General features: G+C 43.8%; 41 protein-coding genes and 1 tRNA gene (1 of these 42 running past the window's edge). 20 read left to right on the forward strand and 22 right to left on the reverse strand.

Annotated features, from left to right (window positions below):
- Nucleotides 1–132 precede the first annotated feature (132 nt).
- The 4 genes from BHV83_RS13420 to BHV83_RS13435 are packed head-to-tail and all read left to right on the forward strand — an operon-like array spanning nucleotide 133 to nucleotide 5,434.
- Nucleotides 133–480: a TonB-dependent receptor gene (locus tag BHV83_RS13420; RefSeq protein ID WP_286757616.1), complete on the forward strand. Its 348-nt coding sequence runs from the start codon at nucleotides 133–135 to the stop codon at nucleotides 478–480.
- 12 nt (nucleotides 481–492) lie between these two features.
- The gene (locus tag BHV83_RS13425) at nucleotides 493–2,100 is read left to right on the forward strand and encodes a RagB/SusD family nutrient uptake outer membrane protein (RefSeq protein ID WP_005859529.1); all 1,608 of its coding nucleotides are present in this window, start codon (nucleotides 493–495) and stop codon (nucleotides 2,098–2,100) included.
- 15 nt (nucleotides 2,101–2,115) lie between these two features.
- A complete protein-coding gene (locus BHV83_RS13430; RefSeq protein ID WP_005859528.1) occupies nucleotides 2,116–4,698 on the forward strand; it encodes a M14 family metallopeptidase in 2,583 nt (860 codons plus the stop codon).
- A 37-nt stretch (nucleotides 4,699–4,735) separates the two neighbouring features.
- Nucleotides 4,736–5,434 (forward strand): hypothetical protein, encoded by a 699-nt coding sequence (locus BHV83_RS13435; RefSeq protein ID WP_286757618.1) that lies wholly within the window; start codon nucleotides 4,736–4,738, stop codon nucleotides 5,432–5,434.
- 22 nt (nucleotides 5,435–5,456) lie between these two features.
- On the opposite strand, the gene BHV83_RS13440 is transcribed toward BHV83_RS13435, so the two are convergent.
- Complete coding sequence (locus BHV83_RS13440; RefSeq protein WP_286757619.1) at nucleotides 5,457–7,820, reverse strand: ABC transporter permease; 2,364 nt, start codon at nucleotides 7,818–7,820, stop codon at nucleotides 5,457–5,459.
- Nucleotides 7,821–7,978: 158 nt separating this feature from the next.
- Here BHV83_RS13440 and BHV83_RS13445 point away from each other — a divergent pair, with 158 nt between their 5' ends.
- Together BHV83_RS13445 and BHV83_RS13450 are read left to right on the forward strand one after the other, a co-directional pair.
- Entirely contained in the window at nucleotides 7,979–8,554 is a 576-nt protein-coding gene (locus BHV83_RS13445; protein ID WP_286757620.1) for a response regulator, read from the forward strand.
- An 18-nt stretch (nucleotides 8,555–8,572) separates the two neighbouring features.
- Nucleotides 8,573–9,550 (forward strand): sensor histidine kinase, encoded by a 978-nt coding sequence (locus BHV83_RS13450; RefSeq protein WP_286757621.1) that lies wholly within the window; start codon nucleotides 8,573–8,575, stop codon nucleotides 9,548–9,550.
- Here the strand turns inward: BHV83_RS13450 and BHV83_RS13455 are convergent.
- Both BHV83_RS13455 and BHV83_RS13460 read right to left on the reverse strand, forming a co-directional pair.
- Nucleotides 9,547–9,879, reverse strand: coding sequence for a type II toxin-antitoxin system PemK/MazF family toxin (locus BHV83_RS13455; protein ID WP_008777861.1), 333 nt, complete (start codon nucleotides 9,877–9,879; stop codon nucleotides 9,547–9,549). The two genes, BHV83_RS13450 and BHV83_RS13455, sit on opposite strands and share 4 nt — an antisense overlap.
- 315 nt (nucleotides 9,880–10,194) lie before the next feature.
- Nucleotides 10,195–12,897, reverse strand: a complete 2,703-nt coding sequence (locus tag BHV83_RS13460) for a S9 family peptidase (protein WP_286757622.1) — start codon at nucleotides 12,895–12,897, stop codon at nucleotides 10,195–10,197.
- Nucleotides 12,898–13,753: 856 nt separating this feature from the next.
- Here BHV83_RS13460 and BHV83_RS13465 point away from each other — a divergent pair.
- Complete coding sequence (locus tag BHV83_RS13465; RefSeq protein ID WP_005867349.1) at nucleotides 13,754–14,650, forward strand: PfkB family carbohydrate kinase; 897 nt, start codon at nucleotides 13,754–13,756, stop codon at nucleotides 14,648–14,650.
- A gap of 63 nt (nucleotides 14,651–14,713) precedes the next feature.
- Here BHV83_RS13465 and BHV83_RS13470 read toward each other — a convergent pair whose 3' ends face one another.
- Nucleotides 14,714–15,952 (reverse strand): MFS transporter, encoded by a 1,239-nt coding sequence (locus BHV83_RS13470; RefSeq protein ID WP_122377474.1) that lies wholly within the window; start codon nucleotides 15,950–15,952, stop codon nucleotides 14,714–14,716.
- Nucleotides 15,953–16,133: 181 nt separating this feature from the next.
- Here BHV83_RS13470 and BHV83_RS13475 point away from each other — a divergent pair, with 181 nt between their 5' ends.
- Nucleotides 16,134–18,422, forward strand: a complete 2,289-nt coding sequence (locus BHV83_RS13475) for an outer membrane beta-barrel protein (RefSeq protein WP_286757623.1) — start codon at nucleotides 16,134–16,136, stop codon at nucleotides 18,420–18,422.
- A 16-nt stretch (nucleotides 18,423–18,438) separates the two neighbouring features.
- Here the strand turns inward: BHV83_RS13475 and BHV83_RS13480 are convergent, their stop codons facing one another.
- Complete coding sequence (locus BHV83_RS13480; RefSeq protein WP_286757624.1) at nucleotides 18,439–19,443, reverse strand: AraC family transcriptional regulator; 1,005 nt, start codon at nucleotides 19,441–19,443, stop codon at nucleotides 18,439–18,441.
- Nucleotides 19,444–19,544: 101 nt separating this feature from the next.
- On the opposite strand from BHV83_RS13480, the gene BHV83_RS13485 reads away from it, so the two are divergent.
- Nucleotides 19,545–20,378 carry a class I SAM-dependent methyltransferase gene (locus BHV83_RS13485; RefSeq protein WP_005867344.1) on the forward strand — a complete coding sequence of 278 codons (834 nt, stop codon included), beginning with the start codon at nucleotides 19,545–19,547 and terminating at the stop codon, nucleotides 20,376–20,378.
- Between the two features lie 259 nt (nucleotides 20,379–20,637).
- Here BHV83_RS13485 and BHV83_RS13490 read toward each other — a convergent pair.
- Both BHV83_RS13490 and BHV83_RS13495 read right to left on the reverse strand, forming a co-directional pair.
- A tRNA-Lys gene (locus BHV83_RS13490) sits at nucleotides 20,638–20,710 on the reverse strand.
- A 46-nt stretch (nucleotides 20,711–20,756) separates the two neighbouring features.
- Nucleotides 20,757–21,914: an AI-2E family transporter gene (locus tag BHV83_RS13495; protein ID WP_005867343.1), complete on the reverse strand. Its 1,158-nt coding sequence runs from the start codon at nucleotides 21,912–21,914 to the stop codon at nucleotides 20,757–20,759.
- Between the two features lie 58 nt (nucleotides 21,915–21,972).
- Between BHV83_RS13495 and dacB the strand changes: the two genes are divergently transcribed.
- Nucleotides 21,973–23,430 carry a D-alanyl-D-alanine carboxypeptidase/D-alanyl-D-alanine endopeptidase gene (dacB, locus tag BHV83_RS13500; protein WP_005867342.1) on the forward strand — a complete coding sequence of 486 codons (1,458 nt, stop codon included), beginning with the start codon at nucleotides 21,973–21,975 and terminating at the stop codon, nucleotides 23,428–23,430.
- A 7-nt stretch (nucleotides 23,431–23,437) separates the two neighbouring features.
- On the opposite strand, the gene BHV83_RS13505 is transcribed toward dacB, so the two are convergent.
- The 12 genes from BHV83_RS13505 to BHV83_RS13560 all read right to left on the reverse strand — a co-directional run bounded on the left by BHV83_RS13505 (nucleotide 23,438) and on the right by BHV83_RS13560 (nucleotide 36,939).
- Nucleotides 23,438–24,193, reverse strand: coding sequence for a LytR/AlgR family response regulator transcription factor (locus BHV83_RS13505; RefSeq protein WP_005867341.1), 756 nt, complete (start codon nucleotides 24,191–24,193; stop codon nucleotides 23,438–23,440).
- Nucleotides 24,190–25,257, reverse strand: coding sequence for a sensor histidine kinase (locus BHV83_RS13510; protein WP_286757625.1), 1,068 nt, complete (start codon nucleotides 25,255–25,257; stop codon nucleotides 24,190–24,192). The genes BHV83_RS13505 and BHV83_RS13510 overlap by 4 nt, the downstream gene beginning before the upstream one ends.
- Nucleotides 25,258–25,340: 83 nt before the next feature.
- Nucleotides 25,341–26,561, reverse strand: a complete 1,221-nt coding sequence (locus BHV83_RS13515) for an ABC transporter permease (RefSeq protein WP_005867338.1) — start codon at nucleotides 26,559–26,561, stop codon at nucleotides 25,341–25,343.
- Nucleotides 26,562–26,598: 37 nt separating this feature from the next.
- The gene (locus BHV83_RS13520) at nucleotides 26,599–27,339 is read right to left on the reverse strand and encodes an ABC transporter ATP-binding protein (RefSeq protein ID WP_048927065.1); all 741 of its coding nucleotides are present in this window, start codon (nucleotides 27,337–27,339) and stop codon (nucleotides 26,599–26,601) included.
- Between the two features lie 64 nt (nucleotides 27,340–27,403).
- Entirely contained in the window at nucleotides 27,404–28,636 is a 1,233-nt protein-coding gene (locus BHV83_RS13525; RefSeq protein WP_286757626.1) for an efflux RND transporter periplasmic adaptor subunit, read from the reverse strand.
- A gap of 117 nt (nucleotides 28,637–28,753) precedes the next feature.
- On the reverse strand, nucleotides 28,754–30,070 hold the full coding sequence (locus BHV83_RS13530) for a TolC family protein (protein ID WP_005859798.1): 1,317 nt from the start codon (nucleotides 30,068–30,070) through the stop codon (nucleotides 28,754–28,756).
- Nucleotides 30,071–30,765: 695 nt separating this feature from the next.
- Nucleotides 30,766–31,317 (reverse strand): chromate transporter, encoded by a 552-nt coding sequence (locus BHV83_RS13535; protein WP_005867334.1) that lies wholly within the window; start codon nucleotides 31,315–31,317, stop codon nucleotides 30,766–30,768.
- Between the two features lies 1 nt (nucleotide 31,318).
- Complete coding sequence (locus BHV83_RS13540) at nucleotides 31,319–31,846, reverse strand: chromate transporter (protein WP_005859800.1); 528 nt, start codon at nucleotides 31,844–31,846, stop codon at nucleotides 31,319–31,321.
- Nucleotides 31,847–31,867: 21 nt separating this feature from the next.
- The gene (locus tag BHV83_RS13545; protein ID WP_057326133.1) at nucleotides 31,868–33,457 is read right to left on the reverse strand and encodes a S41 family peptidase; all 1,590 of its coding nucleotides are present in this window, start codon (nucleotides 33,455–33,457) and stop codon (nucleotides 31,868–31,870) included.
- Between the two features lie 23 nt (nucleotides 33,458–33,480).
- A complete protein-coding gene (gene coaD, locus BHV83_RS13550; protein WP_005859804.1) occupies nucleotides 33,481–33,954 on the reverse strand; it encodes a pantetheine-phosphate adenylyltransferase in 474 nt (157 codons plus the stop codon).
- On the reverse strand, nucleotides 33,941–35,806 hold the full coding sequence (locus BHV83_RS13555; protein ID WP_005867331.1) for a DNA topoisomerase IV subunit B: 1,866 nt from the start codon (nucleotides 35,804–35,806) through the stop codon (nucleotides 33,941–33,943). The genes coaD and BHV83_RS13555 overlap by 14 nt, the downstream gene beginning before the upstream one ends.
- 5 nt (nucleotides 35,807–35,811) lie before the next feature.
- Nucleotides 35,812–36,939: a hypothetical protein gene (locus BHV83_RS13560; protein WP_005859806.1), complete on the reverse strand. Its 1,128-nt coding sequence runs from the start codon at nucleotides 36,937–36,939 to the stop codon at nucleotides 35,812–35,814.
- 138 nt (nucleotides 36,940–37,077) lie between these two features.
- Here BHV83_RS13560 and BHV83_RS13565 point away from each other — a divergent pair, with 138 nt between their 5' ends.
- Together BHV83_RS13565 and rnr are read left to right on the forward strand one after the other, a co-directional pair.
- Entirely contained in the window at nucleotides 37,078–37,986 is a 909-nt protein-coding gene (locus BHV83_RS13565) for an SMP-30/gluconolactonase/LRE family protein (RefSeq protein ID WP_005867329.1), read from the forward strand.
- A 138-nt stretch (nucleotides 37,987–38,124) separates the two neighbouring features.
- The gene (gene rnr, locus BHV83_RS13570; protein ID WP_057316281.1) at nucleotides 38,125–40,311 is read left to right on the forward strand and encodes a ribonuclease R; all 2,187 of its coding nucleotides are present in this window, start codon (nucleotides 38,125–38,127) and stop codon (nucleotides 40,309–40,311) included.
- Nucleotides 40,312–40,414: 103 nt separating this feature from the next.
- Here the strand turns inward: rnr and BHV83_RS13575 are convergent, their stop codons facing one another.
- The 3 genes from BHV83_RS13575 to porX all read right to left on the reverse strand — a co-directional run bounded on the left by BHV83_RS13575 (nucleotide 40,415) and on the right by porX (nucleotide 42,677).
- Complete coding sequence (locus BHV83_RS13575) at nucleotides 40,415–40,627, reverse strand: immunity 17 family protein (protein WP_005859813.1); 213 nt, start codon at nucleotides 40,625–40,627, stop codon at nucleotides 40,415–40,417.
- A 4-nt stretch (nucleotides 40,628–40,631) separates the two neighbouring features.
- A complete protein-coding gene (gene tsaE, locus BHV83_RS13580) occupies nucleotides 40,632–41,051 on the reverse strand; it encodes a tRNA (adenosine(37)-N6)-threonylcarbamoyltransferase complex ATPase subunit type 1 TsaE (protein ID WP_005867326.1) in 420 nt (139 codons plus the stop codon).
- A 75-nt stretch (nucleotides 41,052–41,126) separates the two neighbouring features.
- On the reverse strand, nucleotides 41,127–42,677 hold the full coding sequence (porX, locus tag BHV83_RS13585; RefSeq protein WP_286757627.1) for a T9SS response regulator signal transducer PorX: 1,551 nt from the start codon (nucleotides 42,675–42,677) through the stop codon (nucleotides 41,127–41,129).
- Between the two features lie 863 nt (nucleotides 42,678–43,540).
- Here porX and BHV83_RS13590 point away from each other — a divergent pair.
- From BHV83_RS13590 to BHV83_RS13625, 8 genes are all read left to right on the forward strand, one after another.
- Nucleotides 43,541–44,086, forward strand: coding sequence for an RNA polymerase sigma-70 factor (locus BHV83_RS13590; RefSeq protein ID WP_009016548.1), 546 nt, complete (start codon nucleotides 43,541–43,543; stop codon nucleotides 44,084–44,086).
- 74 nt (nucleotides 44,087–44,160) lie between these two features.
- Nucleotides 44,161–45,090: a FecR family protein gene (locus BHV83_RS13595; protein ID WP_009275289.1), complete on the forward strand. Its 930-nt coding sequence runs from the start codon at nucleotides 44,161–44,163 to the stop codon at nucleotides 45,088–45,090.
- 184 nt (nucleotides 45,091–45,274) lie between these two features.
- Nucleotides 45,275–48,640 (forward strand): TonB-dependent receptor, encoded by a 3,366-nt coding sequence (locus BHV83_RS13600; protein WP_005867302.1) that lies wholly within the window; start codon nucleotides 45,275–45,277, stop codon nucleotides 48,638–48,640.
- Nucleotides 48,641–48,659: 19 nt separating this feature from the next.
- Nucleotides 48,660–50,417: a RagB/SusD family nutrient uptake outer membrane protein gene (locus tag BHV83_RS13605; RefSeq protein ID WP_286757628.1), complete on the forward strand. Its 1,758-nt coding sequence runs from the start codon at nucleotides 48,660–48,662 to the stop codon at nucleotides 50,415–50,417.
- A 63-nt stretch (nucleotides 50,418–50,480) separates the two neighbouring features.
- Nucleotides 50,481–52,826: an alpha-L-rhamnosidase-related protein gene (locus BHV83_RS13610; RefSeq protein WP_005867298.1), complete on the forward strand. Its 2,346-nt coding sequence runs from the start codon at nucleotides 50,481–50,483 to the stop codon at nucleotides 52,824–52,826.
- 292 nt (nucleotides 52,827–53,118) lie between these two features.
- On the forward strand, nucleotides 53,119–53,664 hold the full coding sequence (locus BHV83_RS13615; RefSeq protein WP_005867296.1) for an RNA polymerase sigma-70 factor: 546 nt from the start codon (nucleotides 53,119–53,121) through the stop codon (nucleotides 53,662–53,664).
- 74 nt (nucleotides 53,665–53,738) lie between these two features.
- The gene (locus BHV83_RS13620) at nucleotides 53,739–54,668 is read left to right on the forward strand and encodes a FecR family protein (RefSeq protein WP_008772924.1); all 930 of its coding nucleotides are present in this window, start codon (nucleotides 53,739–53,741) and stop codon (nucleotides 54,666–54,668) included.
- 240 nt (nucleotides 54,669–54,908) lie between these two features.
- Nucleotides 54,909–57,671, forward strand: the 5' portion of a protein-coding gene (locus tag BHV83_RS13625) for a TonB-dependent receptor (RefSeq protein WP_286757629.1). 447 nt of this gene lie beyond the right edge of the window; the window shows 2,763 of its 3,210 coding nt (coding positions 1–2,763); the start codon lies at nucleotides 54,909–54,911; its stop codon lies off the right edge, out of view.

A 57,671-nucleotide genomic window follows, 5' to 3' on the forward strand; every position in this document is an offset into this window, starting at 1 on the left:
CTTAAAGAAGCAACAGGATCAATCGTTTGGGAAGAGGATGTTTTCATGATGCAAAAATAAGAATTTTAACGCAATCCCCCAAGTTTTCAGACTGAGCCTTCAGGATCCGCATCCTTGACTTCCAACAAGCATGTGGATATCTTGAATCGTTGGCAGAAACCGGGCGATGTCACGAATGTGCCTCGCATCGAGGATTTCGCAGATACGAATATGAATGCGGGAACTTCTACTCGTTGGTTGATCAGCTCGAATATGTTGGAGTTGGCTTCCGCTACTTTGAGCTATGATCTGCCGAAGCAATGGCTGGAGAAGGTTTCCATGCAAGGACTCCGGGTATATGCGTCAGGAGAGAATCTATTCTTGCTGACGAAACGAAAAGGTATTTTCCCTCGTTCAAACATATTCTCAGGATATAGTGGTAATGCGGATGTTTATTTGCCTGCGAGAGTATTTACTTTTGGTTTGAATCTTACTTTTTAAATCATGTTCAATATGAAAAATATATATATAGTAGTGTTGCTATCTCTTGTGGTATTATTCAATGGCTGCAAGGAGGATTTTTTGGAGACAACTTCCACACAAACGGTGGATGAGCAAGCAGTGTTCAATGATACCCAATCGGCTATGTTGGCTGTAAATGGCTTGCATAAATTGATGTGGACGGGTGATCTGTCTAGTTCGGCTTTTTATGGCGGTTACGATATGTTGATGATTTGGTATGAGGTGATGGGGGATGATTTGGTATATACGTACAGCAATGCGCAGTTCCAAAAGCAGGCTCAATGGTCGAGCCATCGGAATGCGACGATCGGTAGCGCGACCCATTTTTATCGCTTGTTGCAATATTTTATCTCTAACAGTAGTATGATTATCGATAATATCGATGCTGCGGAAGGTTTGGAGAGCGAGAGGAATTATATCAAGGGGCAAGCCCATTTTTACCGGGCTTTCGCCTATTTCACGATGGTACAGATGTATGGCGGCCGTTATAAGGCAGAGGGCGATAACACGCAATTGGGTGTGGTAATTCGTAACGATAACTCAACGGAGCCGAGAGCGAGAGCTTCTGTAGAGGAGGTGTATACGCAGATCAATGAGGATATCGACTTGGCGATCCAATTATTGGGTGCTACGGAGGAGAAACGGACTAATAAGTCGCATATTGATTTGCACGTGGCTCGCGGTTTGAAGGCTCGTATCTTATTGACGCAAGGTAAATGGTTGGAAGCGGCTGAAATGGCTAAATTGGTCGTTGATCTATCAGGAGCCAAATTGCAAGATGATACCTATACGACATTGAATGATCGTTTTAGCGATCAATCAAATACAGAATGGTTGTGGGGATCGAATCCTTTGTTGCAGCAAGCTCCGAACTTGACTCACTTCCATGGATATATGTCGAATGAGATCATTTCGTATAATGGCAATACCCCTCGTGCGATTTATAATAAGTTATACGACAAGATCAGTGATACCGATGTGCGTAAAGGAATTTGGTTTCCGAGGGCGACCGATCCCAATACTCTTCCGCGACCGATCCGGGCGGAGTGTAACAGTAAAGCGTATGCTAATTATATGGCCAATAAGTTTATCGTATCGGATCCTACGACGAAAGGTGGCCGGGATGTTCCTTTCATGCGCTTGCCGGAGATGATGTTGATCATGGCGGAGGGATATGCACGTGCTGGGGAGCCAGGCAAAGCGGCTCAGGCTCTTTATCCGCTGGCAAGTCATCGGGATCCGGAGTATACATTGTCTACGAAAACGGGCGAAAACTTGATAGAAGAGGTGATGACTCAACGTCGCATAGAGCTTTGGGGGGAAGGTTTCCGTTGGTTCGACTTGAAACGTTTGAATATGGATTTGGACCGTGGACCGGCTCCTCGTCCTGAGGTTTTCCCGAATGGTTTGATTGAATATTGGAACAAAGACGCAATGCCTAAAGTGGTGGATCCAGAAGCTTCTAATTACAATATGTATGGAGATGGAACGGTGACGGGTAACGGGAACAGATATCGTCCGGCCGGACATAGGGATTGGCAATGGGCTATTCCTGATAAGGAGACTCAACTGAATCCGCTTTGCGAACCGAATCCATAAAGTAAATAAATAGTTATGAGAAGATTTTTTTTAATGTGCCTGTTGCCAATCTTCTTGGCGACAGGTGTTTTTGCTCAACCACAAGCGGATGAGTATCCTTATGATTTGACGTATTTCTTGCCGGAAGGTTCTCAGGTTTATGACCCTCAGGTTCCTACCCCGGAAAAAATCTTGGGATTCCAGCTTGGAGAACAACATGCCGGATGGGATCAAGTAGTGGAATATATGAGAACATTGGCGCGATGCAGCGACCGTGTCACGATTAGGGAGACGGGGCGTACCTATCAGCACCGTCCTTTTATAGAGGTCGTGTTTACTTCGGCCGAGAACCAAAAGAATATAGATCGACTGAAGGAGGAGCACTTAAAGTTGAGCGACGTGGCGAAATCGAGAAGCATAGTGATAGACGACATGCCTGTGATCGTAAGCTTGATTTATAGCATTCATGGAAATGAGGCATCGGGTGTGAACGCTTCGTTGGCTGTTGCCTATCATTTGGCGGCGGCACAAGGGCCTGAGATCGAGGAATTACTAGACCAAGAGATTGTCGTGATGACTCCCGGAGCCAATCCGGATGGAATCAATCGGTTTGCGTCGTGGGTGAATTCCTCTAGAAGTTTCACGAATGTTAGCGATATAAAATCACGTGAGTTTACCGAGCCTTGGCCTTCCAGTCGTACGAACCATTATTGGATCGATTGTAATCGCGACTTACTTATGGCACAACATCCCGAGGGGATCAATGGCTTAAATGGATATTTTGAATGGTTGCCCAATGTGGTCGTGGATCAACATGAGCAAGGGGCGTTACGTCCTTATTATTTCAGTCCGGGACATCCTAAGCGTACCCATCCGTTTACTCCCCAGCTTAATCAAGACTTGACAGCCGAGATTTCTTCTTATACGGCAAAGGCACTCGATCGGATTGGGACGACTTATTATTCGAAGGAGGGTTATGATGACTTCTATTACGGAAAAGGGGCTGCTTATGGAGATGCGCATGGATCCGTTTGCCTGCTATATGAGCAAGGTTCCACGCGCGGACATTTGCGTAATACCCCGAGCGGGGAATGGACCTTTGGCTGGACGATCCGGAATCAGGCATTAGCCTCTTGCGCTACGCTGGAAGCGGCCAAGGCGATGCGTACCCGTTTGCTGGCTTATCAGAAGGAATATTATGAACGTACGGCTTCTGAGGCGCGGAAGGAGGCGGTACAGGGCTATGTGTTCGATACACGCGGATCTAAGTCTGTCGCTTTTCATTTCTTGGAGAATATGGCCCGTCATCATATCGAGGTCTATCAGTTGGCGAAGGACTATCAAGCCGCAGGTAACAAGGAGTTCCAAAAAGGTTCAGCCTATGTCATTCCGGTGGCGCAAAAATACAGTACGATGGTTAAGGTGCTTATGGAGGATTGTTTAGAATATACGGATAGTACTTTCTATGATATCTCTACATGGACGTTCCCGCATGCGTTTAACTTGGAGTGTGCTCCGGTGAAGAGTGTCGCCGGATTGATGGGTGATCGGATTGAGCGAAATGATTTTCCGCAAGGACGGCTCATCGGCGGGGAAAGCCGGGTGGGGTATGTGTTTGAGAACCGGGAGTTTTATGCGCCTAAGGTTGTCTATGAGTTGCAGCGTAAGGGGATTCGGGTCAGTGCGACCAACCGTCCGTTCCAATTTAAGAACGAAGAGGGAGAATGGACGATGGGCTATGGTACCTACCAGGTATTGACGCATAATCAGCCGCTTCCTTCGGATGTGCTCTATGCGACATTGGATGAGTTGGCGAAAAATACGGGAGTGGATATCTATTCGGCCAACACGGGATTGATGGCTGATGTGGATTTTGGCAGCCCGGCTTTTAAACCATTGGAGCAGCCGAAAGTGGCTATGTTGGTAGGACGTGGCGTAAGTATCCCGGAATCGGGTGAGATTTGGTTCTTGTTGGATAAGCGTTTTCAGATGCGTCCGGTATTGATAGAGAACCCGTCTTTGACAGGCAAGGACTTGAAGGCTTACAATGTTATCATTTTGGCTAATGGTGTTCCAAATCTAACTAAGGGTACCGAGACTGCCTTGAAGGAGTGGGTTGCTGCCGGAGGAGTGTTGATCGCTACCGGAAAGGCTAGCGCATGGGCTAGCAAACAAGGGCTTATCTCTTTAAAGACAAAGGAAACATTGCTTGAAAAGGCGGACAGCTTATCGGTTTATCGTTCTTTTGCGGATAAGGCGGAAGCAAAAGCCGGAAAGTTGATCAAAGGGGTAATTCTGAATTGTCATTTGGATAAGACGCATCCGCTAGCTTGGGGACTTGATCAAGATGAGATCGCTGTTATAAAAACGAATGATATCATTTTCCAGAAAGATAGGGATCCATATGTTTCGCCTTTATATTATACCAAAAAGCCCTTGTTGTCGGGATTCTTGTCGGCGGATAATGCGAACCTATTGAGAGAGGAGCCTGCTATAATGGTGAAACCTTATAGAAGCGGTAAGGTGATTGTTTTTGCTGATGATATGAATTTCCGTTCTTACTTCTTTGGAACTAGTAAGTTGTTCATGAATGCGTTGTTTTATAACAAATGTATGTAGTTGTCGGATGAGTACGCAACGAAATATATTGTGTCTCATGGCTCTTGTTTTATCAGGAGCCATGGAATTTGCCAATGCTTGCACGTCGGCTATCATTTCTGGCAAGGTAACACCTGACGGACGTCCGATTATGTGGAAAAATCGCGATGCGGAAAACTTGAAGAATTGTGTGCGGTCCCATTTATCTCGCTCGTTCCATAATCCTTTGATGGGTATCGACTTGAAAGATGGAAAACATAATAAGCCAGAGACTTTCGGTTGGTTTGCGGAGCAGGATTTTATCGCTCGTAGAAGTACCTCTTGCACTGTGGCTATTCAAGGTGTACGGCCGGACGAGGATGCTTCGTTCACTACGATGTGGACGGTTATCGGTTACCCACCGGTTACTCCTGCGGTTCTGGTTTGGTTGAAAGGCGCCGATAAGAAGTTGCCCAAGGCGTTAACTGTCGATCAAAATAAACATGCTCCGTTATGTGACGCGTCGAACATGCTTCGGGATAAGATTTACAGTTATCATCGGGGGACGAATACGGAAAGTTATTTCCATTGGGAATTACTTTTCAATCTAAGCGGCAATGGGTATATGCAGCAAACCGAGCGATTGGAGGAGGAGTTATTCGAACGTTTTTATTCCTCCATCGAAACGTGGCGGTCAAGGTCGGTAATTCCCGAGGAATTGGTTTTCAATTTGTATGATGATTGTGATGCATTCCTTGATGAGAAGACACTGAGGTGAGTATCCAAAATATTCCTTTTCGCTATTCGCTTTGTAAGGCATTTACGGGATTGCGGGATGCCGCCTTATAACTATGCCTGCTTACGGTCAGTAGCGTAACCATCAATACGATACCGCCGGACAGCAGGCATGTTCCTATGGATATGTCCACCCGATATACGAAATTCTCCAGCCAACAACTCAGCGAATACCACGTGATAGGAACGGCAATTGCGAAAGCGATCCCTACCCAGCCGATAAACCGACGATTTAATAGATACAAGATCTCCCCGGCCGTAGCCCCGTTTACCTTACGGATACCGATTTCTTTCGTACGCTGCTGGATGGCATAGAGAGCCATGCCGAATAATCCGAAGGCGGTTAGCAGGAGGCTGATGATCGAGTACATGATGAGCAAATGTGCCAGTTCGATCGTTTTTCGGTTAGATAACATAAATTCCTCGTATATATCTTGGTATTCGAAAGGTACGTTGGGATTGATCTTTTCCCATGTTTGTTGCAGTAACGTTAGAGCCTCGGCTCTATGCTCCTTTTTCAGTCGGACTTGGACGAGGTTATAGGGGGGAGTATGCGTTAGGTAGGTCAAGCTAGGGTAAACCTCTTGTCGTAAGGTTCCTGTATATAGATTCTCCACGATCCCTGCTATAATCGCTATCGGTTCTCCCTCCTTTTCCATCTTCCCGAATTCAGTGTCGTAAAGGCGGACAGGCTTACCCACGGGATTCTCGCCTTTGGGCACGAGCAAACGTGCGTATTGTTCGTTAATATAGACGGGTGTGCTGTATTGTTTTAGAGCCTCTCGCTCTGAGAGCCCTTGAAGAATGTTTATCTTCATAACCTTTAGGAAAGTACTATCACCTTCGTATTGGCCTAGCGTATAATTTAGTTCGTTTCCGTTTTCGTCTTTCAAGACCATTGTCCGCAAGTTGAACTGTATGATCCCGCTTCTCGAAAGGCACATCTCTTCTATGGAAGGATAACGCCGGATCTCTTCAGAGAAGGTCTGTATATGGTTCCCACTCCAGTCGGCTATTTCGATGAGGTCCCGGTAACGTTCACCGTTTGTCTGAGTGAGCGTTAGTTGCTGCCGTACGGTTAGCGTGGCGAATACCAGAGCTATTGAGATGGCGAATTGTAAGATGGAGAGCCCGCTTATGATTGTCCGCTTCCGGGTACCGGTGGTGAATGATTTATACTCGGAATGGGAAAGGGAGTTGATCTTATGGCTCATATATAATGAGGGGATAATGGATAGAGCTAGGATGAGTGCCACGATCACAGGTAAGACCTGTCCACTAAAGAAAAATCCCAAGGAGATACGTCCGGAAACGATCTGGTTGAAAGCCGGCAGGAAATCTAGTGTAAGTAACAAGGATAAAAAGAAAGCGATCAGCACGGTAAGGAAAGTATCCAAGAATAGCTGGCGATGGATTTGCCCAGCCGATGCTCCCATCACTTTCTGGGTATAGATCATCTTTACCTGTTGCAAAATGCGGGAGAAACTTAGGTTGGCATAATTGAAACAGGCGATCACGAGGATTAGGATGGCCGAGAACAAACCAACGTACAGTAAGTCTTTCTGGTTTCGGTGGATATAGGGGATGTATTCTTGTGTATAGGTTTGCTCTTGGAAATAACTCTCTTGGAGGGTATAGAAATAATACTGTCCGGTTCCGTTGAAAGTAGGTACCTTATCATCCTTTAGTTTTTGAGTGAACGTATCGATGTTGAAGAGATCGTTTACCAGTAATAAGGTAGGGCCGCCATTGAATTGGGAGGTAGTGCCTGCCAATGCGTTGAACTTCAAGAATGATTGAGGGTACTCTTTGATAACGGCGGCGACCTCGTAGGTAATCGTCTCGTTCTCATAAGCGTACTTTGCCGAGAAGGTTTTACCGATAGGATCCTCGTTCCCGAAGAATATCTTCGCTTGGTATTCGGTCAACGCAATTGCGTTTGGTTGGGTTAATGCCTTGTTTATATCTCCTGCTACTACCTTGTAAGGGAAAAAGCGAGGAAAGGAGGGATCTGCTCTGACGATCGAGATTGGGTTGAAGCGCTTTTCTCCTATCGTGATAGAGGCGGCATTCTCTATGTTCAGTCGTAAATAATCCTCAACTTCCGGGTATTGGTCTTTTAGCTGCACAGGGATCGGCCCTTTAATAAAAGATACTTTCTCTCCGGAGGTCAAGGGAGAGTCTTGTGCCATATAGATGATATGCGACTTATTGGGATTATGGGCTTCTATCCTAGATTCATAAATGACGTATGAGATCAGTAGGTTGGTACAAGTGATGCCTGCCGCCAGACTCAATAAGGAAATGACGGCGAACGTCTTGTTTCGCCACCAGCTACGGAATATAAGTTTTAGAGATATGGATTCCATGGTTTTATCTGTTTGTTGGTTCAAAGCTATCCGGTTGTGTGGAATATGGCAAATAAAATCGGAGGAAACGATCGTAAAGAACTGGATTTGTCTAAATATTGGACACTGAGACCCGGGAAAAGATCGTATCTTTGCGTACGAAAAAAAGAGGAGGCTTAATGCGTGATGCGAAGATTATAGTCGTAGATGACAATGAGGCGATATTGAGAAGTCTGCGGACGGTCTTGTCCCATGAGTTTAAGACGATCGTTACCGTATCATCTCCCGTATTATTGCCTGCCCTTTTGCGGAATGGAGATGTGGATTTGGTTTTACTGGATATGAACTTCGGCACTGGAAAGCAAGGCGGAGGGGAAGGACTTTTCTGGTTGGATCGTATCTTGGAGCTTAAGAATCCTCCGGCCGTTATCTTGATAACCGCTTTTGGGGATATCGAGTTGGCTGTATCTTCCCTTAAAAAGGGAGCCACGGACTTTATCGTGAAACCTTGGGATAACGAGAATTTGATTCAAGCACTTACCCACATCTTGGAACGTCGTGCGGAATCAGATGAGAGCGAGATTTCCTCTGTGGCAGAATCTCTAGTCTCCCATCCTTGTACGTTGGAGGATATGGAGCGGCAGTTTATCGCCGAGGTATTGAAAGAAAAGAAAGGGAACCTGACGCTTGTGGCTCAACAATTGGATATTAGCCGCCAGACCCTTTATAATAAGATGCGGAAATACGGGTTGTAGATTATAAGGAGAGTAACCATGGTCAACCGGAATTTATACCTGAAGATTATAGGGAGCGTTTCCTTAATCGTACTTTTTGCGTTACTTGGATCTGTATTGTTGATAACCGGTATTTCTTATTTTTTATCCTTTGTATGTCTGTGTGTTATCCTGTTGATAACTCTGTTGCTAATCCAGTGGATAAACGGTACAAATCGTAAGATCGCTATTTTCTTCGAGTCGGTTCGTAATGGGAATACAACTTTGCGATACCCGGATAAAACGAATGATCCCTTTGTAAAGGACTTATATGCGGAAATGAATCGGATTATCCTCCTATTCAGTCAAAACCAGAATGAGATGGAAGAGAAGCGCTTGTATTACGAGAGCATCTTGCGGGTACTGACGCATGAGATTCGTAATTCGATTACGCCAATCCGTTCCTTATCTGCTGATCTGTTGAAATATTCCGATACATATACTCCGGAGCAATTACGGGAAGGTTTGGAGGTTATTCATGGGCAAGCGAAAAATCTATCCGCTTTCTTGGATTCCTACCATCGTCTGACGCATCTTCCGGAGCCGGAAAGAACTGAGGTGCCTATAACCTCTTTATTTCGGAAGATGGAACGGTTGTTGTGTGCCGAGGCGGGTAGCGACCGTATTCGTTTCTCCTCAGCGGAAGCTTTAACGGTACATGCGGACCAAAACTTGATTGTGCTGGCTCTGATTAACTTGATCCGTAACGCATTACAGGCGATAGAGGGGCAAGCGGATGCCATCGTCTCTGTAGAAGCCTTGGAGACAGATGGTAGGGTATATATAACTATAATAGATAATGGTCCCGGAATTTCTCCGAAACTGTTATCTGCTATTTTTACGCCTTTTTTCTCTACGAAGTCCGGTGGTAGCGGCATCGGTCTTAGTATCTCCCACCGCATAATGCGATTGCATGGCGGCGATTTAACCGTTGATTCCTTGCCTGGTGTCCGTACCGAGTTTCGTATGACGTTCTAGAATATGACTTTCTTGATTTTTTCAACAATCAAGTTGAAAGGCTCGGCTTTTACATGGCTGCATATTCTCACAACGTCTCGTTTTGTGTAACCTCCTATTAATTGGCAAATAACGAAGCTTTTCTTTGTTAAGTTTTTTGTTAGCATAGAGTCTTCTAAAGGAAATGTATATTGTGGATTATAGTTTTTGGAAGATATCATAGCTAGGTAAAAGAAATCTTCAGCTGCTTGCAAATCATCGTTTGAGATGACGATAGCCATGTGAGGTTTGGTTATTCCATTAGGAAATAGATAATTGACTTCTACAACATCTCGTTGATGTATTTTCATTCGATGAGATATTTGGATATATATGCTGCCATGGATTGTCTGGAATGGGCTAGAAATAAATCTTTCTCATTCATAGGACTGAAAGGTTGGCTATCGCTTTTCCTTTGGTTGGAAATGTTGTGTTTAGCCATCTTGGGCGACGAAACATTTCTAGTTGGTCTGGTTTTTGTCGTTCTCATATCTTTTGTTTTTATGTTATTGGCAAATATACGTATTTATTTCAAAAGATCTCCTGTTTAAATGGAAAAAGAGATTATGGCTAAAGCTTATGGTATAACTATCGCTTTGGCCATAATCTCTTATAAGATTGTCTGATCAATACCCCAACTCAAACGGTTGTTCTACGGCAGGTACGCCTTCGGACATCCATTTAGGCATTTTATCGTTCTTTAGGTAATGGTTGAAGAATTGGAACATGCGGCGTTGGAAATCGATGCGGTTTGCCATATGCATCGGCCAATGCGGTTCGCCTGTATAATTCAGTAACCAGCAAGGTTTACCTAACCGTTTCATGGCAACGAAATACTCGATACCTTGGTACCAAGGCACATGACCATCGGCATCGTTGTGCATGATCAATATTGGGGTCTGCACCTTATCCATCGTGAACAACGGCGAGTTTTCCAGATAACGAAGTGGAGAACTCCATGGCGTAGCTCCTAAACGGCTTTGTGTATGCTCGTATTGGAAAGAGCGGGCCATGCCGGAACCCCAACGGATACCGCCATAAGCGCTAAACATATTTACGACAGGCGCCCCAGACTCGATAGCGGAGAATAAATTCGTGCGAGTCGCTAAATAAGCTACTTGGTAACCTCCCCAGCTATGTCCTTGCGCACCGATCCCTTTTTCGTTGATATATCCTTTGGCGATCATCATGGTGATACCCGGCATCAAGCAGTTATAGCAGCTTTCTCCCGGATAACCATCTACATAGCGAATGTCCGGGTTGAAGATGACATATTCGTTGCTATTGTATAAGTGATAATCGATCGTAGAACGATGCGGTTCCGGCATACGGTAATTATATAAAGTCTCCGAATTCCGCTCGTAGAAGTTTACCATCATCGGGTACTTCTTGTTCGGATCAAAATTCGCCGGCTTATAAACGACACCTTCCAGTGGACGGCCGTCCAAGGAAATCCATGATACCAACTCGGCGGTACCCCAGATAAAACCTTCCTGCTGTTTGTCTCCATGCGTCAATTGCACGGATTTCTTGAACGCCAAGGTCGAATAGTGGATATCCGGGTATTGCTGGAAGGTTTCCATCGTATAGATCACGTCATCCGTATTCTTCGCCTTGTTGATAGATCGCAGCATATAATTGCCCGCCAGCATAGTCTTCGGGGCGGCAGGAGCGGAGAGGCGTGCGTTGTAGAATCCATATCCTTTTGTGGCCTCGTTGAATCCTTTTAATAATTGCGGTTTGCCGAGGTCGATAAAGCGAGCCTCTTTATCCAGTTGTTCCAAGCGGTAGGAAAGTTTCTCCTTCCTTCCGTTCACGGTCAGGTTGATCGGTGGGGTGGCCGCGGTCGGATCGAATTTCCAGATGTCGTAACGATCATAGATCAAGAGATTTTGATCGTTTGCGGTCCAGCCGGCGGCTCCATGCGCATAAGGATAATCGGGAACGTCGTTCTCCTCGTCCCAAGCCGGAAAGCTTTCCGGAGTGGTTAGGCGATATTGCTTACCTTCCGCCAAGGCGATCGTGTACCAGCAGCTATCCGTCTCGCCATACCAATATGCATATTTACCTTGTGGGGAGAGGCGGAAACGGCCATAATCCGCTTGGGCGATTTGCTTGCGCTCCCCGTTATCCAACGATACGGTATAATAGTCGCTGCGTGTGCGGGCCTCCCACATGGAAGACAAAGAATAGGGACGGGAAGTGGAAAGGAGCGCCAAGGGTGCGTCACCCTCATTACCCAATTGGATATTCGGTAATTCCTCATTCGCCAATTGGAAGATAGAGCCGTTGCCCAGATTATAAACCGCTTGATAGCTTTTCTTTAAGTCTTTTTCCTTGTTATAATTCTGTACGGTATATTGTACGGGCTCATCCCAACTCCAAACCTGTACGTTCGGACGATTCTCGGCTAGTTGGGTCGTGTCTTTTTGCCTCGGCTCCGGTGAGGTACCGAAGAACAGACGGGAAGCGGATTTCGAGAATTGAAGCATCCCGTTCTCATTGATTACCCATTCAGCAGGGAAAGCCTTGTTTCCACGGGTGGCGATTTCTTTCGCAGGAGCGTTATGTTCGGATAGCCATAAGCTTAACGCTTTGTAAGAAGAATCTTTGTCGGCGCAATATAAGAAAGCCAGCCGTTCCCCTTTCTCGTCGAACGTGGTTTGTTTGAATACGCCTTTTCCCTCTTTGATGAGCACCGGACTTCCTTTCTCCGGATTCAAGGTGAATATACCTGCTTCTCCTTCTGCCACGCTCGTGTAATATAGCATACCGCTTTTCTTGGCGAATTGGAAATCCGTTACGGTCGGGAACTGGAAGGTCTTGCTTCCATCCAGCGAACGGACGTACAAAGTGGAGTCCTTCCGGCCTCTTTGATAAGCGATCCAATCCGCCTCGTCCGCTAATTTGAAGGTTTTGAGGGAGTCTATCGTCTCCTTTTTACCGGCGACGGAATAGATTACCAAGGTGTTCATCGGCATCTTGTCCTCTTTCGTCTTCAATACTTTCAGGGAATCTACCGTGGACTTTCCGGGTGTTTGCGTGACAACCAGATAACCCGAGGAAGCGGAGAACGCGAACTTATCGGCCGGAGAAAAAGTGGCGGTCTCTTGCCCTTGGGCCTCATACAAATAAACGGTAGCGTCACCTTCCCAAGGTTCCATCTTGCAGGCTACCCATCTTCCATTGTCCGAGATCTCCCGGTCCGTGATTCGTTGCCAAGTGATCAGGTCATCAACTGTTAGGCTTTTAGAGGCGTTTTGCGCGAAGGCTGGGGAAAGACTTCCCAGACATGCTACAAAAGCCAAGTACTTTAAGTGTCTCATCATGGTTATGTATTGATTTTAAAACAAAGATAATGGCTTTATCAGAATCTTTATTGCTTTTGACTGGATTTTGCTTCTGGAAAAACACGTACGTGTTTCCGAGAAAACATGTACGTGTTTTTTGTAAAAGTCGTACGTGTTTTCTGGACAAGGTAATGTCGTTTTTAATGTGTTGATTATCAGTGTCCTCCCAAGCCGTAAGTTATCCACTAGGTATAGCCGTTAGTTATTCACTCGACAAGCCGTTAGTTATTCACTTGGGAGACCCAAAACAGGGCAGTTTATATTGAATATGTTATTTATTGTAGGAAGATTTTTAGTAAGCCTTTATTCAATGTACGCACGTACATTATATTATATACATGAAAATGAACGGTGAAAACGATCGTTTAGACTAGTCGTTTCTCACATTCTATTCCATCGCACATAAAATATACATCACCTATATAGTAGTATAACCTCTATGCGTATTGCATATATTATAATGTACGAGCGTACATTATATATTATCTATGTCGTTGACTGATTATCAATTCTTCTTTCTAAATCCAAATAAGCATGCTTATCGGATAAGGTGAATTTGAATATTTCCAGCAGATACACCGAGCATTATCCGCCAACAGTATTATATACGGATTATCAGCATATTACATTTACAACTAGATGTAACGCTGTTTACTTCCATATGTAAATGACTTTACTTCTAGAGGTAAACACTTTCGTTTCTACTATATGTAAATACTTTCGCTCTTGCATGGAAGCGCCTCGTTTACGCTTTTATTGGTCAAAATAACGACTATCCTATGTACTTGAACTCTTTTTTCATAAATTTGTCGCTTTATAATAAACTGAGTAAAAAATGAATACACACGAACTTTGCTGCGTAGGACACATCACCTTGGATAAGGTAGTGACACCTAAGAATACCGTCCATATGCCGGGAGGAACCTCCTTTTATTTCTCGCATGCGATAAAACATTTCGATGATATTGACTATACTCTAGTGACAGCCTTGGCTGAATCTGAGATGAAAACGGTGGAGGAACTACGAGCCGAAGGTATCGACGTTGCCGTGATGCCAAGTAAGCACACCGTTTATTTCGAGAATATTTATGGAGAGAACCAAGATAACCGTACGCAACGTGTATTGGCGAAAGCAGATCCTTTCACCGTAGAGTATCTGGAGAACATCGACTCCAAGATCTTCCACCTTGGTAGTTTGCTTGCCGATGATTTCTCTTTGGAAGTGGTAAAGTATTTAGCGGGGAAAGGCTTAGTATCGATTGACTCGCAAGGGTATCTACGGGAAGTAAGAGACAAGGATGTATTTGCCGTGGATTGGCCAGAGAAAAAAGAAGTACTTAAATACGTGCACTTCCTCAAGGCTAACGAACATGAGATGGAGGTGTTAACCGGATATACCGATGCCGTGAACGCAGGAAAAGTTATCTACGATTGGGGCGTGAAAGAGGTATTGCTGACTTTCGGAAGCATGGGATCTATCATTTACGACGGTTCCACTTTCCATAAAATCCCCGCTTACATACCGAAAGAAGTAGTAAACGCTACCGGAGCGGGTGATACTTATATGACAGGATATCTCTATAAACGTGCCAAAGGCGCAAGCATAGAAGAAGCCGGACGTTTCGCGGCAGCTATGACAACATTGAAAATCGAAGGAATAGGCCCATTCAACGGCACTAAGGAAGATGTGTTGCGATGCTTAGAGACAGCGGAACAACGAATGCCTGAGTAGTTGAAAATTGAGAATTGAAAATTATTCGCTCTCTCCTAATTTTCAATTCTCAATTCTCTATCTTTAATTATTCTTGAATGCTTTGCAGAATGTAGTCATTAGCAAGATACAAAGCCCTAACAAGCCGACCACGATATAAGCGTATTTCATATTGAAAGCCTGCGAGATCGCTCCGATCAACAAAGGTGCGATCAACGAGCCGATAAAGCTGATACTGGAAAGGATCGTCAAGGCAATTCCCACCGGAGTTCTCGATTTAGCGCCCACTAAGCTATAAATAGTAGGCACCATACACGAGATGCCCAAGCCTACCAACATAAAGCCTAAGGAATTCACGATCACCTTAACCGTCATCGATTCGAACATTCCACCCAACATGGCTGAGATAAAGAAACCTGCAAAAATAAAGAAACCCGCTAATTGCAACACCTTCTGCTTTCCTAAAACACTATAGGCGGAGTTCGTAAGAAAACGGCCTACCGTCATCATCACCATGAACACTAAGAAACCGATCTGCAAGGATTTAGGAACTTGTAGTACCGATTCGAAGTAAAGTCCACTCCAATCAAACATCGCACTTTCCACCACCAAGGCAAACAGTCCGACGATACCTAACTGGATCAACAGTATTTCCGGCTTACGGATAAAGCTCAACAATGCCGGAGCTTCTTTCTTCTCCGCTTCCTTCTCTTCCTCCGGTGACTCAACCGCCACGTCTTCCTGCAAATACTTCCGGCTTACCAAAACAGTCACTCCAATCAATAATGCAATCAACGTAAAATGCCAGAACGGAGTGACGCCGGATACGATCATGATAAACCCGATCAAAGCTCCTAAACAGGCCGCCAGACTCCAACCTCCATGAAATGAGGCCATAATCGTACGCCCATAAAGCCGCTCGATACCAATTCCTTGCGTATTCAAGGATATATCACAAAGATTCCAGAACACCCCAAAACAGAACAAATAAACACCCAGCAGATAAATATTATGTGCCGTACCGATCGCAAATAAGGCCAAGGCATACCCCAACACACTGACCTGCGCCATAATACGACTTCCCAACTTCGACACCAAATAACCCGCTAACGGTATCGCCACAAACTTACCTACCGGGATCAGGAACAAGACCAAACCCCAATAGAAAGCGTAATTCACCTCAAAGAAATCCTTCACGTCCGGAATACGGCTAGCCCAACTAGAGAAACAAAGACCTTGCGCTAAAAAGAAAGAAAGCATCGCATAACGAACCCGTTCCTTGGGAAAAGCGCTACCCAATGGAGTATTCATTTTTTCATTCATTATCATTTACTTTTATTGTTATCATCTATTCGAGAAAGAGGCACGAACCCCATTCCTCCGCAAAGCTATCAAATATATCCTAATCCCCTAAGTCCTAAAAGTAGAATTTATTAGGTAGATTCCCTAATGAAAAGTATATTTGCGAAATATGCACAAGAATGTTGACTAAATCGAGGATGATATGAGAAGCTGGATTATCTTTTTAGGATTATTATTTACCACATTCACACAGGCACAAGTTATTACGGGAAGGGTTACGGACTTAAATAACCATCCTATCGAACTAGCGGTCGTGATTATACAAACGAACGATTCAGTATATGTAAACTCCACCTATACGGACTCTTTGGGCTCTTTTAGTATCAAAGCAGAGATATCCCCTTTCCTCTTAACCGTCCAGCATCTGCTGTATGAAACGTACCAAAGCACTTATGACTCACTTACGATAGGCAATATACAACTGAACGAGAAAAGCCAGACGCTTTCGGAAGTATCTGTTACCGGAGAGCGTCCTTTAGCCAAGGTTGTCGATGGGAAAATAACCTACAGCATGCCACACTTATTAAAAGACAAGATGGCCGTTAGCGCTTACGAGGCGATCCTAGAACTACCGGGAGTGCGGGAACAAAGCGGGAAAATACAACTTGCCGGAACAAATGGAGTCACGGTTATCATCAATGGCAAGACCACCAATATGGGTGAGAGTCAATTGGAGAATCTGCTTAAGAATATGCCCAAAGAACGTATTCAAGAAGCAGAGATCATGTATAGCGCTCCACCCCAATATCATGTACGCGGGGCAGTGATTAATCTGGTCCTTAATAACGGTACTTCCGAGACTCCCAAACTGCAAGGACAAGTCAATGCTCTATACAACCAAGGGCATTACACTAATTACCAAAGTGGCGCTACTCTCGTTTACAACACGCCTAAATATTCTACCGATCTCATGTACTCCTTCGGCTACCACAGGGAACGGACAGGTGAGGATATCTTATCACACCATTTATTCGATGGTAAGACCTACGAGATCGAGCAATTCGACAGAGGACATACCCGGCTCCCGGTCCATACCATACGCCTAGGCAATGATTGGTTCTTGAACGATAAGAACAAACTAAGCTTCGCCTATACCTCAGAGATCCAGCAATGGACTCATCCTTTCACCTCTTCTGTAGGAACCTATTCGGATTCCGAAAACAGAAAGAAATCCGACAAACCGATCCAGATGCATAATCTGGCGCTCGACTATGCCTCCGGGTTCGGCCTTAATGTAGGGATTGATTTTACCGCTTACATCAATCATACGACACAATATTACCAAGAGAAGAAAGCCGGGAAAGAAGATGCCTTCAACGCTAAATCACAACAAGACATCCGTAGGCTCTCCGTCTACGCGGACCAGAACCATAAATTAGGAAAAGGCTGGATACTCAACTATGGGACAAAATTCAGCTTCGCCTCAGACAAAAGTTCTCAGGTATATCATTCACTGTGCGAACACGATTGGTCCATCTCTAATAGTTACAGTAAACTGGATGAATATGTATATGATTTATATACCGGCTTTTCCAAAAGCTTCTCTGATAACCTATCCGTAAACGCCTCTTTGACCGGAGAGTATTACAAACATAAGGAGATTGATTATTGGAGCTTATTCCCAATGATGGAAATCACGTACCGAGCCCACCCCAGCCACATCCTGCAATTATCCGTTTCTTCAGACAAGACCTATCCCAGCTATTGGGAGATGCAGAATACGGTGTCTTATCTGAATGGATATACCGAGATACAAGGTAACCCGGATTTAAGGCCGTCCAGACTCTACTCTGCCCAATTGAACTACATCCTAAAAAACAAATACATTTTCACGCTATACGCAAATTATATAGACAATAATTTCAACCAGCTCCCCTATCAATCCTCCGAGAGACTAGTTCTTATCTATAAGACACTGAATTTCGACTATTCCAGTAAGCTAGGCCTAAATGTAATGATACCATTCAAAGCCGGCTCCGTGCTTGATTCCAGATTAACGTTAAACGGTTATTATGACAAGATGAAATGTGATAATTACCATGATATAAGCTTCAATAAAGATAATCTGGCATTCTATGCCGAATTAAATAATACGTTCAACATCTCATCGAAGCCTACTATCAAAGCGGAAGTATCCGGTTCTTATATTACCCGCAACATTCAAGGCCCAATGACGATCAGCAGTATGTATAACGTAGACGCCGGCTTGAAATGGATCTCCCCCAACGGCAAAGCGGAGATCTCTTTAAAAGTGGATGACATGTTTAATTCATGGGTCCCAAAAGATCTTAATCTCCAATACAAAACACAAGACTTACATATGCGTATGATCCCGGATTCCAGACGAGTCTCCTTATCCTTTATCTATAAATTCGGAGATTTTAAAGCAAAAGAGCATAAAGAGGTGGATAGTTCCCGATTCGGGAAATAAAAGTCGATGGTCTATACTACGCTTTCAACCTATATTCAGACGGGGTGACATTAAACTTCCGCTTAAAGGCCGTACAAAAATGCGCTTGATGCTCATAGCCGACCAAGCCGGCAACTTCCCCTATTGATTTATTGGTATCCAAAAGATAGTGAATCGCTATATTCATACGATAATCAAAGAGATAGTTAAACACGGTCGTCCGGAACGCTTCTTTAAACCCCGCTTTCAAAGTACATTCATTAGTTCCGACACGTAAAGCCAAATCATGTAATGAAGGCGGGTTCAAATATTCGGAACATATAATATCCCGGGCCTGATAAATTTTATCCCGATCGGAAAAGCCTACTATCTTTGCGTTAACCGGTTCTTTACCTTCCGTCTCCCGCATAAATAAAGACAAGCACTCGGTTACTTTTGCTTCGAGATACATTGGCGAGGCATTTCCCATCATCTGAGAGACCTCAAGATCATTCAACGCCACAGATAAAGCGATTGGAATCGAGAGATTCTTGGGAGCGATAAAGAAAGTCTCCCCCCTGCCGAATCGCAAATAAGCACTCCCGAAGTACTCCGTATAACGTTCCGACAAATGTCGGAAGAAATCCGGCGACACCAGAATACTTGTCATACCCAAAGTATCTCCTTTACGGAACAGATTCCGCTCTTCCTTGATACCAGAACTTACGATCATATTCGTATGCCCTTCCCGCCAAATCCGCTTATCCCGTGTCTCCGACAAAAAGCATTCGACGATCCCCTGACGAACAACAGAAAGTCCCATAAACGAGTTACCGACATTTAGGGAACGCATGCAACAATCCTCCTTGCAATAGATCTGGTATCTTGTCACATTAAAATCCCTGCATCTGAAATCACTGATACGATAGGTCAATAATTTGTTCTCCGCCTCCCAACAGTTCTCTTCTAGCCCTCCTGAACGATTGGTAGAAAAATAACTTATATCCGGCATTTCTAAAGCGATCGTATCTCTTCCACGAGATGAGAGTTCTATGTGTACCATTTTTCCGTTTGATTAAAATACACTTCCTTCTTGCGTAAATAAACCAAAAGCAAAGATCCCATCTTTGTACCAGATAATCAATCCCTATAAATAGGTATATTATGAATAAAATAAAACCAGAGATAAAGGATGACATCGCGGAGACCTTGTTTATTCCCTTACTATCACGCGCTCACGAAAGTCACCGGAAAGACGCGATATTAAAAGACCCGATGGCATGTGAGCTTGTTGAGAAAATAGATTATGATTTCGCCAAGTTTGGTAAAATCACGATGAGTACTACCGGAACCACTATCCGCCTACGCCATTTCGATCGTTTGGTCCAGCGATTCATCGACCGTAAGGTAACTGAAGATCCGGTAGTGGTATCGATCGGTTGCGGATTAGACAGCCGTTTCCAACGTGTCTCCAACCATAACCAAGCGACCTTCTACGAACTAGACTTACCTGAAGTAATCAATTTGCGTGAAAAGCTATTCCCTGCCTCCGCTAAAGATCTCACGATCAAAGGCTCTATGCTCGAGACGGACTGGATGGATATGTTGAGACAAAAACATCCTCACGGCCGCTTCCTTTTCCTCGCGGAAGGTGTAATGATGTATTTCAATGAGGAACAGGTAAAATCTGTTATCCAAAACCTCGCCCAACGCTTTCCCGGATGCGAGATATATTTTGATTTCGTCAGTAAATGGGCCGCCCGCAACTCCGACAAGCATGAATCGGTAAAACGGACAAAAGCCCGTTTCCATTTCGGACTAAACGATCCGCACACAATCGAGCAATGGTTCCCCAAGCTCAAACTGATCGAACGATTCTATTTCATCAGCGAAGAGAAAAAACGCTGGGGACTACCCGGCTTGATCATGTGGTTAATCCCGGCGCTACACAAGTCTTTTGGAATCGTAGGTTATAAAGTTGGAGAAATAAGTAAATAGGTTATCTACCAAATAAAAAAGCTAGTTCTGTATTCGATCATGAGTTTTGGTATTAAATAGAAGACCTCCACGTAGTTTATCAGAAGGACTTTCCGACAATTGTACCCCCTTTTTGTTTTTCGGGGAAGGGGGTACGATTTGGATACTCAACCGTATCTTTTCGTGCGCCTTTTTGGGCTTTCAAGCAAGACTAAAACATAAAAAAGTCCCACAATACGTTAATATTGCAGGACTTATCTCTTTTAGCTTTGTTCTTATGTGATCCGCCTGGGGCTCGAACCCAGGACCCCAACATTAAAAGTGTTGTGCTCTACCAGCTGAGCTAGCGAATCATCCTGTGCGTTGTAGGAGTATTTTTTTAATATGCAATAGGCATGGCTATTTTTTTGCGCTTAAATCTGAATTTATTTTCTCTCGCTTAGGTTGATGAGCAAGGTTTCCGGGATCTAACTCATTATCTTCGTGCAAGATAAAGCGTTTATAGTAGGATAAGCACAATGTTGTCAATGGGAGGGCTATTATTAAGCCTATAAAGCCTAGGATCGTTCCCCAGATGGATAATGAGAGTAAGATGATGGCGGGATTCAGTCCCATAGCCTTACCCATTATGCGAGGGGTAAGATATAAATCCTGTATACATTGTACGATACCCAAGACTAAAATAGCCATACCAAAGATCAACCAGAAGTTCTCGCCAGTCTCGGCCGAACGCAATAAGCTCAATAGAATCATCGGGATAATACCGATCGCCTGCATATAGGGAATTAAGTTCAGCACGCCGATAAACAGACCCAACGTGACCGCCAACGGGAAATTAATGATCTTAAAGCCGATCGCGAGGAGAACCCCTACAGAAAGAGCGATCAACGATTGTCCGCGGAAATAACGATTCATGCTGTATTCCACATCCTCAGCCAAACCTTGCAGGAACGGACGGTAACGCTCCGGTATCAAATCGATCCAACCATTCGCGATCTTCTCATAATCCAAAAGGATGAAAATAAAGTAAAGCAAGATCACGAACACGATCGTGATACTGAAAAGGATTGAGAAAGTGTTCGATAAGATAGACCATAACTGGGGCGCAATCTGCTTCACCGCTTTCAACAAATTCTCCTTACTCAATAACTCCATGATCTGGGCGAAGTTCACATTACTTTCCAGATATTCCATCCATGAATGCGGGATCAAAGGGACATGACCTTCACCGGGATCATGTGTGCGGATCAGTTCTAGCGTTTTATCCGCCTCAGCCGCAATGGAAGGAATGACCATGACTACCAGCAACGTTATCAATAGCCCTAAAGTCACCAATACCGCCATAATCGATAAGATGCGGCTCTTAAAACATAATTTATATTGGAAGAACTTTACGAACGGTTGCATCATATAAGCCAGTAACCAAGCGATCAGGAAAGGTAACAAAGCGTTTCGTAATAAGGCTATCAAATAAATAATTCCTGAGATGACCAGTATACCGAACACTATGCGTATTACACGGTCAAACGTAAAAGGCTTGTCAAACAGTGGATTCATATTATTTTCATATCTTTGCTTGCGACAAAGATAGAATAAAGTAGAATATATAAACATCATGATACGTAAAATATCCTTTTTCTTCCTCATTTCTTGCTTATACCTTTCAGTGGGGGCACAGACTCCACAACCTATCAAGCAATTCCTGCGCAAGCCTTATATGGAAGGAGCTTCATTTTCCTTGATCGTGAAAGAGGTTAACAGTGGCGAGACGGTATTCGCTTACGATACAATCCGGCAGCTGACCCCAGCCTCGGTCATGAAAACGGTTACGACCGCTACCGCATTGGAGATACTGGGCGAGGATTATCGCTTTCCCACAACATTAGAATACGACGGCTCCATCGAGAACGGCTTGTTAAAAGGCAATTTATATATCAAGGGAAGCGGAGATCCTAGCCTTGGCTCAGCGCATTTCGCCCCGGATCATAAGCGGTTTCTACAGGAATGGATCTCCGCCTTGAAGAAGGTGGGTATCCATAAAATACAAGGAGCCGTAATCGCTGATGAAAGTATATTCGACACGGAAGGCACTTCCCTTAAATGGGTTGGCGAAGATATGGGTAGTTATTATGGTGCCGGAAGCTATGGGATTTGCGTATTCGACAATCTTTATAAATTAGGGTTGCAAACCGGAGCTCCCGGAACCCGCCCGAAGTTGAAAGGAACCGAACCGGAATTATCCGGCATCCATTTCCATAATTACTTAACGACCCAGCAAGTATCTTCGGATAGTTCTTTTATCGTAGGGGCGCCATTCGCCACGGATCGTTATTTATATGGCATTGTCCCCGCTAACCGGGAATGGTATCCGCTCAAAGGGGATATTCCCGACCCGGCTCTTTTCCTAGCGGATTATCTCACTAGGCAATTGGAACATGAAGGGATCACGGTCGGCGAATCACCGTCTTGTTTCCGTATCTTGCGGGAAGCCGGTAGGTGGCAACCCGGGAAACGGACCGAGATTGTTACCACTTACTCCCCTACGCTTCGGGAAATCGTGGAAGTGACCAATCATGTCAGCCATAATTTATTCGCCGATGCCTTGATCAAGACGATCGGCCTACGATATACGCCCCGTAAGGGAGAGGTCATATCTTCTTTTAACCGGGGTATCCAGGTGCTTCGGGACTATTGGCAAGGGAAAGGACTCGACCTCTCGTGCGTCTGGATGTACGACGGTAGCGGTCTTGCGGTTACCAACAAGTTATCAACAGCTTTTGTGGCTGATTTATTGATTTATATGAAAACCTGTTCACAACAACACACAGCCTTCTACGAATCATTGCCCGTAGCGGGGGTAGAAGGCTCGGTGAGGAACTTCTTAAAAGGCTCATCCCTCCAAGGAAAAGCTCATCTTAAAAGCGGAAGCATGAGCCGGGTAAAAGGATATGCGGGATATATAAACAAAGGCGATAAGCAATACGCCATCGCCCTATTCGTAAACAACTATTCCTGCGACGGACGTCCTATGACCGTAGCGATAGAGAAATTATTGCTCCAGTTGTTCAACTAACCAGCGGTTATTTCGGCAGGATCGATCTACGCTCTATCATCTCTAGGAAATGCTGTTTATAATTGTCGGAGATCGGGATATACTCCTTTCCAAAGACAATCCGATTCCGCTCGATCACCTTGATCTTCTCCGGCTGGACGATAAAAGAGCGATGAACACGCACAAAGCGATCCGAAGGTAACATATCCTCCAAACTCTTCATGCTCATCAACGAAAGGACCGGACGGGGCTCATCCTCCACGAATATCTTCACGTAATCCTTTAATCCTTCAATATATAATATCTTGCGCAGCTCTATTTGCAACAGCTTATACTCACTCTTGACGAAAATACTCTCCATCCCGCCCTTCTCCGCGATTGGCGCGGATCCTTCCTTCTCTTCCGAAGACACCGGCTTACGGAGCAACTCATACCATCGCAACGCCTTATTCGCCGAGGCAAGGAAGTCCGGATAACTAATTGGCTTCAACAAATAATCCAGCGCGTTTACTCGGTAACTATCCACGGCATATTGATCGAAAGCCGTCGTAAAAATGACACGGGTATCGGCGTTCAAGATACGGGAGAACTCCAATCCGCTCAACTCCGACATCTGGATATCCAGAAAAAGCAGATCCACCGGCCGATCCCGTAAGTCGGAAAGAGCGTCCAAGGCACTATTATAAGTCCCTTGTAAATCCAGGAACGGAGTTTTCAAGACGTAGCTTTCCAGCAAGCTAACCGCTAAAGGTTCATCGTCAATAATCGCGCAAGTCAATCTCATATCTCAGTCTCGTTTATAGTAATTGATAGATAAGAAGAATAGTTATCCCCCTCCCGACCGCATTGGAACGAGAAATGCCCCGAATAGAGCAGCCCCAAGCGTTTCTCCAGATTCACCAGCCCGATACCGGAACCACTTTTATCTTGATCCGGGCTTTTCGGGAAATAGCTATTCACAATAGTACAAACTACCTCCGCCCCCTCCTGATGGATATCCAAATGGATGAAAGACGGCTTATTATTGCTCACCCCATGCTTAAACGCATTCTCGACCAAGGAGATAAACAACAGGGGGGCGATCAAGGTTCCCGGGGAGGAAGCGACGATATTCGTTTTCAGCTCCACATGTTTGGGCAGGCGTATACGCATCAGCTCCACATAATTACGAAGGAAGTCGAAATCCTTCTCCAATGGGACAAAAGGCTGGCTACTCTCATACAAGACATAGCGAAGCAAGCGGCTCAAATCGTGCACCGCCTCCTGCGCCTTCTCCGGGCTGAACGCTATCAAGCTATAGATATTATTCAACGTATTAAACAGGAAATGCGGGTTAAGCTGGCTCTTCAAGTTCTGCAATTCCGCCTCGGCACGCTCCTTCTCCAGTTCCCGCTGGATAGCCGCCACCCGGTACCATCCGTCCGCCATCTTGATCGCCACGCTAAGGCCGGCTACCAAGGAGTAGATAACGGCGTTGACGAGAAAGAACCCCACCGTCTCGTTCAACGGGCGGGGCGGACGAGCCGGATGATGCATCTCCGGCGGATAGAAATAGCGCATGCAGAGATGCACGAACAGCATCGTAGCCCCGATAAGCAATAGATTGATCAACAGGAAACGCCCTGTCCGGCGGTTAAACAAATACCGCCTCACCAGCCACCCGTAATTCAAGTAGAAGACGAGCATGAAGGAAAGCGGCACGATGATGCTCCGGAAATAGCCCTCGAACGTGACTTGCGACTCCCTCCCCGTGAAGAAGAAAGGGGAGCAGAACAGGATACCCCATCCCGCGATGTGTATCAACTTTCCCAAACCTTTGATAGGGGGAGATTGTGGTGTGTCATTCATCTTATTATCCTCTTTAGTGCTACGCAAATATAGTCATTCCTACCGTTATATGAGCCATGTAGCCTTATCTAGTGAGCATCCGTCTACTCATAGCGTATGGCCTCGATCGGGTCGAGCTGCGCCGCCTTCTTGGCCGGGTACCATCCGAAGAACACGCCCGTCACCGTACATACCACGAAAGAGAGCAGTACGCTCCACGGCTGGATATAGATCGGGAAATGCGCCACGACATTCACGATCAAGGCAGCTCCCACGCCGAAAAGCACGCCGATCAATCCTCCGGTCACGCTGATAAGGATAGACTCGATCAAGAACTGAGCCAAGATATCCATGCCTTTCGCACCGATACTCATACGGAGGCCGATCTCCCGCGTACGCTCCGTCACGCTCACGTACATGATATTCATGATACCGATACCACCAACGAGAAGAGAGATACCAGCCACCGCAGCCAGCAACGTCGTCATTATATCCGTCGTACTTGTCAACATCGTGCTCAACTCCTGCATACTCCGGATCGTGAAATCATCATCATCGGTTTCCCGCAACCTATGGTTACGCCTCAGTATCTCCGATATCTCGTCTATGGCTTGATCGGTGTACTCCTCCTTGAGCGCCGAGCAGGTTATGCCTTGCAAATGGGTAATGGCCAAGATCTTTTTTTGAATAGTTGTGTATGGAGCTAAGATCAGGTCGTCTTGGTCCATTCCCATGCTGTTGTATCCTTTGCTTTTCAGTACGCCCACGACCCGGAACGGTAGCTTCTGGAAACGGATCACCTTACCGACGGGATTCTCTCCGCCGGGGAAAAGGTTATCCACCACCGTCTTCCCGATCACGCATACCTTGGCGGCGGTCTGTACGTCCTGATCGCTGAACATATCGCCATCCTCCACCTCGTATCGGCGTATCTCCATATAATCCGGGCTAATACCGTAGACGGTAGTCGGGGCGTTATTGGCGCCATAGATGGCCTGCCCACTACTGTTCACGGAGGGCGAGGTGGCGGAGACGTAGCGAGTCTCGTTCACGATATCCTCGTAGTCCTGTAGCTTCAGCGTCTCCATGGCAGAGGCGTCTTGGCGTACGCCGCCACGCATGTCGGCTCCCGGCTGGATCATGATCATGTTCGAGCCCATCTCGCTGATCTGCGCCTGTATACTCCGCTTCGAGCCTTGACCGATGGCCAGCATCGTGATCACGGAAGCCACGCCGATGATGATACCCAGCATCGTGAGGAATCCCCGCAGCTTGTTGTTGGCCAAGGCCCGGAGGGCTATCTTTAGTAAATTCGTCGTATTCATTCTAAATAATATGCTATTACCACATTAATTCATTATTCTAATCATCATTCTTGGGCAGGCGGGCCAAAGCCTCAGCGGCGCTCAAGATATTCGTATTCACCGTATCGGCGGTTACATGACCGTCGCGCAACGTGATATTCCGGCTGCTGTATTGGGCAATCTCCGGGTTGTGGGTGACGAAGATAATCGTGCGTCCCTCGGCGTGCAGACGCTGGAAGAGCACTAAGATCTCGAAAGAGGTACGGGTATCCAAGTTGCCAGTAGCCTCATCCGCAAGGATCACCGCCGGATCGTTCACCAAGGCACGGGCGATCGCCACACGCTGCATCTGGCCACCGGACATCTGGTTGCTTTTATGCATCAGACGATCTCCCAAACCTACGGCAATTAAAGCATTGACCGCCTTCTCTCTACGTTGGGCCGCTTTATAAGTAGGATTGTACATGAGAGGAAGCTCTACGTTCTCTACCGCTGTCGTCTTCGGCAACAGATTATAATTTTGAAAAACGAATCCGATCTTGCGATTCCGGAGGGTCGCTCGCTGCCGCTTGTTCATGGTGCGCACGGATACTCCGTCTAAGTAATACTCCCCGCTCGTAGGAGTATCAAGGCAACCCAGCGTGTTCAGCAACGTACTCTTTCCGGAGCCGGAGGTTCCCATGATCGTAACGAACTCCCCCTCGTGAATCGTGAACGACACGCCTCGCAGGGCATGGACGGTCTCGTCGCCAACGTGGAAGTCTCGTTTTATATTGTCTAATCTGATAATTTCTTTCATGACGCAAACTATTTGGACTTTGCAGAGGATGAGACGAGGCACGCCCCGTCTCTACGTATGGTACTTATTTGTTTTTCTTATTCTTGTTGTTTCCCGGAGGGCCCGGCATGAAAGGGCTACGCTCCGCTCCTGCACCTACTTCCGGCATGTTGGCGGCGCTCGCTAAATCTACGGCTACCTCATCGCCCTCGCTCAAGCCCTCGGTTACTTCGGTCACGCTGTTGTTGCTGGTTCCGACCGTAATCTGCCTCGGGCTCAAGGTATTTCCTTGGCGGGACCAAACCAAGCGTTTTCCGGGTTGTACCTCCGCATTCGGATCTGTCACGGTCATACCCAACGATTCCATGATGGCGGGCTCGGGGATAAAACGAAGTGCCTTGTTCGGCAAGGTCAGGATATTCGCACGTTCCAACGTATAAATTGTGACATTTGCCGTCAAGCGAGGTTTCAGTTTCAAGTCCGGATTATCCGCCGTAATTACTACCTCATACGTAACAACCGTGGAAGAAGAAGTACTGGAAGAAGCGCTGGAAGTGCTTTCGCTGTCCCCTAAACGAATCTGACGAACCACGCCCTCGAATTGATCGTTCGGGTAGGCATCCACCGTAAAACTAACTCGTTGACCTTCTTCCACGTTCCCTATATCCGCCTCATCCACATCCGCTATTACCTGCATCTTCGTCAAGTCGGCGGCAATGGTAAACAGCGTCGGGGTCTCGAAGCCGGCGGCAACGGTCTGTCCTTCCTCAACAGCCCGGTTGATAACCACTCCGTCTATAGGGCTCGTGATCGTGGCATATTCGAGATTACGGTTTACCTTTACCATGGAGGCCTGACTCTGGTCGTAAGCGGCCTTCGCCTTCTCGTAATTATAGGTAGCCGTCTCATAATCCGTATCGCTAATCAATTGTTTCTCGTGAAGCACCTTGCTACGTGCGTAGTTCTTCTGTTGATACTCGAACTCCGTCTTGCTGCTCGCCAATTGCGCCTCGGCGGAACGAAGCTCGGCTTGGAGGTTGATCTTATCCATCTCGGCGATCAGTTGGCCGGCTTTCACCACGTCGTTATAATCAGCGTACAACTTATCGATGATACCGGAGACCTGCGTACCTACCTCAACCTCGGTAACGGGCTCTACCGTACCGGTGGCCGTAACCGTATTCGTGATCGTGCTGCGCCCTACTTTAGCGGTCTCCAGCTTGATCCCGCCTTTCGAGGATTTGCCCGTGAAAAGGAACACGCCCCCCGCAATGAGGATAACGGCAACACCGCCCATGATTAGTTTCTTCTTGTCCATATTCTGATTCTTTTTATTTCTGTTTTACGTTGTATTCTTGTTCAAAAGGCCCCCCACGACCTCCGTCGCAGGGTAACCTTGAAAAAAGAGAGTGGAGTAAATATATCCATTAGTGGGTTAATAATTCTCCGCAACCGGCTTCTTCTGATAAACATTCAGCAATTGAACGCTCATCAAGGCCATGTATTTCGCTTGTAGCTGCTCTTGCTGGGCGGTCAGATAATTGTTCTTCTCCGTCAATAGCTCAAGCGTATTTTTCATACCGAGGCTGAATTGCTCATCGATCAAGTTATAGCTTTCTTTCACGTAACTCAAGCGTTCGGTAGCCGAGGTATATTGGGTCTGCGACGAGGTAGCGTCCAGATAGATCCCCTCCACGGTTTGCAGCAATTGTTTTTGGGTATTCAGCAACTCCAACTGGCTGGTGGTAATCGCGTATTTCGCCTTGTTATAGGCCGTCTTATACTGACGGTTACTGAAGATAGGGATGCTGATCGTCAATCCGACACTCTCGTTGAAACTATTCCAGACCTGGCTACCGAAAGCGTAATCCGTTCCGGAAAGATGGCCGGTACCCAGCCCGGCGTTCATGGAGAGCGAAGGAAGGAAAGCACCTTTCGCCTTTTTCTTCTCCAGCTCGGCGATGTCCACGGCCAGCTCACTGCTCTTTATTTGCGGCATCACGGCCAGAGAGGTATTGTAAATCGTTTGCTTGCTCGGAAGCGGGGTTAAGATATCTTTCTCCGTAAGCTCCGGCATCACCAATTCGATCTCTTCGGTTATATCCAGTTCTAGTAATTGCTTCAATTGCAACTTATAATTGTCTAGATTCGTCTGGGCTACGACCAATTGATATTTATCGGTGCTTAACTGGCTTTCCAACTGAGCCAAATCCACTTTCGAGATCGAACCGGCACGTAGCAACTCCACCGCACGATCCCGTTGCGCCGTAGATACCTCGACCGTATTTTGGTTGATACGAACGGACTCCATCGCATATAGTACCTGCATATAGGTCTGTATCAAGGAGATTTGGATATCATCCTCGTTTTGCTCGATACCCAGCTCATCGACGGTATTTTGTATTTCCTGTTGCTTGATCGCCTGTACACGTTGCCCTCCATCAAAAAGCGTCCATTTAGCGTTCAGCGCATAATTACCGCTATAGCTATTATTCGTAGCGGCGTCGCTCGAAGGATAATTCACGAATCCTTGGGTAACCGAAGCCGAAAGGGAAGGGAAAAGCTGTGCTTTCGCCTGCTTCGTATCCTCTATACCGGAAAGATGCGACACCTTGCTTTTCTTTACTTGGATATTATGCTCCAAAGCGTAATCCAAGCAAGCACGCAACGTCCATCGGGTAGGTTGCTCTTGTGCCTTACTCCCCACACAGAGGAAGAACAGACATGCGAATAATAAAGCGTATTGTTTCATATTGCCTTCGTTTTCTATCTTTTTACGAAAGCAAAACTATATTACCTTAAAAACATGGGCAACCAGACTAGAAAAAGGGGCTGTTTTCACCGATTAAACGGGCAATTGCATCGACAGGAAAGCGTGCGGATATATATTTATAAGGCCATCGATTTGACAATTTGACAAAATGATAACCGAAGTCCCGGAGAATCGATTATTCCGGGCAAAGGTACGGCTCACTCCCAAATACGAAAGAAAAAAACGGCAATCATCTCGCTAATAGACGAATACCCAAAAACAGTCTTTTATTCCAGTGAAATGAATTCATCCTAATTCATCTATTTAGACAAGAAAAAGGGTGAAACAGTGTTACGATAAGGTTGTAACAGGCTACGAATGCCCATTCACGGGTACTCACAACCCAATGCACAGCCACTCACAACGTCTAACGCAAGTATACGCATCAAGGAATGCGTCCTCTCGCAAGCTGTCTCGTCACCTATTATGTCCCAAATCGGCCTCTTTTTAACGAAAAAGCACGCTTATCACCACTTCTTTCCCACGATCTCGCTACCTCCGCACAAAAGGTGTGTCAGCGGATTTGCGTTATATCGAGCAAGAAGTAAGGATAAACGCCATTCCACCTATCTTTTATCGGCTCAAAAGTAGTCATTCTTCTTAAAGAATCAGCTCAAATTGAGCCGATTTGATCCTCAATAATACAAAATAACCCCGGCGATACCTGCCAAAATAATCATCAAGATAGGATGTATCTTGAATTTCCAAGTCAAGATAAAGGCGGCGCCAAAGATCAAGAAGCTCTTGTAGTCGATGAAGTTCTCTTTATTCATTAATAGCAAGGCAGCGGCGGCGATCAAACCGACCGTAGCCGGGCGCAATCCAAGGAAAGCCGCCTCTACATATTTATTATTCCGGAACTTAGCGAAGAAATAAGAGATCAAGAGAACCAATATGAAAGAGGGCAGACATACCGCGAATGTCGTCAGGCAAGACCCTAGGATACTCATCGTCTCCGAATACCCCGCATTATGCACCGCCGTATACCCTATATAGGTGGCGCTATTGATACCGATCGGCCCGGGTGTCATTTGAGAGATAGCGACAATATCGGTAAACTCCTGCAAGGAAATCCAACCATAGCGGTCCACCACGTCGGCTTGTATCAAGGATAACATCGCATACCCGCCACCAAAGCCCAATATACCGATCTTCAGATATACATATAATAATTGCAACCAAATCATATCAGCCCTTCTTATTTAAACCATACACCAAACCTCCGGCTATAGCCGCCAAGATAATCCAAGCGGGAGACACCCCACCCATCCAGATCAGCAATGCCGCCCCGACAGGTATGATCATTTGCACGTAACTCAACTTGATAGAGCGTGCGGTTGTCAGACAAGGCACGGCGATCAAGGCGACCACCGCCGGACGCAATCCCATAAACGCCTTCTCCACCCATACATTATCCTTTACCTGCGTAAAGAATAACGCGATCAAGAGCATGATTACAAAAGAAGGGAGAATCGTACCCAAGGCACAAACAAAACCGCCCCATGTCTTCTTCAGTTTATAACCCACGAAGATCGCTATATTCACGGCGAAAATACCCGGCAACGATTGGGCCACGGAGAAAACGTCGATAAAGTCCTCTTTCGTCATCCATCCCCGGTCCACCACATCCCGCTGGATAAGCGGCAACATGGCGTATCCACCTCCGATGGTAAACATACCGATTTTCACGAATGTCAGAAAAAGCGTCCAATACATACCCTTATCTGTTTACGTTGGCTAACGTCCTAAAAGCCTATTGTAAGTTTCTTTATTATTAATAATCTGAAGCGCTTTCTGGTAACTCGGATTATCATCATTGATAATCTGGAAGTACTGCGCCATATCATAGAGATCCCGTGCGATAAGCGCCTTGATCTGAAGCATGATCAACGGCTTCGAACAATTATATTGCTCTTCCTCAAACTCAATCTTCTCATCGCCGGCCATCTTCAGAAGCTCCTCCATGATATCCTCTCCGACCACGAAATCTTGCTTATACTGCTGGAACTTCGGATATTTAGCCATCATCTGGTTCCGATTACGATCCAGATAATTCATGGACACCCGATTGACTAAACCGGAAGCTACCAGTTTCCGGTGATAATCCGTATAGCGAGTCGTATCTACCGGGATGAACACGTCCGGCATAATACCTCCACCTCCATATACGGTACGCTCGGAAACCAAGGTGTTATACCTCATTGAATCCGGGAAATGAATGCTATCGGCACTCATCAACTCCCCCCGGTTATAACGGTCGATCAGATCATGGTGGTACTCCTCCATCTTCCCGTTCTCGTAAGGCTTTTGTATACAACGTCCGGTGGGTGTATAGTAACGGGAAACCGTCAAACGAATCATGGAACCATCCGGCAGGGGAATCGGTTTCTGTACCAAACCTTTGCCAAAGGTACGGCGACCTACGATCACTCCACGGTCCCAATCTTGAATAGCGCCGGAGACGATCTCGCTGGCCGAAGCCGAGGACTCGTCCACCAGAACGACCAAACGTCCCTCTTGGAATTGTCCACGAGCGGTAGAGTTCGCCTCCTCACGAGGTTGCTTACTCCCTTTCGTATAAACGATCAACCGGTTTTTATCCAAGAACTCATCCGCTAACTCTATGGCGATATTCAAATATCCCCCGCCATTTCCCTGCAAATCCAGAATCAAGTTCTTCATGCCCTGTTTCCGGAGCTTCTCCAACGCCTCCCTGAATTCATCGGCGGAAGAAGCGGCGAAACGGTTCAACTTAATATAACCGGTATTCTTATCCGCCATATAAGCGGCATCCAGACTATACACGGGAATCTTACCGCGAACGATCTTGAAATCCATCAATTCCGGCGACTTGCCTCGCTTTACTTTCACACGCACCTCGGTACCTTTCGGTCCGCGTAGTTTCTTCATGATATCGGTAGTCTTCATCTTCACGCCGGCGATCAAGGTATCGTCTACTTGGATAATACGGTCGCCCGCCATCAACCCCACCTTCTCAGAGGGACCTCCGGGGATTACCTGAATCACGTAAAGCGTATCCGTCAACATATTGAACTGTATGCCGATACCATCGAAATTGCCTTGTAAAGGCTCGGTCATCTCTTTCGTCTCCTCCGGGTCCATATAATTGGAATGAGGGTCTAGCTTATCCAACATGCCGACTATAGCGTCTTCCACCAACTTCGTCTCGCTAGTAGAGTCGACATATAGATTAGATATAGCGAATAAAGCCAATTGGAGCTTCCGGGCATCCATATTCGCTTTTTGCGCTGTCGCTCCGGTAAACACACCTAGAACGATCAGCAGGGATAAGACGATTCTTTTCATCAGATATATTCGTTTCATAATTTTCAATACAATCTCGTCTCTTTAGGGACGAATTGGGAAATGTCTTTGCCGTAGCGTAACAACTCACGGACAATACTTGAGCTAATATGCGTATGCTCCGGTTCCGTAAACAAGATAAAAGTCTCGATACCCGTCAACTTACGATTCACGTCCGCGATCGTCTTCTCATATTCGAAATCATTGACCGTACGGATTCCTCTTAAGATAAAGCCGGCTCCGACCTCTTTAGCGAAATCCACCGTCAATTGATTATATGACATGACTTTCACCCTTGGATTATCCTTGTATAGATTCCAGATCGCTTCCATCCGCTTCTCCAAGGAGAAATAGGTAAGCTTCTTATCGTTGATACCGATCGAGATCACGATCTCGTCCACCAGTTCCAACCCACGCCTTACCAAGGATTGATGCCCGATCGTAAAAGGATCGAAGGTACCGGGAAAAAGCGCGATACGTTTATTTTCAATTGATGACATCTTCTTCAACCACTAAGTTATCGATAATAAAGTTCTGTCGCTCCATGGTATTCTTCCCCATATAGAACTCGAGCATATCTTTCACGAGGTCCTCTTTCTTCATTGTCACCGGATCAAGGCGTATATCCTTGCCGATAAAATGCTTGAACTCATCGGGAGAGATCTCTCCCAGACCTTTGAATCGGGTGATCTCCGGATTCTTCCCGGCAGCGGCTATGGCAGCCAAGCGTTCCTCCTCTGAATAACAATACCACGTCTTCTGCCGGTTACGTACTCGGAATAATGGGGTTTGCAAGATATAAACATGATTACGCTTAATCAAATCGGGGAAGAATTGCAAGAAGAAGGTAATCAACAATAAACGGATATGCATCCCGTCCACGTCGGCATCTGTCGCGATAATCACCTTATTATACCGCAAACCTTCCAAGCCATCCTCAATATTCAAGGCCGCTTGAAGCAAGTTAAACTCCTCGTTCTCGTAAACGATCTTCTTTGTCAAGCCATAACTATTCAAAGGCTTACCCCTCAAACTAAATACAGCTTGGTAATTCGGGTTACGGCTCTTCGTGATAGAACCGCTAGCCGAGTCACCCTCCGTGATAAAGATACTGCTTTCCTCTAGCAAATCCCCTTTCGAATCGGTCAGGTGAATCCGGCAATCCCTTAGTTTCTTATTATGTAAATTCGCTTTCTTCGCACGCTCGCGGGCCAGCTTCGTAACACCGGCGATCGCCTTGCGCTCTTTCTCGGACTCCAAGATCTTCTTCAGCAAAAGCTCCGAAGTCTCCATATTCTTATGCAAATAGTTATCCAGGTCATTCTTGATGAAATCACCGATAAACTTCGCTACCGTAGGGCCGTCCGGTCCTATATCTTTCGAGCCGAGCTTGGTCTTTGTCTGGCTCTCGAATACAGGCTCCTCCACTTTTATGCTGATAGCGGCCACGATACCCGCACGAATATCCGAATACTCGAAATTCTTATTGTAATATTCCTTGATGACACGACCTACAGACTCCTTGAAAGCGGAAAGGTGCGTACCGCCTTGGGTGGTATGCTGGCCGTTCACGAACGAATAATATTCCTCTCCATATTGGTTGCTATGCGTGATAACCACCTCTATATCCTCCCCTTTCAGGTGGATGATCGGGTAAAGAGGCTCGGTGGTCATATTCTCGTTCAACAAATCCACCAGACCGTTGCGGGAATAGAAACGCTTGCCGTTGTAAATAATGGAAAGTCCCGAGTTCAAGAAGACATAGTTCTTTAATAGCCCCTCGATAAACTCGTCCTTATAATGATAATCCTTAAAGATCTCCCGATCCGGGACAAAAAACACCTGCGTACCGTTCGCCTCCCCGGTCGGTTGGATATCCGATTCCTCCGTGACGATCGCTTTACTATATTCCACCCGCTTACACTCTCCGTCACGGTAGCTGGTTATCAAGAAATAACTACTCAAGGCATTCACAGCCTTGATACCCACACCATTCAAACCCACGGATTTCTTAAACGCCTTGCTATCGTATTTAGCGCCGGTATTCATCTTGCTAGACACATCCACGACTTTACCCAGAGGGACACCACGGCCATAATCCCGTACGGCTACCGTACCTTCCTCGATAGTCACCTCGATACTTTTGCCATACCCCATCATGTACTCGTCGATAGAGTTATCCAGCACCTCCTTCAACAACACATAGATACCATCATCGGCATAGCTACCGTCCCCCAGTTTTCCGATATACATACCGGGACGCCGGCGGATATGCTCCATCCAGTCCAGTGTCTTGATGTCATCATCGTTATATTCCGTAGGTTGTTGTATCGTTGAATTCAGCTCATCCATATCTCTTATAACTTTTTAATATATGCTCTTCTTGATTTATGATGCTCTCGCTTAAAATAATCCCATTGCGCTTGTACGGCGCTATTCGTCTCCAGCTCCGGGTTACTCTCGGCGTAAACGGCACCGATACGCTTATAGACAGGAATCAAGTCATTAAATAATAAAGCGTTCACGCCTTTACTTTGATATTCCGGCAAGACTCCTGTCAAATACAGGTCGATTACTTTCGGTTTGCTCTTCAACGCTTTCAGCAAATGAATCCACCCGAAGGGTAACATATGCCCACGAGCCTTTTGTAAGGCTCTCGATAGGTTGGGCAGGGAGATGCCAAAGCCAACCACCGCATTATCCTCTTCCCTTACGATCAGCGTTACCAAATCATAACGCAGCATAGGGATATACATATTGATATAATAATCGATCTGCTTCTCGGTCAATTGCGCGAAACCATACAAGGGAGCGAAAGCCGCGTTCAATGTATGGAATACCGGACGGGCGTAAGGCATAATCTCCTTAGCGTTCTTGAACTTCAGCACCTTCAATCCGTATTTCTTCTTCACGATCTCGCCGATACGCAAATGCTTCTCGGGAACGCCATCCGGTATATAGATCTTAAATTCATGCCAATCTTGATCCTTTCCGTATCCGATACGCTCCACTTGCTTGGGGTAATAGGGATAATTATAAATTGTAGCCATCGTACCGATCTGATCGAAACCCTCGATCAACATACCCTCGTGATCCATATCGGTAAAGCCCATCGGACCGTGGATCTCCTCCATGCCTTGTTCGCGGGCCCATTTCTCGACAGCACCGAAAAGGGCATCAACCACCTCGTCATCATCAATAAAATCAACGAAACCAAAGCGGGCACGTTTCTGTCCCCAAGCCTCGTTACTCGGGCGATTCACCATACCAGCGATACGGCCTACCACCTTCCCGTCCTTATAGGCAAGGAAGTAAATAGCGTCGCACACCTCGAACGCCGGATTTTTCTTCTTATCCAGCGTCATCATCTCTTCCTCTATTAAACCCGGTACGTGATAGGGATTACCCTTGTATAATTCGATATTGAACTTGACAAATTTCTTAAGCTCCTTCTTACTGGTAACTTCTCTTATCTCTACGCTCATCGGTAATTTTATTTAAGCGGCAAAGTTACATAAATAATCTTTTATCATGGCATTATAAAACAAATTTATACCTTTGTAAACTCAGATTCATAGCATACCATGAAAAAAATAGTTATTAAATTAATATTGGCATTTATCATGTTTGAAGGAACCTCTTGTATAAACGATCCTATTATAATCAGCCCCGATCTGGCGTTTCGGGCGGAAGCTACTACAGGGGAGGGATCGATTTGGCATCCCGATCGCAATACACTTTTCTGGGTAGATATTGAAGGAAAGACGTTATATGAGTATATACCGGACTTGCAAAACTGCCGTTCATGGCAGTTCGACCGCATGGTCTCTACCGTCGTACCGGAAACGGACAGTACGGTAGTCGTCGCTTTACAAAACGAGATCATACGTGTAAACCTAACGGATGGGAACACGGCATCTATCGCCCCAATCCCGGACAATAACGGGAAGATTCGTTGCAACGATGGGAAATGCGACCCGTCCGGACGCTTATGGATCGGCACCATGGGATTTGGCGCGCCTAAAGGGGCTGCCAGCCTTTATTGTGTATGGGCAGACGGAACCGTCGAAACAAAGTTGACAAAAGTCACGATCTCCAATGGGATCGTATGGTCCGCCAACAAGAAATACATGTATTACAACGACACACCTACCCGTAAGATCATACGTTTCCGGTATGACGATAGCTCCGGTGACATATTGTACGATGGCGTAGCCGTAAATATACCCGAGGGCACCGGCTCCCCGGATGGAATGACGATAGATTGCAACGACAACCTTTGGGTGGCTCAATGGGGAGGTGGCGGTGTTTATTGTTACAATCCCTATACCGGCGACCTGTTGACAAAAATTGTCGTACCGGCCCCCCACGTAGCGTCATGCGCTTTTGGAGGGGATAAGCTCGACACGCTTTATATAACGACTGCCCGTGCCGGATTGAGTGAGGAACAGCTTGAGGAATATCCACTAAGCGGTAGCGTATTCTGTTGCAAGCCCGGAGCGAAAGGGGTGCCGGCGAATTGTTTCCATTAAGAATCCGCGAGCTTAATAAATCTAATTAACACAATTGTCAACCAAATATCAATTTAAATTGTTTCCTTTGTAGACATGGCGTGCAAAAGACGAGGCGTGCCCCGTCTCCACAAAAACAAATGCAAATAATTATACAGAATGGCAAAGAATAGACCAGCAAAAAAAGATAACAATAAGGAGAAAAAAGGAAAAAAGGAAAAGGGTGTTGGTAAACGTATGAAAAAAGAAGCGATGATCCAAGCCATCATTTCCGTATTCCAATCCTCTCCCAAGGAACCTTTCAACTATAAACAAATCAGCAAGATCATCGGAGTCGAGAACCAAGTGCAGAAATTGCAGGTGGTAGACATCCTGTATGACTTGTCCGCCGAGGATATCATCACCGAGATCGACCGTGGCCGTTACCGTCTCAACGGATTGGGAACCCTAGCCGTAGGAACTTTCGCACGCCGCAGCAATGGAAAGAATTCTTTCATCCCTGAAGACGGAGGTACGCCGGTATTTATCGCTGAACGTAATTCCGGGCATGCCATGGATGGAGACAAAGTGAAAGTACAGCTTTTCGCCAAACGTAAAGGTGCCGAGCCGGAAGGTGAGGTCGTGGAAATCCTTGAGAGCAAGGAGCGTACTTTCGTAGGTAAACTTCAAGTAGCTAAAGGCTTTGCCTTCTTGATTACGGAAAACAAGACGTTGGCTAACGATATTTTCATCCCTAAGGATAAACTGAAAGGGGGCAAGAACGGCGACAAAGCGATCGTACGTATCGTGGAATGGCCGGATGAAGCCAAGAATCCACTGGGTGAGGTCATCGATATATTAGGTATCGCCGGACAGAATACCGCCGAGATGCACGCGATCCTTGCCGAATTCGGATTGCCTTACAAATATCCTTCCTCGGTAGAAAAAGCGGCGGATAAGATCCCGGAAGCGATCTCTCCGGAGGAAATTGAGAACCGGGAGGATTTCCGGGGGATAACAACCTTCACGATCGACCCGAAGGACGCGAAAGACTTCGACGACGCCCTTTCCGCACGCCGTTTGGATAACGGGAACTGGGAGGTTGGCGTACATATCGCCGACGTAACACATTATGTGAAAACGGACGGTGTCATCGATAAAGAGGCACAAAGCCGTGCGACTTCCGTTTATCTGGTAGACCGTACGATACCGATGCTTCCCGAGCGACTTTGCAACCAAATATGCTCTTTACGTCCCGACGAGGAAAAATTATGCTTCTCCGCTGTCTTCGAACTAAATAGCGATGCCGTGGTACAAAACTCCCGGATCTGCCGCACGATCATCAAGAGCGACCGCCGCTTTACCTATGAGGAGGCACAAGAAGTGATCGAAACCGGCGAGGGAGATTATAAAGAGGAGATTCTAGCCTTGAACGATCTTGCCAAGAAATTGCGGGAACGCCGTTTCAAGAGTGGCGCTATCAACTTCGACCGCTATGAGGTTAAATTCGAGATCGACGAACAAGGGAAACCGGTCCGTGTTTATTTCAAGGTCTCAAAAGACGCTAATAAGTTAATCGAGGAGTTCATGCTATTGGCAAACCGTACCGTAGCCGAGTTCGTGGGCCGTCCTCCTAAAGGAAAGACTAAGAAGACATTTGTTTATCGTATCCATGAGCTTCCGGACCCAGATAAAATGGAGAATTTCGCCTCTTTTATCCGTCGCTTCGGCTATAAGTTGAAAACAGACGGCACGAAGACGGATGTCTCCAAGGGAATCAACTCCTTATTAGACAATGTACAAGGAAAGCCGGAAGAGAACTTGATCGAGACAGTGGCGATCCGTGCCATGCAAAAGGCCCGTTACTCCACGGAGAATATCGGTCACTATGGCTTGGCTTTCGAATACTATACACATTTCACCTCTCCTATCCGCCGTTATCCGGATATGATGGTACACCGATTGCTGGAACGTTATCTAGCCGGTGGCCGTAGCGTTATACAAAAGAAGTATGAGGATTTATGCGATCATTGTTCCAGCATGGAGCAAGTCGCCGCCAACGCAGAGCGTGCATCCATCAAATATAAGCAAGTAGAATTCATGCAGGATAAGCTCGGCATGGTATTCGACGGCGTTATCTCCGGTGTCACCGAATGGGGGCTTTACGTAGAACTGAACGAGAATAAATGCGAGGGGCTTGTACCAATCCGTGATCTGGATGATGATTACTATGAGTTTGATGAGAAGAATTATTGTTTATTGGGCCGTCGCAAGAAACGTCAATATCGTTTGGGAGACCCTATCACTATCAAAGTAGCGCAAGCGAATCTGGAACGTAAGCAACTCGATTTCCAATTAGCGGAATAAGGCTTTTTTCAAAGTAAGTATAACTTCATCAGACAACGAAGTTATACTTACTTAGGCATTTTGATTATACTTACTAGGACAAGTAAGTATAATTTACTTTTTATCACCAATACATAAGTCCCAGCGCCCCACAAGCGATCAGCCCGATTCCCAACAACGCATAGAAGATACGTGCGCCGCCACGACCGAACCAGTTCACGAAAGTCATCGCCCCGCTGGTTTTAAAGTACCAATCAAAATTACAGATCGCCGCTACGATTGAGAACAATCCCAAAGCGATAAACAAGGATAAGATAAAGTATTCGGAAGGATCCATAGACTTACTTAACCTCTACAGTACGTGAACCGTCCGGATTCTCCGAGATCGTGACATTTACCACATCTCCGGGTAACAACTCATCTATTTTCTCCGGCCATTCAATAAAACATAAAGCTCCGCTATAGAAATAGTCTTCCGTTCCAATATCTTCGGCCTCACTCAATTTATTGATCCGGTAAAAATCAAAATGATAAATCAATTCTCCCGTCGTATCGCTACGGTACTCATTGATAATAGCGAATGTGGGACTGTTGATCACGTCCTCCACACCCAATTCCTCACAGATCGCCTTGATAAAGGTAGTCTTACCGGCCCCCATCGGACCATAGAAGGCAAAGACCGTACGATCATCCATCCCGGCGATAAACTCCTTAGCCGCCTCATGGATCTTATCCAAACTTTCTATTTTCAGTGTGCTCATAGCATTCGTGTTTACAGTTTATATGGACTGCAAAGTTCGTGATATTTATGATATACGCAACTTTTCGGCATATTATCATTTCGGTTCCATCGTAATAAACGGCACCAACATCTCCTCCATCGAGATTCCTCCGTGCTGGAATGTATTTTTATAATAGGATACGTAGTAGTTATAATTATTCGGATAAGCGAAGAAATTCTCTCCGTAGGCGAAAATATACTTACTGCTTAGATTCGGGGAGGGAAGCCCTACTTTTTCCGGGTCCCGGATCTCAAATACCTCTTTTGGATTGTAGTTCAAGTTCTTGCCTACCTTATAGCGTAGATTGGTATTCGTATTCTTATCACCTATCACCTTGATCGGATTCGTTACCCGAATCGTTCCATGATCGGTCGTAACGATTACTTTTCCTCCCCGCTCGGCGATTCGTTTGAATAACTCGAGCGTAGAAGAGTGCTGGAACCATGACTTAGTCAAACTGCGATAGGCCGCCTCGCTTTGCGCCAACTCACGGATCATCTTACTCTCCGTACGAGCATGCGAAAGCATATCCACGAAGTTTAGCACAATCACATTCAATTGATTACGAGTAAGAGAAGGGATCGTACCCAACAATTTCTCGCCATATTGAGAATCGTGTACTTTATTATATGAGAAGGTATATTTCTTACGGAACCGATCGATCTGGGTTTGAATCAATGGAGCCTCATTCAAATTCTTACCTTCCTCGCTCTCCTCATCTACCCACAAATCCGGAAACATCTGCTCTATTTGCGAAGGCATCAAGCCCGAGAATATGGAGTTGCGGGCATATTGCGTGGCGGTTGGCAGTATGCTATAATACAAGCTCTCGTCAAACGTAAAATACTCAGTAAGCAATTCTTTTACCACCCGCCATTGATCCAGCCGGAAATTATCGATCAATATAAAGAAAACCTTCTCGTCATTATCCAACATTGGGAAGACTTTCTTCTTAAACAGGTCGGGGCTCATCAACGGGCGATCGGCCGGATTCTGTATCCAGTCCACATAATTCTTCTTTATGAATTTGGCAAAAGCGTTATTGGCCTCTTCCTTCTGCATACGGAGCATATCTGTCATTGCCACTTGGCTGCTTTCCAGTTCCAGTTCCCAGTACACCAGTTTCTTATAGACCTCCATCCAGTCGTCTGTGGTCAAGGAATCATTGATTTGCATACCGATACGACCGAATTCCTGCTGATAACCCACCGTGGTCGTCTCGGAGATAATTACGTTCTTATGGACATTCTTCTTGATAGAGAGAAGCAATTGGTTTGGATTTACCGGTTTGATCAAATAATCCGCGATCTTATTTCCGATCGCCTGATTCATGATACTTTCCTCCTCACTTTTAGTCACCATCACGACCGGCACATTCGGAGCGATCTCCTTGATATGCGACAGCGTCTCCAACCCTGTCAAGCCGGGCATATTCTCATCGAGAAAAATAATATCAAACGATTGTTCCTTACAGCAGTCAATAGCGTCTTGCCCGCTCACCACCGGAACGACCTCATACCCTTTGTCCTGCAAGAACAAGATATGCGGTTTCAACAAATCAATCTCGTCATCCGCCCAAAGTACTCTGTCTTTCTTCGCTGCCATAAGCTTACCTAGTTTATTTACAAATATATGGATAATCCTCCATATAACAACGAAAGAAACGGGATGTTTCGTATTTGATCTCGTAATTTTCCCAAATCCAGATAAGCGAATAGCCAATGAAGAGATCTCCTTCATCAACTCACGAACAGTACTCTCTTTTACTGACTAAGGTTCAAAAATATCCAATTTATCTACAACATCTACAACTATCCTTGTAATCATCTATCTTTAGACGGTTTAGCCTATGGTGGTAGATAAAAAACATCTACAATTATCAGGCCCTATCTACCATCATTTACCGCTTTCTTATCACTAAACAGAACGATCTCCCCACACTTGCCGCAATCATCATACGGTCTCTTCCTTATACAGACAAAACATTAACATATAAGCTTATACAGTTTTTATCCATGAAAAACTAAAGTTTTATACCGCTAAAACCTTTGTTTTCCGCTTAGGAAACTTTTGTTTCTATATAGGGAAACTAAGGTTTCTTCGGCACGAAACTTTTGTCTTCTGTAGGAATGAAGAACATAGTTCCCTAGGAACTATGTTCATGACTATTTAGTGCCAAATGCCTTTTATGTTAAAACTCCAAAAGATGAGGCAAATATATTGATTTCTTTTAGCAAAACACAATCTTTTCTATTCTAAATCAATATTGTCTTATATTTTATTGACATAACTATATGATTTCAGGGCATAAAAGTCCCACCGGTTAGTCTATTTACGCTCTGTAGATACAATATGTGAATTAGGAAGAAGCGTAGTTTGTAAATACCGAATATAGTTCCTAGGGAACTTTGAAGAACTTAGTTTTACTCCAGAAGTCATGTAATCTTATTTTTATTACTCAGCTTATAATGGCAAAAGACAATTTTAACATTATTTACGAACGAAACTATCAACGATCGTTCATGTTCGCTAAATCATACGTACATGATGATATGATAGCAGAAGATATCGTATCCGATTCTCTTGTGAAGTATTGGAGACTGATCTCCACCCAAAAAGGAGAAGCAACAGAAGCTCTTTTACTTTCGATCTTGAGAAATAAAGCTCTCGACTACTTACGCCATAAAGCTGTACATGATGCTGCGATCGAAAATCTAGAAGAAATAAAAAAGCGAGAACTAAGCATCCGCATATCCACTTTAGAGGCTTGCGATCCAGAAGAAATTTTCCGGGAAGAGATACGCACAATCCTTCAGCGCACCCTACAATCATTGCCCGAACAAACTCGCAGGATATTCGAGATGAGTCGTTTCGAAAACAAAACAGTGAAAGAAATCGCTATAGAAACCAACCTCACCGTAAAAGGAGTAGAATACCACATTACCAAGACTTTAAAAGTATTACGTATCAATCTAAAAGATTATCTTCCCTTATTCTATTTTCTTTTTTCTTGACTTTTCTCGTTTTTCCACTAGGGATCTATCTTGCAGCATCGTTTATTATTTATAAAGCGAAATTAATAGATACCATGAAGGAATTACTACAACGATACATAAAAGGAGAGGTTTCAGAGAAAGAAAGACTGAAAATAGCATCATGGTTAGACGAAAGCCCTGAAAACATGCGTGAATTTCTGGTTTTACGCAAATTATATGACATTTCACTTTGGCAAGCCAATACAGATAAGACAAATTCCGTAAAGAAAGTACATTATTCCATACGGAAGATAATGGCCGAGATCTTAAAAATCGCAGCCATCTTTCTAATCGGCTTTTGGGGAAGCAAACAACTGCAGATACAACAATCGAACAAGAAACAAATGCAAACCATTCATGTCCCTGCCGGACAACGGGCAGAGGTCACCTTAGCCGATGGTACGCATGTATGGCTAAACTCTCGCTCAACCCTAAAATTTCCTGAACAATTCAGCGCAAACACCCGAAACGTGGAATTAGACGGCGAAGGTTACTTCTCTGTCCAGCACAATGAAAATAGTCCATTTACCGTACATACCCAAAATCATGATGTTCAAGTATTAGGTACAGAGTTCAATGTAAAAGCTTACCATAACACATCCTTGTTCGAAACCGCCCTTTTAAAGGGTAGTGTAAAAATCAGTTCCCCTAATTTAAGAAATGGATTACAACTCAAGCCTAATGAAATCGTTAGTATAGAGAATAGGATGCTCAAGAAATCTACAATTAATAATAGCGACTATTTTAAATGGAAAGAAGGCCTGTTCTGTTTTGAGAATGAATCAATCCAAGATCTAATAAAGAAACTAGAACTTTATTATGATACTACGATTGAGATCCAACGTCCCTCATTGTTGAAACATCACTATTCCGGCAAATTTCGTATTCAAGATGGAATAGAGCATGTATTAAAAGTACTTCAGTTAAAACATAAATTCACATACATCAAAGATGACGATAAGAATCTAATAATCATAAAGTAAGAACAGAATGTTAACCTTATAAATCATGTATGCCTATGAGATAAAAAATATCAAAAAAGAAACGGTATATAAAAACCGGGAAATGCGGCAACACTCCCCGGAAAGAATCAATACCACATGCACTTAAATCATCAGTATCAAATTCAAGAGTTACAAATGTATGAAAAATCAAACAAAAAGAGTTATGAAGTTAACTTTTATAACACTATTTCTATCAACCACAGGAATGTTTGCATCTGTTAATTCGCAAAATACACGGGTCAATATCCATGTGAACAATGCAAACACTCAAATTGTCTTAAACGAAATCGAAAAACAAACAGACTATCTCTTTGTGTACGACACCAAAGAAATAGATCTAAATCGTAAGGTTTCCGTAGAGGCGCAAAATAAAACCGTAGCAGATGTGTTATCATCTGTCTTTACCCAAACAGACATCTCATATGCGATGGAGGGTAATAACATCATGTTAATGCGAAAAAACACTTCTGTTACACAACAGAGTAACCGGAGAATTACCGGTGTTGTGAAAGACGCAATTGGTGAACCTATCATTGGAGCAAATATCGTGGAGAAGGGAACCACAAACGGTATAATCACCGACATTAACGGAAATTTCAGCCTTATGGTCTCCGAGAACGCCATCTTGCAAATTTCCTATATCGGATATCAGACACAAGAAATCCCGACCAAAGGGCAGACGAACATCCAAATTACCATGAAGGATGACGCACAAGCATTGGATGATGTCGTTGTTATCGGTTATGGTACGCAACGCAAGAAAGACGTAGCCGGATCTATCTCTTCCATATCTACGAAGGATTTATCTATTCAATCATCCGGGAATATACAGAACCTTCTTCAAGGTAGGTTATCCGGTGTGTCCGTAACAACTTCCGGCGTAGCTGGCGATGCTCCTGCTATCCGTATTCGAGGTGTCGGAACACTGAATAATAACAGCCCGTTGTATGTCATTGATGGTTTTCCTACAAAAAGCGAGATCGCATCCCAAATAAATCCTTCAAGTATAGAGTCTGTACAAGTATTGAAGGATGCTTCCTCCGCCTCTATCTATGGTTCCCAAGCAGCTAACGGGGTTATCTTAATCACGACAAAGCAAGGTAAAGAAGGAAAACCTACCGTTGACGTAAAAGTAAACGTAGGCGTGCAACTTCCCACCAACTTGCCGGAAATGCTAAACTCCCAACAATATGGAGAAGTCTTGTGGAACGCAATGAGAAACGCCGGGTTAACACCACAGCATGACCAATATGGCAACGGAGCTACACCCGTCATTCCTGATTATATTCTACCGGCAGGAGCCATGGAAGGCCAGGTAGATCTCAGCACTTATAATACTGCGGAAAATCAATTTATGCGCGCTAATAAGATCGGAACTAATTGGGCTGATGAAGTTTATCGCCCCGCACCGACTACAAACATTGATATCAGCGCACAAGGAGGTGGCAATGGGTCTAAATATTTCTTGAGCGCAAACTATTATAAACAAGAAGCTCTTGTAAAATGGGCGGGCTATGATCGCTTCTCTTTACGAGCCAATTCTCAATTTAAGATTTTGAGCTTCGCCACATTAGGATCAAACCTAAGCGCAACTTACTCTAAATACAAAGGAAGCAAATCAGACCATGAGGCCGTACGTATGGCTCCGCTTATTCCGGTTTACGACGTAGAAGGTAATTGGGCCGGAACAAAAGCTAATGGTTTAGGTGATTCCAAGAATCCGGTAGCCCAACTTTATAATCAAAGAGAGAATTACAATGACAACCTCAACTTGTTAGGTAATTTGTATTTGGATATCAATTTCTTGAAATACTTCCAATTCAAGACAAATGTCGGCGTAAACGTTGAGGATAGCGGCTCCAAAGAGTTCAATCCAAAAACTTATTGGAACAAAGGAGACGCAAATACGCTAGTGAATTCTTTAAAGGAAGCAAGAGGCCGTAAATCAGAATTGGTTTGGAACAATACTTTGACCTTCACGAAAAAATTTCGTGAAACACATAATCTGAATGTTTTGCTAGGTACAGAAGCCATTAGTTCTAAAATAGAGAATCTCTCTGCTTATAGAAGTAATTTTATTATCGAGGATCCCGATTATAGATACCTTGACGCTGGCGAATCCAACAAGGACAATACAGGCAACGCAAATGAATACGCTTTGTTCTCTCTGTTCGCACGTGTCAATTATCAATATAAAGACAAATATTATTTAGGGGCTATTATTCGTCGAGATGGGTCCTCACGTTTTGGTGCGAATCATAGATATGGCTACTTCCCAGGGGTAAACGCCGCATGGAGACTTACGGAAGAAAACTTCATGAAAGGGCAAGATATTCTTAGTGATTTGAAAATCAGAGCCAGTTACGGTTTGACAGGAAATCAGGATATCGATAACTACGCATTTGCGTCCATGTATTATACGAATATCTCAACTAGCAGCTATCCTATAGCGGGAGATCCAAACTCTGTCACTCAAGGTATCAGTAAGGAGAGCATTGGTAATCCGGATCTTAAATGGGAGACGACTACACAAACAAACATTGGTATCGACGCAGGTCTTTTTAATAATAAACTGAATTTGTCATTCGATTTCTACCATAAATATACTACCGACATCTTGCAAAGAATTACTTATCCTTCTACCGGAGGAGTGGCAAGTGCCCCATTTATGAATATCGGTGAAATGCAAAATAACGGATATGAATTGAATATCAATTTCCAGAATACGACAGACTATGGTTTCCGGTACGAATTAGGGCTCATTTTGTCCGGATATCGTAATGAGGTAAAGAAATTAGCTTCAAATCAATTCATATCGAACACATATACAAGAACAGAAGTAGGTCATCCGATTTCCTCTTTCTATGGCTATGTGATCGATGGTATTTTCCAAACACAAGGCGAGGTCGACTCGCATGTAGAACAGTCAGACAAAGCAATCGGCCGTTGGAAATATAGAGATGTGAATAATGACGGAAAAATAGACAGCCAAGATAGGGCCTATATCGGTAATCCTCACCCTGATTTCGAGTACTCTTTGAGTTCACGCTTCTATTACAAGAACTTCGATTTGTCTCTTTATATCCAAGGCAGTCAAGGAAATGATATTTGTTTCGCATCGAAAGGCGGTAGGGATGGCCTTGATTTCTGGGGAGATTATTTCAATAAAAGTACCCGTATATTGAATACTTGGACTCCTGAAAACAGAAATGCGGAACTGCCGGAGATCAATATCTTGAATCCAAATGATGAGGCAGGTAAGGTTTCTTCATACTTAATTGAAGATGGTTCTTATATTCGTTTGAAACAATTAGAATTAGGATATACCCTTCCAAAACAAACGCTTTCGAAAATTGGACTCCAGCAATGTCGTGTTTATTTGAATGCGGAAAACTTATTGACATTGACAAAGTATAACAACATTGATCCCGAGGTTAAGAACGGCGATGACAAGAATATGGGTGTCGATTATATGAATAATATGCCACTAGCACGCGTATTCTCCATTGGTTTCAATTTATCATTCTAATACTTAAAATTAAACAAACATGAAAAATCTATTTCATATAGCGAAAAAAACGTTCACATGGGTAACCGTCACGATGGCTGTTAGCCTGTTTAATGGTTGTTCTGATTTTTTGGATAAACAACCATTAGGCAAATTGAATGAGTCTGTATTAACAGATGAAAGTACCGTGAATAAACTCCTTATTGCCTGCTATAGTCCATTAAACGGATTTATCAACGGAGTTTGGGGAATAACAAGTGGGCCGGATAATGTCTTCTATGGAGATATGTGCGCTGGAAATATCCATAAAGGAAGTACTACCGGCGATCAAGGCGAACTGCTACAGATGGAGCGTTATGTCGCTACTGCTGAAAATGGTCGTATCCGGGATAAATGGATACTGGTATATGGAGCTATTGAGCGTTGCAACGACGTACTTCGTATGCTGAATGATAATAAAATTGATGGCTTATCAGAAGAAAGTGAAATGGAAATTAGAGCAGAAGCCCGTTTCCTAAGAGGATATTATCATTTTGAAGCGAAAAAAATCTGGAACATGGTCCCTTATATTGATGAATACGTAGAAGATCCGCAAAGAAGGGTTCCCAATGACAAAGATATTTGGCCTAATATTGAAGAAGACTTCTCTTTTGCTACCGGAATTTTACCGGATAATCAGAGTGAGCCTGGAAGACCTACGAAAAACGCCGCTAAAGCGTTCTTGGCCAAGGCTTATTTATTCCAGCAAAAATATAGCGAAGCAAAAGTTTTATTAGACGAAGTCATCACTAGCGGAAAATATAAGTTACTTGACAATTATTTTGATAACTTCAATGCGGAGCAAAACAATAACGCAGAAGTGGTATGGTCTAACCAGGTAGCGGTAAATGTAGCGGGAGCTGGTTACGATCGTAGCCAACGTGGTTTCGACTTATCTTATCCCAATGCTCCAGATCAACCAAACTTAAGTGGAGCCGGATTCCAACAACCTACTTTCGACTTAGTAAATGCCTATCAAGTAGACGAAAATGGCCTACCCATGATTGACACTTACGCTGACCATGAATTCAAAAACGACCAAGATATCGAATCTAGCGAGGCATGGGAACCGGATATGGAAACCCCTGTAGATCCGAGATTAGACTGGGTCGTTGGTCGTAGAGGCGTTCCATATCATGATTGGGGATTGCACCCAGGAAAAGCTTGGATCAGGGATCAAGTCAGCGCAGGTCCTTATAACCAAAAGAAATGGATTATATTAGAAAGCCAACTTGCTACATACGCTTATGACAATACGGCAAAATTTAACGCAATGAATTTCAATATTATTCGATACGCTCAAGTATTATTGTGGGCAGCGGAATGTGAGGTAGAGGTTGGTAACCCTGAGAAAGCAAAAGAATATGTCAATATGATTCGTCAAAGGGCAAAAGACGGATCTTACGTGAGATTAGGAGATGAAGCGCCTTTTGGCAATGGTCCAGCTGCCGCCAATTATAAAGTGGATATCTATAAGGATTCATGGGCAGGACTAAGTAAAGATGTATTACGAAAACGTGTACGATTTGAAGAACGCTTGGAACTTGCGTTAGAAGGTCATTTCTTCTTCGATTTGGTACGTTGGGATATCGCTGAGGATTTTTTAAATAAATATATCGAAAGAGAAAAAAGACATATCCAATATTTAAATGGAGCCGTTTTTGATAAGAACCATCGCTATTACGCTATTCCTCTAACTGAAATAGATAGAAGCTATGTCGATGGTAAACCGACGTTGACACAGAATCCGGGATATTAATTATAGTAAGTGTGAGGGGGTATCATAATATCCCCTCCACTTTTATCTACAAAAGATTTGAATATGACACAATATTTAAAGTCACTTTATCTATGCATTTGTTTACTGGGGGGATTTATATCTTGTCAAACAAATGAAAGTATCACTCAAGATGAGGAGATACAAACAATCATGGAAGGAATCTCGAATCAAGCGGGTCAAGAAAAAAATCCTTATCTGACAGCAGGAGATAAAACCTACATAATAGGTACGCAAGATGGAAACTTCCCTGATCTTGGTGGACATACTCCCGGAGAGATGGGAGGAGTTTGGAATCATTTGATCAAGCTATTAGATGGCTTTTGGGTAAAAATGACAGATAATAAAGGTAATTCTTGTTGGTTGGAAAACGCAATACAATATACGAATTATCCTTTTGGAAGTAAATTTGAGTACGCTCCTTTATTTAATAATAGTATCCGTGTCAATCGTTTCCAATTTTGCCCACAAGGAAAAAATGGTGTTGTTATTACCTATACCATCGAAAATGTATCGGATTCAGAGCAAACGGTCCTTTTTGATTTTGTCGCAAAAACAGATTTGTTGCCTGTATGGTCATCCGGGACAATCGGGTTAAAAGACGCAAATGATGTCGTGAACTGGGATGCCCAAGATGCCATTTTTAAAGCGAAAGATTTAGGTAATAACTGGAACGTGATTTGGGGAGCGGATCAACATACGAGTATTTATCAACTAGATACTCCTACTTATATAAATACGCAAGGAACGGGTAAAAGTGCCTCTTCTACTTATACGATTACACTTCCTAAGAATCAGGAGAAAAAACTTTCTTTCGTCATCGCAGGATCAAAAGACAGTGAGGAGGATGCCCTAAAAAGTTACAAAGACATCTTAGCGAACCATTCCGAAATGTTGGAAGATAAAAAAATGTATTACACCCAACTATTAGAGAGAGGACGGATTAACATTCCAGATAAAAAGTTACAAGAGGTTTATAACTGGTGCAAAATCAATACGGAATGGCTTGCGGCAGATATGGAAAGTGCAGGACGCTTTCTGGGAGCGGGCGCAATTGAATATCCATGGTTATTCGGTTGTGATAATTCTTATTCATTACAAGGCCTTGTCGCTACAGGTGACCAAAAATTAGCAAAAGAGACATTGAGAGTTATCAAAGAGATGTCAGAGAAAGCCAATAGGAATGGCCGTATTTTGCATGAAATGGCATTCAACGCATTCGTCAGCCACAAAGGAAATACTCAAGAGACTGCTCATTTTGTCATCGCTGTATGGAATGTTTATAAATGGACTGGTGATAACAAATTCCTTGCAGATATGTATCCTTATATGCAAAAAGGTCTGAACTTCCTTTTGAAAGATATGGATACAAATAAGAATATGTTCCCCGAAGGGTATGGAATCATGGAAGTTAGAGGATTAAATGCGGAATTGATTGATGTCTCTGTTTATACCCAGCAAGCACTGGAAGTTATGTCGCAGATTGCCTTAATAATGGGAGAAGAAGCATTTGCCAGTGAGTGCGCCTCGCAAGCAATCGATTTGAAAGAAAGGATAAACGACCTATTTTGGGATAAGGATTTAGAAATTTATTGTGATTTTTATGGAACGAGAGAGCAAGCCTTAGAAACGACTAAAGGTGCTATCGAACAGGTTCGTAATACAGAATACAGGTGGGATGTTGCCGAGGTTTCCTTACAGGAATATGAGGATAGCAAGAAAAAGCATATCGCAATGTATGAGGATATGTATAAACAATTTGAAGCGTATCCAACTGGTATTATGAAAGGATGGTTAACTAACAAGAATTGGGTAATAAGCACTCCAATAGAAACTCATATTGCCTCAGAAGACAGAGCTATTCGGCAATTGGATAAAGTACGAAAAGAGCATTGCGGCGAATATGGTCCTTATTTATCCGCAGTCGAAAGAGATCGCATGATGACTATCGCAACAGGCGTACAAGCGATGGCCGAATGCGCTTACGGACGTGTAGATGAGGCTTTATGGTATATCAATCGCATCGTCGATACATTTGGCCGTACACTTCCGGGATCAATTAATGAGATGATGCCTGATTATGGCTGCCCTGTTCAAGCATGGACCATCTATGGTATAGCAACACCTTTGATTCGTTATATATATGGCATACAACCAGAAGCCTATAAAAAGACCTTGACCCTAAGTCCTAATTTACCATCAGATTGGGACTTTATTGAAATGAAAGATCTTCCTGTTGGAAATAATAAGATTAATTATAAAGTAAAACAACTGGAAGATGGATTGGAAATCACGTTAGATACAACTGAAAAGGATTGGAGTTACCTATTAAGACCGGTAAAACAACCTATCAAGCGATTTATCGTGAATGGTAAGGAACAACGGATTTAGAGAGAGACGGGGCATGCCCCGTCTCCACATATAGACACCGCCTCATAATGATCTAAAATTAAAACAGATAACCCCAACTATTTTGAGTAAATAGAACTTAGTCTGAATTCCGTATTCAAGACCTCTTTCCACTCTAACCTTTTACTATCAATGCGATAAATGGATAACAATCAATTTCTTTCATCCCATATTATACTTGAGATAACCGGAAAGCGGGGAAAATGAAAGTATGATTACTTTAACTATTTTTCTATCAAAAATTCCTACTTTTACCGCTAAATCTGTATTGAAGATGAAAGGAGACGATTTTAATATCATTTATGAACGGAATTACCGACGGTCATTCCTGTTCACCAAATCATATGTACATGATGACATGGTGGCTGAGGATATCGTAGCTGAATCGCTTGTAAAATATTGGCGACTGGTCTCTGCTGGAGAAAACGAGATAACAGAAGCCTTATTGCTCACGATTTTGAAAAATAAAGCCCTTAACTATTTACGCCATAAAGCCATACATGATGCCGCTATTGAAAATTTAGAGGAAATAAAAAATAGAGAACTAAGCATTAGAATTTCCACACTCGAGGCTTGCGATCCGAAAGAGATCTTCTCTGATGAGGTCAATAGGATCATCCACAAAACTTTAAAAAACTTACCAGAACAAACTCATCGAATATTCGAGATGAGCCGCTTCGAGAATAAAACCGTAAAAGAAATAGCGGATGAGACAAACCTCACCATAAAAGGTGTAGAATACCACATAACCAAGGCTTTAAAAGCTTTGCGTATCAACTTGAAAGACTATCTACCCTTATTTTATTTTCTTTTTTCTTAATTTTTTTCATTTTTCCACTAGGGATTTAGCGCACAGCGTTGTTTTTATAATAGAAAATAAATTAACAGACATTCATGGAGCAATTACTACAACGGTACATAAGAGGTAAGGTTTCCGAAGAAGAGAGACTGAAAGTAGTGTCATGGCTGGACGAAAGTCCTGATAACATGCGTGAATTTCTGGCTTTACGTAAATTATATGATATTTCACTTTGGCATACGGATACAGAGCAAAAAACACTTCATAAAAAATTCATTCCAACAATTCGACGTATCGCAATCGAAACACTAAAAATAGCAGCGATCTTTTTAATTGGAATCTTTGTTACTAAACAATTCGTAGAACAAAAGGTAGAGGATATACAAATACAAACCATCCATGTACCCACAGGTCAGCGAGCTGAGTTAACTTTAGCGGACGGGACACATGTTTGGCTCAACTCTCGCTCGACATTGAAATTTCCTAATAAATTCGGCACAAATAAACGGAACGTAGAACTTAACGGAGAAGGGTATTTTTCTGTACATCATGACAAAAAACGTCCTTTTACCGTACAAACCGAAAAATACGCAATTCATGTATTGGGTACCGAATTTAATGTTAAGGCATATCACAACAGTCCTTTATTTGAGACAGCATTATTAAATGGCAGCGTAGAAATATCTTCCTTAACTATGCCGAAAAGATTACGCCTAAAGCCGAACGAGATGGCGATCGCAAGTCAGGAAGGATTAAATACATCCCATATTCCTGACTACAACTACTTTAAATGGAAAGAGGGATTATTCTGTTTCGAAGACGAGTCGATCCAAAGTTTAATAGAAAAGTTACAGCTTTATTATGATATTAAAATTGATGTTCAACGACCATCCTTACTTCAATACCGTTATTCCGGCAAATTCCGTATCAAAGACGGAATTGACCATGTATTGAAAGTATTACAATTAAAACATAAATTCACTTATACAAAAAATGAAGAGACGAATCTAATCGTGATAAAATAAATATTTAGTCGTTAACCTTTTAAATACAGAATATAGAGAATGAAAACATAACAAACAATTAACAGCACAAATTACACAAAAAGGGAGATGCTGCAACATCCCCCTTCCGTAAGTCAGTACCAGACTTGCGAAAATAAATTCATTTAGTACTAACAAATAAGACATTACAAATGTATGAAAAAAATTTGTAACGGGCATTTTATGTCCCCTTTTAACACAGAAGACAAAACATTTCGAATAATGAGATTAACATTCATTGCATTATTTGTATTCAGTTTCAGCTTACTCGCATCCGTACATTCACAAACGATGTGCATCAATATCAATGCTAATAATGAATCTACGCATTCAATTTTAGAACAGATAGAACAGCAAACTGATTATTTATTCATTTATAATACAAATGAAATCGACTTAAACCGTAAAGCATCCGTACACGCTCAAGACCAAACGGTAATGGATGTTTTGTCACAAATTTTCAGAAACACGAATATTGGATATGCGATTGAAGGCAGTAATATCATGTTGATGAAGAAAGATGAAAAAGCAGAACAACAACAGGATAACAATAAGGTCTCAGGAACAATTACAGATAAATCCGGAGAACCTATTATCGGTGCTAACGTCGTTATAAAAGGAACAACTAACGGAACTATTACAGATATAGATGGTAATTATACGTTAGATGTTCCTGTTTCTGCCATCTTGCAGATTTCCTATATCGGATATTTGACACAAGATGTTCCTGTAAATGGGAAACAACAAATCAATATTCGTTTAGTAGAAGATACGCAACAATTAGACGAGGTGGTAGTGGTTGGCTACGGTACACAGAAAAAAGGGGAATTAACTTCATCTATTTCCAGCATAAAAAGTGAAACATTCATTCAAGGTTCAGTGCAAGACGCAGCCCAGTTGCTTCAAGGAAAGGTTGCGGGACTTGGCATTGTCATGCCAAATGGTGATCCGACGTCTTCATCCCAAATTGTATTGCGTGGTATCGGCTCACTAAAAGGAGACCGGGTGCCATTAGTTATTGTCGATGGAGTTCCGGGTGATATGAGCACTGTTGCACCAGAAGATATCGAAAGCATAGATGTTATAAAAGACGGCTCAGCCGCCGCCATTTATGGAACCAGAGGAAATAATGGTGTTATTTTCATCACCACAAAAAAAGTGAAAGGAGAGATACCTGTAACTATTGATATTCAAGCTTATGTCACTACCCAGCAAATCAAAAAAAGATTAGATATGATGGATGCCAATCAATACCGTCAATTAGTAAAACAAGGGAAACCCGGCGCTATTGATTATGGTTACGACACAGATTGGCTAGACCAGATATTAAGGACTCCTATTTCTTACGTAACTAATGCCAGTCTACGCGGAGGTAATCGCAACTCTAATTATATCGCAAACATAAACTATAAGTCTGGCCAAGGCATTATCAAACGCTCAGACAATAGAGTATTAACCACACGATTGGAAATCAACCACTCTATGTGGGATAACTTATTAAAGTTTAATTTAAACATCATGGGTAAAGAACAAAGATATACAGCCTTAGGAGATGGCAAAAGCTTCAATGGGGAAATTTACCGAAATGCGTTAATCAATATTCCAACTGAACGTCCGAAAGACGATAACGGAAACTGGATTGAACATCCGACAATGAACGGATATATGAATCCGGTAGCTGCGCTATATGAAAGTAATGGCGAGAATAAAAGTACCCAATTACGTACATTCGGAACCGTTACATTGACTCCCATGGATGAATTTTTCGTAAAAGCATTAGTGTCGAGAACCTCTTATAATCAAACCCGCGGATATGCTGAAACTAAAAAACACATATCAACTGTCCGCAATGGCAAAAACGGGTTTGCTTCTCGTGGAACAACAGCTTCTATCGATAATCTGTTAGAGATCACAGCCCAATACAAAAATAATTTTGGTGCTCATAATCTTACTGGTTTAGCGGGTTATTCTTATCAAGACAATACCTATGAAAATTATTGGATGCAAAACTGGGATTTTCCATCCGATCAATATAGCTATAATAATATGGGCGCTGGAGCTGCCTTAAAAAGAGGAGAAGTTGAGGAAAAGTCTGAAAAAAACAAGTCTAAGTTAATCGGTGTATTTGCTCGTATCAACTATAGTTTCAATGATCGTTATTTAGCATCTGTCAGTATCCGTCATGAAGGAGCTACACAATTCGGAGCTAATTATAAATGGGGAAATTTTCCGGCTGTATCCGTAGGTTGGAATATACATAATGAGGAATTCATGAGCTCCTTACGTTTTATCAGTAGCTTGAAAGCTCGTTTAGGTTTTGGTGTAACGGGTTCAATTCCTGAAGATCCATATATGTCATTAAGCCGCTTGACCAGCGATAAGAATCTCTATACTGGTTCTGGCTGGCTTCCTTCATTAAAACCTTCAAGTAACGCAAATCCAAACCTGCGTTGGGAAAAAAAAGAAGAGTGGAACTTAGGAGTAGACTTCGGCGTTCTTGATAACCGTATCAGTGGATCTATAGACCTTTATAAACGCACGACAAAAGATATGCTATGGAACTATCAAGTAGCCACTCCTCCTTATTTATATCAGGAAATCCTCGCAAACGCAGGAACTATGCAAAATAAAGGACTAGAGATACACCTCAGTGCAATCCCAGTACAAACAAAAGAATTCTCATGGACAACTAGCTTTAATTATTCGACCAACAAAAATAAGTTGGTTGCCCTATCAAACGAGGAATTCCAATTAAAATCCGGTTATATAGAAGATGGCTGGACTGGCGAACCTATCCAACAATATACCCATCGAATATTTGAAGGGGGTGAGGTTGGTAATTTCTACGGTTTTAAAACTATTGATATAGATAACGAAGGACGTTGGATTATTGAAGATAAAAACGGTAATCCAAAACCGATCTCAGAGCAACAAGCAGAAGATAAAAAAATTATTGGAAATGGCCTGCCCAAACACCTATTAAGC

The sequence above is a fragment of the Parabacteroides sp. merdae-related_45_40 genome, from assembly GCF_001915675.1.

Excerpts from the sequence above, each read along its gene's own strand:
- BHV83_RS13455 (WP_008777861.1), bottom strand. The coding sequence starts at position 9,879 with ATGAAAATACATCAACGAGATGTTGTAGAAGTCAATTATCTATTTCCT.
- BHV83_RS13430 (WP_005859528.1), top strand. The coding sequence starts at position 2,116 with ATGAGAAGATTTTTTTTAATGTGCCTGTTGCCAATCTTCTTGGCGACA.
- BHV83_RS13535 (WP_005867334.1), bottom strand. The coding sequence starts at position 31,317 with ATGATTTGGTTGCAATTATTATATGTATATCTGAAGATCGGTATATTG.
- BHV83_RS13620 (WP_008772924.1), top strand. The coding sequence starts at position 53,739 with ATGGAGCAATTACTACAACGGTACATAAGAGGTAAGGTTTCCGAAGAA.
- BHV83_RS13465 (WP_005867349.1), top strand. The coding sequence starts at position 13,754 with ATGAATACACACGAACTTTGCTGCGTAGGACACATCACCTTGGATAAG.
- BHV83_RS13555 (WP_005867331.1), bottom strand. The coding sequence starts at position 35,806 with ATGGATGAGCTGAATTCAACGATACAACAACCTACGGAATATAACGAT.
- BHV83_RS13605 (WP_286757628.1), top strand. The coding sequence starts at position 48,660 with ATGAAAAATCTATTTCATATAGCGAAAAAAACGTTCACATGGGTAACC.
- BHV83_RS13610 (WP_005867298.1), top strand. The coding sequence starts at position 50,481 with ATGACACAATATTTAAAGTCACTTTATCTATGCATTTGTTTACTGGGG.
- BHV83_RS13475 (WP_286757623.1), top strand. The coding sequence starts at position 16,134 with ATGAGAAGCTGGATTATCTTTTTAGGATTATTATTTACCACATTCACA.
- dacB (WP_005867342.1), top strand. The coding sequence starts at position 21,973 with ATGATACGTAAAATATCCTTTTTCTTCCTCATTTCTTGCTTATACCTT.
- BHV83_RS13450 (WP_286757621.1), top strand. The coding sequence starts at position 8,573 with ATGGTCAACCGGAATTTATACCTGAAGATTATAGGGAGCGTTTCCTTA.
- porX (WP_286757627.1), bottom strand. The coding sequence starts at position 42,677 with ATGGCAGCGAAGAAAGACAGAGTACTTTGGGCGGATGACGAGATTGAT.
- tsaE (WP_005867326.1), bottom strand. The coding sequence starts at position 41,051 with ATGAGCACACTGAAAATAGAAAGTTTGGATAAGATCCATGAGGCGGCT.
- BHV83_RS13615 (WP_005867296.1), top strand. The coding sequence starts at position 53,119 with ATGAAAGGAGACGATTTTAATATCATTTATGAACGGAATTACCGACGG.
- BHV83_RS13480 (WP_286757624.1), bottom strand. The coding sequence starts at position 19,443 with ATGGTACACATAGAACTCTCATCTCGTGGAAGAGATACGATCGCTTTA.
- BHV83_RS13425 (WP_005859529.1), top strand. The coding sequence starts at position 493 with ATGAAAAATATATATATAGTAGTGTTGCTATCTCTTGTGGTATTATTC.
- BHV83_RS13515 (WP_005867338.1), bottom strand. The coding sequence starts at position 26,561 with ATGAATACGACGAATTTACTAAAGATAGCCCTCCGGGCCTTGGCCAAC.
- BHV83_RS13575 (WP_005859813.1), bottom strand. The coding sequence starts at position 40,627 with ATGGATCCTTCCGAATACTTTATCTTATCCTTGTTTATCGCTTTGGGA.
- BHV83_RS13545 (WP_057326133.1), bottom strand. The coding sequence starts at position 33,457 with ATGAAAAGAATCGTCTTATCCCTGCTGATCGTTCTAGGTGTGTTTACC.
- BHV83_RS13540 (WP_005859800.1), bottom strand. The coding sequence starts at position 31,846 with ATGTATTGGACGCTTTTTCTGACATTCGTGAAAATCGGTATGTTTACC.
- BHV83_RS13590 (WP_009016548.1), top strand. The coding sequence starts at position 43,541 with ATGGCAAAAGACAATTTTAACATTATTTACGAACGAAACTATCAACGA.
- BHV83_RS13560 (WP_005859806.1), bottom strand. The coding sequence starts at position 36,939 with ATGAGCGTAGAGATAAGAGAAGTTACCAGTAAGAAGGAGCTTAAGAAA.
- BHV83_RS13600 (WP_005867302.1), top strand. The coding sequence starts at position 45,275 with ATGAAGTTAACTTTTATAACACTATTTCTATCAACCACAGGAATGTTT.
- BHV83_RS13510 (WP_286757625.1), bottom strand. The coding sequence starts at position 25,257 with ATGAATGACACACCACAATCTCCCCCTATCAAAGGTTTGGGAAAGTTG.
- rnr (WP_057316281.1), top strand. The coding sequence starts at position 38,125 with ATGGCAAAGAATAGACCAGCAAAAAAAGATAACAATAAGGAGAAAAAA.
- BHV83_RS13435 (WP_286757618.1), top strand. The coding sequence starts at position 4,736 with ATGGCTCTTGTTTTATCAGGAGCCATGGAATTTGCCAATGCTTGCACG.
- BHV83_RS13440 (WP_286757619.1), bottom strand. The coding sequence starts at position 7,820 with ATGGAATCCATATCTCTAAAACTTATATTCCGTAGCTGGTGGCGAAAC.
- BHV83_RS13445 (WP_286757620.1), top strand. The coding sequence starts at position 7,979 with ATGCGTGATGCGAAGATTATAGTCGTAGATGACAATGAGGCGATATTG.
- BHV83_RS13470 (WP_122377474.1), bottom strand. The coding sequence starts at position 15,952 with ATGAATGAAAAAATGAATACTCCATTGGGTAGCGCTTTTCCCAAGGAA.
- BHV83_RS13460 (WP_286757622.1), bottom strand. The coding sequence starts at position 12,897 with ATGATGAGACACTTAAAGTACTTGGCTTTTGTAGCATGTCTGGGAAGT.
- BHV83_RS13565 (WP_005867329.1), top strand. The coding sequence starts at position 37,078 with ATGTTTGAAGGAACCTCTTGTATAAACGATCCTATTATAATCAGCCCC.
- BHV83_RS13595 (WP_009275289.1), top strand. The coding sequence starts at position 44,161 with ATGAAGGAATTACTACAACGATACATAAAAGGAGAGGTTTCAGAGAAA.
- BHV83_RS13530 (WP_005859798.1), bottom strand. The coding sequence starts at position 30,070 with ATGAAACAATACGCTTTATTATTCGCATGTCTGTTCTTCCTCTGTGTG.
- coaD (WP_005859804.1), bottom strand. The coding sequence starts at position 33,954 with ATGTCATCAATTGAAAATAAACGTATCGCGCTTTTTCCCGGTACCTTC.
- BHV83_RS13525 (WP_286757626.1), bottom strand. The coding sequence starts at position 28,636 with ATGGACAAGAAGAAACTAATCATGGGCGGTGTTGCCGTTATCCTCATT.
- BHV83_RS13495 (WP_005867343.1), bottom strand. The coding sequence starts at position 21,914 with ATGAATCCACTGTTTGACAAGCCTTTTACGTTTGACCGTGTAATACGC.
- BHV83_RS13505 (WP_005867341.1), bottom strand. The coding sequence starts at position 24,193 with ATGAGATTGACTTGCGCGATTATTGACGATGAACCTTTAGCGGTTAGC.
- BHV83_RS13520 (WP_048927065.1), bottom strand. The coding sequence starts at position 27,339 with ATGAAAGAAATTATCAGATTAGACAATATAAAACGAGACTTCCACGTT.
- BHV83_RS13485 (WP_005867344.1), top strand. The coding sequence starts at position 19,545 with ATGAATAAAATAAAACCAGAGATAAAGGATGACATCGCGGAGACCTTG.